The organism is Dietzia sp. IBK-p2-15D, assembly GCF_057773105.1.
On the sequence record NZ_JBYMTK010000011.1, the window covers coordinates 1 to 55,907 of the forward strand.

Annotated in this window: 56 protein-coding genes and 1 riboswitch (1 of these 57 running past the window's edge); of the genes, 30 read left to right on the forward strand and 26 right to left on the reverse strand. The window is 71.1% G+C overall.

Features of this window, described 5'->3' with window-relative positions:
* Positions 1–530 (forward strand): phage major capsid protein (locus AC3DEV_RS13835; protein WP_488372484.1); only part of this gene is annotated, 530 nt, incomplete at its 5' end.
* Positions 531–1,279: 749 nt separating this feature from the next.
* Here the strand turns inward: AC3DEV_RS13835 and AC3DEV_RS13840 are convergent.
* Positions 1,280–1,606, reverse strand: a complete 327-nt coding sequence (locus AC3DEV_RS13840; RefSeq protein WP_488372485.1) for a hypothetical protein — start codon at positions 1,604–1,606, stop codon at positions 1,280–1,282.
* Positions 1,603–1,785: a hypothetical protein gene (locus AC3DEV_RS13845; RefSeq protein ID WP_488372486.1), complete on the reverse strand. Its 183-nt coding sequence runs from the start codon at positions 1,783–1,785 to the stop codon at positions 1,603–1,605. The genes AC3DEV_RS13840 and AC3DEV_RS13845 overlap by 4 nt, the downstream gene beginning before the upstream one ends.
* 176 nt (positions 1,786–1,961) lie before the next feature.
* On the opposite strand from AC3DEV_RS13845, the gene AC3DEV_RS13850 reads away from it, so the two are divergent.
* The 3 genes from AC3DEV_RS13850 to AC3DEV_RS13860 are packed head-to-tail and all read left to right on the forward strand — an operon-like array spanning position 1,962 to position 3,835.
* On the forward strand, positions 1,962–2,213 hold the full coding sequence (locus AC3DEV_RS13850) for a hypothetical protein (protein WP_472981243.1): 252 nt from the start codon (positions 1,962–1,964) through the stop codon (positions 2,211–2,213).
* Positions 2,210–2,590 (forward strand): YbaB/EbfC family nucleoid-associated protein, encoded by a 381-nt coding sequence (locus AC3DEV_RS13855; protein WP_067712187.1) that lies wholly within the window; start codon positions 2,210–2,212, stop codon positions 2,588–2,590. The genes AC3DEV_RS13850 and AC3DEV_RS13855 overlap by 4 nt, the downstream gene beginning before the upstream one ends.
* A 12-nt stretch (positions 2,591–2,602) precedes the next feature.
* Positions 2,603–3,835: a primosomal protein gene (locus AC3DEV_RS13860; RefSeq protein ID WP_488372531.1), complete on the forward strand. Its 1,233-nt coding sequence runs from the start codon at positions 2,603–2,605 to the stop codon at positions 3,833–3,835.
* 38 nt (positions 3,836–3,873) lie between these two features.
* Here AC3DEV_RS13860 and AC3DEV_RS13865 read toward each other — a convergent pair whose 3' ends face one another.
* Both AC3DEV_RS13865 and AC3DEV_RS13870 read right to left on the reverse strand, forming a co-directional pair.
* Positions 3,874–5,172 (reverse strand): thymidine phosphorylase, encoded by a 1,299-nt coding sequence (locus tag AC3DEV_RS13865; protein WP_488372487.1) that lies wholly within the window; start codon positions 5,170–5,172, stop codon positions 3,874–3,876.
* 11 nt (positions 5,173–5,183) lie between these two features.
* Positions 5,184–5,636 (reverse strand): cytidine deaminase, encoded by a 453-nt coding sequence (locus AC3DEV_RS13870; RefSeq protein WP_488372488.1) that lies wholly within the window; start codon positions 5,634–5,636, stop codon positions 5,184–5,186.
* Positions 5,637–5,825: 189 nt separating this feature from the next.
* Here AC3DEV_RS13870 and sdhC point away from each other — a divergent pair, with 189 nt between their 5' ends.
* From sdhC to AC3DEV_RS13895, 5 genes are all read left to right on the forward strand, one after another.
* Entirely contained in the window at positions 5,826–6,233 is a 408-nt protein-coding gene (gene sdhC, locus AC3DEV_RS13875) for a succinate dehydrogenase, cytochrome b556 subunit (RefSeq protein ID WP_082923680.1), read from the forward strand.
* A gap of 14 nt (positions 6,234–6,247) precedes the next feature.
* The gene (locus tag AC3DEV_RS13880; RefSeq protein ID WP_120286191.1) at positions 6,248–6,679 is read left to right on the forward strand and encodes a succinate dehydrogenase hydrophobic membrane anchor subunit; all 432 of its coding nucleotides are present in this window, start codon (positions 6,248–6,250) and stop codon (positions 6,677–6,679) included.
* 57 nt (positions 6,680–6,736) lie between these two features.
* A complete protein-coding gene (sdhA, locus tag AC3DEV_RS13885) occupies positions 6,737–8,506 on the forward strand; it encodes a succinate dehydrogenase flavoprotein subunit (protein WP_472981245.1) in 1,770 nt (589 codons plus the stop codon).
* On the forward strand, positions 8,506–9,297 hold the full coding sequence (locus AC3DEV_RS13890) for a succinate dehydrogenase iron-sulfur subunit (RefSeq protein WP_119192275.1): 792 nt from the start codon (positions 8,506–8,508) through the stop codon (positions 9,295–9,297). The genes sdhA and AC3DEV_RS13890 overlap by 1 nt, the downstream gene beginning before the upstream one ends.
* A 274-nt stretch (positions 9,298–9,571) precedes the next feature.
* Positions 9,572–10,996 (forward strand): D-alanyl-D-alanine carboxypeptidase family protein, encoded by a 1,425-nt coding sequence (locus AC3DEV_RS13895; protein ID WP_488372489.1) that lies wholly within the window; start codon positions 9,572–9,574, stop codon positions 10,994–10,996.
* A gap of 50 nt (positions 10,997–11,046) precedes the next feature.
* Here the strand turns inward: AC3DEV_RS13895 and AC3DEV_RS13900 are convergent, their stop codons facing one another.
* Positions 11,047–11,646, reverse strand: coding sequence for a TetR/AcrR family transcriptional regulator (locus AC3DEV_RS13900; RefSeq protein ID WP_488372490.1), 600 nt, complete (start codon positions 11,644–11,646; stop codon positions 11,047–11,049).
* A gap of 257 nt (positions 11,647–11,903) precedes the next feature.
* On the opposite strand from AC3DEV_RS13900, the gene AC3DEV_RS13905 reads away from it, so the two are divergent.
* From AC3DEV_RS13905 to AC3DEV_RS13920, 4 genes are all read left to right on the forward strand, one after another.
* Positions 11,904–13,004 carry a flavin reductase family protein gene (locus AC3DEV_RS13905; protein ID WP_440221101.1) on the forward strand — a complete coding sequence of 367 codons (1,101 nt, stop codon included), beginning with the start codon at positions 11,904–11,906 and terminating at the stop codon, positions 13,002–13,004.
* 46 nt (positions 13,005–13,050) lie between these two features.
* Entirely contained in the window at positions 13,051–14,316 is a 1,266-nt protein-coding gene (locus tag AC3DEV_RS13910; RefSeq protein ID WP_488372491.1) for a fatty acid desaturase family protein, read from the forward strand.
* Positions 14,317–14,361: 45 nt separating this feature from the next.
* Complete coding sequence (locus AC3DEV_RS13915) at positions 14,362–14,604, forward strand: hypothetical protein (RefSeq protein WP_069389963.1); 243 nt, start codon at positions 14,362–14,364, stop codon at positions 14,602–14,604.
* 173 nt (positions 14,605–14,777) lie between these two features.
* Positions 14,778–15,836: an RNase H family protein gene (locus AC3DEV_RS13920; RefSeq protein ID WP_488372492.1), complete on the forward strand. Its 1,059-nt coding sequence runs from the start codon at positions 14,778–14,780 to the stop codon at positions 15,834–15,836.
* A gap of 325 nt (positions 15,837–16,161) precedes the next feature.
* Here AC3DEV_RS13920 and trpS read toward each other — a convergent pair whose 3' ends face one another.
* From trpS to AC3DEV_RS13950, 6 genes are all read right to left on the reverse strand, one after another.
* Positions 16,162–17,208 carry a tryptophan--tRNA ligase gene (trpS, locus tag AC3DEV_RS13925; RefSeq protein WP_488372493.1) on the reverse strand — a complete coding sequence of 349 codons (1,047 nt, stop codon included), beginning with the start codon at positions 17,206–17,208 and terminating at the stop codon, positions 16,162–16,164.
* A gap of 67 nt (positions 17,209–17,275) precedes the next feature.
* Positions 17,276–17,749, reverse strand: a complete 474-nt coding sequence (locus AC3DEV_RS13930; protein WP_488372494.1) for a PPOX class F420-dependent oxidoreductase — start codon at positions 17,747–17,749, stop codon at positions 17,276–17,278.
* Positions 17,750–17,860: 111 nt separating this feature from the next.
* The gene (locus AC3DEV_RS13935) at positions 17,861–18,706 is read right to left on the reverse strand and encodes an exodeoxyribonuclease III (protein WP_488372495.1); all 846 of its coding nucleotides are present in this window, start codon (positions 18,704–18,706) and stop codon (positions 17,861–17,863) included.
* A gap of 40 nt (positions 18,707–18,746) precedes the next feature.
* Positions 18,747–19,967 (reverse strand): MFS transporter, encoded by a 1,221-nt coding sequence (locus AC3DEV_RS13940; protein ID WP_067712515.1) that lies wholly within the window; start codon positions 19,965–19,967, stop codon positions 18,747–18,749.
* A 50-nt stretch (positions 19,968–20,017) separates the two neighbouring features.
* On the reverse strand, positions 20,018–20,890 hold the full coding sequence (locus tag AC3DEV_RS13945) for a bile acid:sodium symporter family protein (RefSeq protein WP_067712517.1): 873 nt from the start codon (positions 20,888–20,890) through the stop codon (positions 20,018–20,020).
* Positions 20,891–21,030: 140 nt separating this feature from the next.
* Positions 21,031–22,254: an NADP-dependent isocitrate dehydrogenase gene (locus AC3DEV_RS13950; protein ID WP_159148803.1), complete on the reverse strand. Its 1,224-nt coding sequence runs from the start codon at positions 22,252–22,254 to the stop codon at positions 21,031–21,033.
* Positions 22,255–22,410: 156 nt separating this feature from the next.
* A riboswitch (SAM riboswitch) is annotated at positions 22,411–22,526 on the forward strand.
* A 53-nt stretch (positions 22,527–22,579) separates the two neighbouring features.
* Between AC3DEV_RS13950 and AC3DEV_RS13955 the strand changes: the two genes are divergently transcribed.
* The 3 genes from AC3DEV_RS13955 to AC3DEV_RS13965 are packed head-to-tail and all read left to right on the forward strand — an operon-like array spanning position 22,580 to position 25,527.
* Positions 22,580–23,914 carry an O-acetylhomoserine aminocarboxypropyltransferase/cysteine synthase family protein gene (locus AC3DEV_RS13955; RefSeq protein ID WP_488372496.1) on the forward strand — a complete coding sequence of 445 codons (1,335 nt, stop codon included), beginning with the start codon at positions 22,580–22,582 and terminating at the stop codon, positions 23,912–23,914.
* A 9-nt stretch (positions 23,915–23,923) separates the two neighbouring features.
* A complete protein-coding gene (gene metX, locus AC3DEV_RS13960; RefSeq protein WP_132063529.1) occupies positions 23,924–25,093 on the forward strand; it encodes a homoserine O-acetyltransferase MetX in 1,170 nt (389 codons plus the stop codon).
* A complete protein-coding gene (locus AC3DEV_RS13965) occupies positions 25,090–25,527 on the forward strand; it encodes a hypothetical protein (RefSeq protein WP_120286201.1) in 438 nt (145 codons plus the stop codon). Before metX ends, AC3DEV_RS13965 begins: the two co-directional genes overlap by 4 nt.
* A gap of 10 nt (positions 25,528–25,537) precedes the next feature.
* Here AC3DEV_RS13965 and AC3DEV_RS13970 read toward each other — a convergent pair whose 3' ends face one another.
* Together AC3DEV_RS13970 and AC3DEV_RS13975 are read right to left on the reverse strand one after the other, a co-directional pair.
* A complete protein-coding gene (locus tag AC3DEV_RS13970) occupies positions 25,538–25,891 on the reverse strand; it encodes a DUF3017 domain-containing protein (protein ID WP_120286202.1) in 354 nt (117 codons plus the stop codon).
* Between the two features lie 7 nt (positions 25,892–25,898).
* Positions 25,899–26,756 (reverse strand): bifunctional methylenetetrahydrofolate dehydrogenase/methenyltetrahydrofolate cyclohydrolase, encoded by an 858-nt coding sequence (locus tag AC3DEV_RS13975; RefSeq protein WP_120286203.1) that lies wholly within the window; start codon positions 26,754–26,756, stop codon positions 25,899–25,901.
* Positions 26,757–26,815: 59 nt separating this feature from the next.
* Between AC3DEV_RS13975 and AC3DEV_RS13980 the strand changes: the two genes are divergently transcribed.
* From AC3DEV_RS13980 to AC3DEV_RS14000, 5 genes are read left to right on the forward strand one after another with little or no spacing between them, the layout of a single operon-like run.
* Positions 26,816–27,289, forward strand: a complete 474-nt coding sequence (locus AC3DEV_RS13980) for a tRNA (cytidine(34)-2'-O)-methyltransferase (protein WP_120286204.1) — start codon at positions 26,816–26,818, stop codon at positions 27,287–27,289.
* A gap of 33 nt (positions 27,290–27,322) precedes the next feature.
* Positions 27,323–28,294: a metal ABC transporter solute-binding protein, Zn/Mn family gene (locus AC3DEV_RS13985; protein WP_488372497.1), complete on the forward strand. Its 972-nt coding sequence runs from the start codon at positions 27,323–27,325 to the stop codon at positions 28,292–28,294.
* Complete coding sequence (locus AC3DEV_RS13990; RefSeq protein ID WP_154830329.1) at positions 28,291–29,088, forward strand: metal ABC transporter ATP-binding protein; 798 nt, start codon at positions 28,291–28,293, stop codon at positions 29,086–29,088. The genes AC3DEV_RS13985 and AC3DEV_RS13990 overlap by 4 nt, the downstream gene beginning before the upstream one ends.
* Positions 29,085–29,954 (forward strand): metal ABC transporter permease, encoded by an 870-nt coding sequence (locus AC3DEV_RS13995; RefSeq protein WP_488372498.1) that lies wholly within the window; start codon positions 29,085–29,087, stop codon positions 29,952–29,954. The genes AC3DEV_RS13990 and AC3DEV_RS13995 overlap by 4 nt, the downstream gene beginning before the upstream one ends.
* The gene (locus AC3DEV_RS14000; RefSeq protein ID WP_120286208.1) at positions 29,951–30,661 is read left to right on the forward strand and encodes a metal-dependent transcriptional regulator; all 711 of its coding nucleotides are present in this window, start codon (positions 29,951–29,953) and stop codon (positions 30,659–30,661) included. The genes AC3DEV_RS13995 and AC3DEV_RS14000 overlap by 4 nt, the downstream gene beginning before the upstream one ends.
* 48 nt (positions 30,662–30,709) lie before the next feature.
* On the opposite strand, the gene AC3DEV_RS14005 is transcribed toward AC3DEV_RS14000, so the two are convergent.
* A complete protein-coding gene (locus tag AC3DEV_RS14005) occupies positions 30,710–31,156 on the reverse strand; it encodes a hypothetical protein (protein WP_317471284.1) in 447 nt (148 codons plus the stop codon).
* A 172-nt stretch (positions 31,157–31,328) separates the two neighbouring features.
* Positions 31,329–32,726 carry an FAD-binding oxidoreductase gene (locus AC3DEV_RS14010; protein WP_488372499.1) on the reverse strand — a complete coding sequence of 466 codons (1,398 nt, stop codon included), beginning with the start codon at positions 32,724–32,726 and terminating at the stop codon, positions 31,329–31,331.
* A gap of 134 nt (positions 32,727–32,860) precedes the next feature.
* On the opposite strand from AC3DEV_RS14010, the gene AC3DEV_RS14015 reads away from it, so the two are divergent.
* Entirely contained in the window at positions 32,861–33,892 is a 1,032-nt protein-coding gene (locus tag AC3DEV_RS14015; RefSeq protein WP_488372500.1) for an SLAC1 family transporter, read from the forward strand.
* Positions 33,893–33,903: 11 nt separating this feature from the next.
* On the opposite strand, the gene AC3DEV_RS14020 is transcribed toward AC3DEV_RS14015, so the two are convergent.
* Both AC3DEV_RS14020 and AC3DEV_RS14025 read right to left on the reverse strand, forming a co-directional pair.
* Positions 33,904–37,227 (reverse strand): error-prone DNA polymerase, encoded by a 3,324-nt coding sequence (locus tag AC3DEV_RS14020; RefSeq protein WP_488372501.1) that lies wholly within the window; start codon positions 37,225–37,227, stop codon positions 33,904–33,906.
* A 33-nt stretch (positions 37,228–37,260) separates the two neighbouring features.
* Positions 37,261–38,184 (reverse strand): ferredoxin family protein, encoded by a 924-nt coding sequence (locus AC3DEV_RS14025; RefSeq protein ID WP_488372502.1) that lies wholly within the window; start codon positions 38,182–38,184, stop codon positions 37,261–37,263.
* Between the two features lie 86 nt (positions 38,185–38,270).
* Here AC3DEV_RS14025 and AC3DEV_RS14030 point away from each other — a divergent pair, with 86 nt between their 5' ends.
* Positions 38,271–38,912: an AMIN-like domain-containing (lipo)protein gene (locus tag AC3DEV_RS14030; protein WP_488372503.1), complete on the forward strand. Its 642-nt coding sequence runs from the start codon at positions 38,271–38,273 to the stop codon at positions 38,910–38,912.
* A 32-nt stretch (positions 38,913–38,944) separates the two neighbouring features.
* Here the strand turns inward: AC3DEV_RS14030 and AC3DEV_RS14035 are convergent, their stop codons facing one another.
* Together AC3DEV_RS14035 and AC3DEV_RS14040 are read right to left on the reverse strand one after the other, a co-directional pair.
* Positions 38,945–40,597, reverse strand: a complete 1,653-nt coding sequence (locus tag AC3DEV_RS14035) for a DNA polymerase Y family protein (RefSeq protein ID WP_488372504.1) — start codon at positions 40,595–40,597, stop codon at positions 38,945–38,947.
* Positions 40,594–41,355 carry a hypothetical protein gene (locus AC3DEV_RS14040; protein ID WP_488372505.1) on the reverse strand — a complete coding sequence of 254 codons (762 nt, stop codon included), beginning with the start codon at positions 41,353–41,355 and terminating at the stop codon, positions 40,594–40,596. Before AC3DEV_RS14040 ends, AC3DEV_RS14035 begins: the two co-directional genes overlap by 4 nt.
* Positions 41,356–41,536: 181 nt before the next feature.
* Here AC3DEV_RS14040 and AC3DEV_RS14045 point away from each other — a divergent pair, with 181 nt between their 5' ends.
* A complete protein-coding gene (locus AC3DEV_RS14045) occupies positions 41,537–42,817 on the forward strand; it encodes a DUF2254 domain-containing protein (protein WP_283466704.1) in 1,281 nt (426 codons plus the stop codon).
* Positions 42,818–42,899: 82 nt separating this feature from the next.
* Positions 42,900–43,853 carry an L-lactate dehydrogenase gene (locus AC3DEV_RS14050; protein ID WP_069389173.1) on the forward strand — a complete coding sequence of 318 codons (954 nt, stop codon included), beginning with the start codon at positions 42,900–42,902 and terminating at the stop codon, positions 43,851–43,853.
* Between the two features lies 1 nt (position 43,854).
* Here the strand turns inward: AC3DEV_RS14050 and AC3DEV_RS14055 are convergent, their stop codons facing one another.
* Positions 43,855–43,998: a hypothetical protein gene (locus tag AC3DEV_RS14055; RefSeq protein ID WP_167457923.1), complete on the reverse strand. Its 144-nt coding sequence runs from the start codon at positions 43,996–43,998 to the stop codon at positions 43,855–43,857.
* A gap of 116 nt (positions 43,999–44,114) precedes the next feature.
* Between AC3DEV_RS14055 and AC3DEV_RS14060 the strand changes: the two genes are divergently transcribed.
* Complete coding sequence (locus AC3DEV_RS14060) at positions 44,115–44,516, forward strand: DUF6157 family protein (RefSeq protein WP_096905916.1); 402 nt, start codon at positions 44,115–44,117, stop codon at positions 44,514–44,516.
* On the opposite strand, the gene AC3DEV_RS14065 is transcribed toward AC3DEV_RS14060, so the two are convergent.
* The 4 genes from AC3DEV_RS14065 to AC3DEV_RS14080 all read right to left on the reverse strand — a co-directional run bounded on the left by AC3DEV_RS14065 (position 44,513) and on the right by AC3DEV_RS14080 (position 48,216).
* Entirely contained in the window at positions 44,513–45,133 is a 621-nt protein-coding gene (locus AC3DEV_RS14065) for an SGNH/GDSL hydrolase family protein (RefSeq protein ID WP_096907330.1), read from the reverse strand. The genes AC3DEV_RS14060 and AC3DEV_RS14065 overlap by 4 nt on opposite strands.
* 79 nt (positions 45,134–45,212) lie before the next feature.
* Complete coding sequence (locus AC3DEV_RS14070) at positions 45,213–45,956, reverse strand: LuxR C-terminal-related transcriptional regulator (RefSeq protein WP_269502345.1); 744 nt, start codon at positions 45,954–45,956, stop codon at positions 45,213–45,215.
* Positions 45,953–47,224 carry an ATP-binding protein gene (locus AC3DEV_RS14075; RefSeq protein WP_119192284.1) on the reverse strand — a complete coding sequence of 424 codons (1,272 nt, stop codon included), beginning with the start codon at positions 47,222–47,224 and terminating at the stop codon, positions 45,953–45,955. The genes AC3DEV_RS14070 and AC3DEV_RS14075 overlap by 4 nt, the downstream gene beginning before the upstream one ends.
* Before the next feature lie 11 nt (positions 47,225–47,235).
* A complete protein-coding gene (locus AC3DEV_RS14080) occupies positions 47,236–48,216 on the reverse strand; it encodes a mechanosensitive ion channel domain-containing protein (RefSeq protein ID WP_119192262.1) in 981 nt (326 codons plus the stop codon).
* 90 nt (positions 48,217–48,306) lie between these two features.
* On the opposite strand from AC3DEV_RS14080, the gene AC3DEV_RS14085 reads away from it, so the two are divergent.
* Both AC3DEV_RS14085 and AC3DEV_RS14090 read left to right on the forward strand, forming a co-directional pair.
* A complete protein-coding gene (locus AC3DEV_RS14085) occupies positions 48,307–49,557 on the forward strand; it encodes a PspC domain-containing protein (protein WP_488372506.1) in 1,251 nt (416 codons plus the stop codon).
* A complete protein-coding gene (locus AC3DEV_RS14090) occupies positions 49,554–49,913 on the forward strand; it encodes a hypothetical protein (RefSeq protein WP_119192260.1) in 360 nt (119 codons plus the stop codon). Before AC3DEV_RS14085 ends, AC3DEV_RS14090 begins: the two co-directional genes overlap by 4 nt.
* Positions 49,914–50,150: 237 nt before the next feature.
* Here the strand turns inward: AC3DEV_RS14090 and guaA are convergent, their stop codons facing one another.
* Entirely contained in the window at positions 50,151–51,764 is a 1,614-nt protein-coding gene (gene guaA, locus AC3DEV_RS14095) for a glutamine-hydrolyzing GMP synthase (RefSeq protein WP_488372507.1), read from the reverse strand.
* A gap of 122 nt (positions 51,765–51,886) precedes the next feature.
* Here guaA and AC3DEV_RS14100 point away from each other — a divergent pair, with 122 nt between their 5' ends.
* Complete coding sequence (locus tag AC3DEV_RS14100; RefSeq protein ID WP_488372508.1) at positions 51,887–53,380, forward strand: WS/DGAT/MGAT family O-acyltransferase; 1,494 nt, start codon at positions 51,887–51,889, stop codon at positions 53,378–53,380.
* 12 nt (positions 53,381–53,392) lie between these two features.
* The gene (locus AC3DEV_RS14105; protein ID WP_488372532.1) at positions 53,393–54,787 is read left to right on the forward strand and encodes a WS/DGAT/MGAT family O-acyltransferase; all 1,395 of its coding nucleotides are present in this window, start codon (positions 53,393–53,395) and stop codon (positions 54,785–54,787) included.
* Between the two features lie 36 nt (positions 54,788–54,823).
* Here AC3DEV_RS14105 and AC3DEV_RS14110 read toward each other — a convergent pair whose 3' ends face one another.
* Positions 54,824–55,907, reverse strand: the 3' portion of a protein-coding gene (locus AC3DEV_RS14110; RefSeq protein WP_488372509.1) for an FAD-dependent oxidoreductase. It continues 680 nt past the right edge of the window; the window shows 1,084 of its 1,764 coding nt (coding positions 681–1,764); its start codon lies beyond the right edge, outside the window; it ends in the stop codon at positions 54,824–54,826.

The window sequence follows — 55,907 nt, forward strand, 5'->3', positions numbered from 1 at the left end:
TTGGCGAGGGACTGGCCCGCAGCATGGCCCGCAAGGTTGACGATGCGTTCTTCGGCAGCCTCGCCAGCCCCGCCCCCGCCGGACTCGGCAGCCTCACCGCAACCGCCACCGCGACCGGTGAACTGTCATCGGTTGACGTGTTCGCTGACGCGCTCGCCGAGGCCGAGGCCGCAGGCGCAACCGTCACCGCGTTCATCCTGCATCCCGACGACGCGCTCGCGCTCGCCAAGGTCAGGGTTGCAATAGGATCCGCGCAGCCGCTACTCGGCACCGACGCCACCGCCGGAACCTCGAGGCAGGTACTCGGCATCCCCGTCCACGTCTCGTCCGCGCTCACCGCCGGCACCGCCTGGGCCGTCGACTCAAGCCGAGTCCTCACCGTCCTGCGCGACGACGTGCGACTCGAAACCGACTCGAGCCGCTACTTCGACTCCGACCGGGTCGCCGTCCGCGCCACCATGCGCGTCGGATTCGCGTTCCCCTCGCAGGGCGCCCTCGTGAAGATGACGCTCACCACCCCGGCCGAGTAGCACCCGCCGACCCTCGACGCCCCCGGCCACAACGGTCGGGGGCGTCACCAGCCGGAGAGGGGTGGGGGGTGACCCCCAGACACCCCACGGTGGCCCCCACGGCATTGCTTCCAATACCCCCGTCCCCCCGAAACACGGTCTTGCTGATCGTTTCCGCTGGTGGGGCGCTGCTTGTAGTTCGCCGCTATTCGACGTGAGGATGACCGATGGATCGCCAGTGTGACGAGTGTTCGACAGGGTTTGTGGCCCGGTCGCCGCGGCAGCGGTTCTGTTCTGACCGGTGTAGGTACCTCGAGAAGGACCGCCGGCGGATGCTCGCGTGTTCGGTGTGTGGCGAGCCGATGCACCGGGGGCCGACAGTGAGGACGGACGGGATGCAGCGCCATAACCGGTGCCAGCGTGTGCCGGTGGGAGAGGGTCACCGTTAAGACCAACGGACACCCTACGGGTGGCGGGGTCTTGACCCCTCCCCACGGTTTCCCACGAACCATCGCCGATTATCGCGTCATCGCACGACCTGTAGCCCTTCCGCAGAATGCGAAAAGGCTGTCGTGATCCCGGTCCGTCGCCTGGCCAGACTCAACGGTGGGATGCCGACCGCCGGTTCGGTCGGACTGTGCTGGTCACCGGGACTTCGGTTGGTTTGGGGCTAACCCGTCTGTAAACGCCCTAGATCGCACGCTGAGCGATCACCGCGCCAGTCGTGGCCCTGAGGGCCACAACCGCACGGAAACGGCTCAGGGAGCGAATCAGGGGGTGTTGTCGAGAAGGTGCCGGATCGCGGCGTCTCGCTCGTCGTCTACGAGCTGCGCGGCATCGAGTAGTGCTTGCCCGAGGTGGCGTGCCTCGTCGACGCTGAGCGACTGGGCCGGGGTGGTGCCGTTCCATAGCCACAAGCCGATGCCGGGCACGTCCTCGTGTAAGGACTGCTGGACCCGCACCCATGCGCGGTACTGGCGCTTGCGGCCCTCGATCGTGAAGTTTTCCCACACGACGCCGCATGTCCGCGAGCGGGTGCTGTAGGTCTCGCCGTTGTATTCGTGTTCGGTCTCGTCTTGCCACCACTGGGCGGTCATGCCGCCACCGCCTGCGCGGTGATGAGCACGGATGCGCGGGCCGCACGCGCGACCGGGTCGTCACCGTCGAGGAGGTAGTCGAGGGCGCCCGAGTCGACGGACTCGACGCCGCGGTGCTGGTATCCGGTGCGCCATTCCAGTGCAACGGTGGGGTGTGTGGGTATGCTCGTGGCATCCATGAGGGTCCGTTCCTCGTGGTCGTGGTCCCGGTGAGCTGCAACTCACGCGGGGCCGTTTGTGTTCATTACGACCTAGACGCGCATCCTGTGGAGGCCGGGGACCCTGTAGCGGTGTCCGGGCTTCGCACCGACAATATCGGCATGTCGTTCCACGGCTTCTACCGTCCGACCGGCTGATGGCACCCGACACCTGCCGGCACACCGACCCGATGACCGGGGTGGTCGCCGAGGTCGGCACCGACGGCGTCCCGGTGGGCCTGGCCCTTCCGGAGGCCCTCCTCGACCGCACGCCCGCGGAGGTGGCGCGCGCGGTCCTGCGCAGCCTCACCGCGGCCGCGGGCGACGCCCGCGATCTGCTGGAACGCCTCGCCGCCGACGACTGGGACGACAGGGACCCGGACGACGAGCCGGGCGGGTCTGTCAGGTGAGCGCCGGAGGACTGGACGTCGAGGCGTTCCTCGATCGTCTGCGCGGGATCGCGACCGAGTGGGAGTCGGCACACGACCAACTGGAGACCCTGCGCATCTCGACGACCAGCCGGGACCGACTCGCCACCGCGACCGCGGACTCCGGCGGGAGCGTGGTGGACCTCGTGTTGGCGCCCGGGTTGCGCAGGCACGGGTCCGAGGTGGTCGCGGCGTCGATCCTCGAGGCCACGTCGGCTGCCGTGGAGCAGGCCAACACCCGTCGGGCGGAGCTGGTCTCGGGCTCGGTGGCCCTCGCCGTGAGCGGTCGGAGGCGGGCAGCCGAGGACGCCGCCCGTCATCACACCGACCCCGCCCCGGCGGGCCGTGGCACCGCCTGACGAGCCGTGGATATGCTGACCGGCATGGCCAAGGACATCGTCCCGATCGAGCTCGGTCTCCCGGAGGGAGACGTCACGACCCTCTGGGCACCCAGCTGGCGGGAGGACAACGACGACTGGGAGGCGTTCCTCGGGCTGGACGAGGACCTCTACGCCTTCGACTCGACCGCCGAACTCCTCGCGCTGGTCCGCAGCGGCGCGGAGCACGATCTGCAGGACCACCCCTCGTGGGAGGAGTTCGCCGGATCGGACGTGCTCGCCTTCCGCGCCGCCGAGGAGAACTGCTACGACCTCGTCGGCGTCCTCGAGCTCCTCGGAGAAGATCCGACCGAGTCGTCGGTCGACGAGATCGATCAGTCCTTCGCGATCGCCCGCTCGATCGGCGAGGTGTGCGAACTGGACACCGTCACCAAGTTCTTCAACGGCAACCCGGTGCTCGCGTCCGTCACGCACGGCATGGACGAGTTCTACGGCCGCGACGGGCTCAAGCTGTGGAAATCCATCCGCAAGACGGTCGCCAAGGGCTGGGACGACGTCCTCGACGCCATTCAGGACGTCATGACCACCCCGGAGATCGACCGCGCCGAGGTCGAGCGTGCGCGCCGCGACCTGGAGACCGCCGAGGCCGCGCTCCCCGAGCCGGAGCCGGAGCCCGAGCCCGCCCCGACCGGGTACCCGGAGGGCTCGCTCTGGGAGAGCGTGGGGATCGACCCCGTCAGGATCGTGTTCGCCGACCAGGAGTACCTGAGTCTGCGTTGTTACCTGGGTGACCGGCCGGTGTTCCTCGGTGACGGCGACCAGGCGTACGTCTTCACCAGCGCTCGCGGCCTGTCCCGCTACCTGGCCGACAACGACGACGACACCCTGAGCCGGGTGGCCACCTACGAGCGCGTCAAGATCGCCGCGACCGACGGCAGCCTGGACGTGCACGTCACAGACGACAACGTGTACGTCCTGGCCGGGCTCGACCGCGACATCGAGGTCGGGCCGGAGATGGTGGACTCCGAGCAGCTCGGCCTGGCGGTCGAGTTCGTCACCGACCTGGCCAACTACGTCGGCGACGCCGAACTCGAGGCGTCGGTGACCGGGCGCGGGTCGGCGCTACGGCGCTACCTGCACTACGTCCTCAACCCCGACGACGCCAAGCTGCTCGAGCCGACCGCACCGTATGACGACGAGGCGTCCGAGTGGCGCGACCTGGTCGACGACGTCGAGAAGCTCGTCACCACGCCCGACCTCGCCTGATCCGGGGTGCGTCGTCCCCGGCGTCCGTTCCCGGACGGTCACCAGCCGCGCAGTAGCTCGGCCACCGCGCCCGCCGGACCGCGATCCGGGCCCGTCCCGAACGCGGCCGCCACCTCGTCGAGTGCGGCCGGCAACCGTGCCGCGTCGCCCGCGTGGACGGTGGCCACCACCTCGCCGGCGCGGACGTGCTCGCCCTCGACGCGGTGCAGCATCACACCGGCGCCCGGGGCGACCGCCTCGCCGGGGCGGGTCCGCCCCGCCCCGGCCAACCACGACGCGCGGCCGACCCCGAGCGCGTCCCACCTGATCGGACCCGACACCGGGGCCCGCACCTCCTCGACGTGCGCCGCCCGCGGTAGGACCGCGTCCGGGTCCCCGCCCTGCGCGGAGATCATCGCCCGGTAGGAGTCCATGGCCCGCCCGTCCGCCAGCCGGGCACGCGGGTCGGCGTCCGGGATCCCCACCGCGGCGAGCGCCTCCAGCGCCAGCGCGCAGGTCAGGTCGACCATGTCGGCAGGCCCCCCGCCGGCGAGGATCTCCCGCGCCTCGGCCACCTCGAGCGCGTTGCCCACGGCGCGACCGAGGGGCGTGTTATTGGCGGTCACCAGGGCACTGGTCCGCACACCGGCGGCGGCGCCGATCCCGACCATCACCCGCGCCAGCTCGGCGGCGTCGGCGGGGTCGGGCAGGAACGCGCCGGAACCGAACTTCACGTCCAGCACCAGCGCACCGGTGCCCTCGGCGATCTTCTTGCTCATGATGGACGCGGCGATCATCGGGATGGACGGGACGGTGCCGGTGACGTCCCGCAGCGCGTAGAGGGCCCGGTCGGCGGGGGCGAGGTCCGCCCCGGCAGCGCAGATCACGGCCCCGGTCCGCGTCAGGACGGCCCGCATCTCGTCGGCGTCGAGGTCCGCGCGCCACCCGGGGATGGACTCGAGTTTGTCGAGCGTGCCGCCCGTGTGGCCAAGCCCCCGGCCCGACAGTTGCGGCACGGCCACGTCCCACGTCGCCAACAGCGGTGTCAGAACGAGGGTGATCGCGTCGCCCACGCCGCCGGTGGAGTGCTTGTCGACGGTGGGCACCACCCTGCCGCCGCGGGTCAGATCGGACAGGTCCATCCGGGTTCCGGAGCCCACCATCGCCGTGGTCCACCGGGAGATCTCCCGGTCGGTCATCCCGCGGAAGTAGATCGCCATCGCGAGCGCGGACATCTGCTCGGGTGCGACGACCCCGCTGGTGAACCCGTCGACGATCCAGTCGATCTCGTCGTCGTCGAGTTCCCGCCCGTCCCTCTTCGCCTCGATGATCCGCACGGCGTCGTGTCGCGCGCTCACACCAGATCCACTCACCGCAGGTCCCCCGGTCCGAAGGCGTCCGGGAGGAGCTCGGCGAGGCGCACCGCGCCGCGCGCGGTGTGGACCACCAGCCCGGGGCCGCCGTGTTCGTGCAGGAGTTGTCGGCAGCGTCCGCACGGCGCGAGGGGGTCCCCGGTGTGGGAGACGACGACGAGCTCGAGCAGTCTCCCACCCCCGGTGCGGTAGAGGTCGGAGACGAGGGAGCACTCGGCGCACAGGGTCAGGCCGTAGGAGGCGTTCTCGACGTTGCACCCGACGACCATCCGCACCCGCCCGTCGGGGTCGCCGGCGGGCGGGTCCGCGTCCGGGCCGACGGCCAGCGCGGCGGCCCCTACCCCCAGTCCGGAGTACGGACGGTAAGCCCCCCGTGCGGCGTCGAGGGCGGCGTCGGTGAGGCCGGCGACGATCGCGTTGTGTTGTGCTGCGGTTTCGTCCTGGGACACCTGGCTTACCCCTCGGTAACATCTTTTAGGCTTCCCTAACTGGGAGAACCCGCTCGGTCCACGGTACCCACCCTGCTTTCGCCCGGTCAGATCTCAGGTCTAAAGTCCTAGTAGGCGCCCGCTGTGCTCTCGGGCCGGAACGCGCGCCGATGGCATCAGGCCCAGACGATTCGGAGGCACGACAAGCCCATGAGTACTGCGCAGGCGCCGGCGCGTCCGGCCCCCACAAAGAAGCTCAACCTCTACAAGGGTGACCCGGGGATGTGGTCCTGGGTCGCGCACCGCATCTCGGGCGTCGCGATCTTCTTCTTCCTCTTCGTCCACGTGCTCGACACCGCGCTCGTCACGGTGAGCCCGGAGAGTTACAACGCGGTCATCGACACGTACAAGACCCCGATCGTCGGCCTCATGGAGATCGGCCTGGTCGCGCTCGTGCTCTTCCACGCCCTCAACGGTCTCCGGATCGTCCTCATCGACTTCTGGTCGAAGGGCGCAAAGTACCAGCGCCAGATGCTGTGGGCCGTCCTGGCGATCTGGGTCGTGGTGTTCGCCGCGGCCACCGCCCGCCTCCTCTTCCTTCTCTTCCAGCACCTCTAAGGGGAACGATCACCATGGCAGACGCACCTGTTCTCCAGACGTCCTACGACCGGCCGGCCTCCCTGGCGCAGCCGCGCTCGCCCCGCCTGCGCTCGCGCGGCAACTTCGAACGCTCGGCGTGGATCTTCATGCGCTACTCGGGCGTCGCGCTGGTCATCCTCACGATCGGTCACCTCACCGTCGGTCTGATGATCGACGAGGGCGTCCACCGCATCGACTGGGCGTACGTGGCGGACCGCTGGCAGAGCCCGTTCTGGGCCGTGTGGGACCTCCTCATGCTCTGGCTGGCCATGCTCCACGGCGGCAACGGTGTCCGCACCGTCATCGCGGACTACTCCCGCAAGGACTCGACCCGGTTCTGGCTCAACTCGATCCTGTTCGTCGCCACCGGCCTCGTCCTGGTCCTGGGCACCTACGCCATCTTCGGCCTCGCCTACGACCTCTGACCGCGGCCGTCTTCGTCTGCGGACTTCACCTTTCCGAAAGCGAGCACTGAGTAACCCATGACCGATCGTCAGGTCCACCAGCATCAGTACGACGTCGTGATCGTCGGCGCCGGCGGCGCAGGTATGCGCGCGGCCATCGAGTCGGGCCCGCGTACCCGCACCGCGGTCCTCACCAAGCTCTACCCCACCCGCTCCCACACCGGCGCCGCCCAGGGCGGCATGTGCGCCGCCCTCGCGAACGTCGAGGAGGACAACTGGGAGTGGCACACGTTCGACACGGTCAAGGGCGGCGACTACCTCGTCGACCAGGACGCCGCGGAGATCATGGCCAAGGAGGCCATCACCGCCGTCATCGACCTGGAGAACATGGGCCTGCCGTTCAACCGCACGCCCGAGGGCAAGATCGACCAGCGGCGCTTCGGCGGCCACACCCGTGACCACGGCAAGGCGCCCGTGCGTCGCGCCTGCTACGCGGCCGACCGCACCGGTCACATGATTCTGCAGACGCTCTACCAGAACTGCGTCAAGCACAACGTGGAGTTCTTCAACGAGTTCTACGTGCTGGACCTGTGTCTCACCGAGACCCCCGAGGGTCCCGTCGCCACCGGCTGCGTCGCCTACGAGCTCGCCTCCGGCGACCTGCACGTGTTCCACTCCAAGGCCACCGTCTTCGCCACGGGTGGCTCGGGCCGCATGTACAAGACCACCTCGAACGCCCACACCCTCACCGGTGACGGCATGGCCGTGGTGTTCCGCAAGGGCCTGCCGCTGGAGGACATGGAGTTCCACCAGTTCCACCCGACCGGCCTCGCCGGCCTGGGCATCCTCATCTCCGAGGCCGTCCGCGGTGAGGGCGGCATCCTGCGCAACGCGGACGGTGAGCGCTTCATGGAGCGCTACGCCCCCACCATCAAGGACCTCGCGCCCCGTGACATCGTCGCCCGCTCGATGGTCCTGGAGGTCCGCGAGGGCCGCGGCGCCGGCCCCGAGAAGGACTACGTCTACATCGACGTGACCCACCTCGGTGCCGACGTGCTCGAGGAGAAGCTGCCCGACATCACCGAGTTCTCGCGCACCTACCTCGGCGTGGACCCGGTGACCGAGCTCGTACCGGTCTTCCCCACCTGCCACTACGTCATGGGCGGTATCCCGACCAACGTGCAGGGCGAGGTGCTGCGCAACTCCGAGGACGTCGTCCCCGGCCTCTACGCCGCGGGCGAGTGCGCCTGCGTGTCCGTCCACGGCTCCAACCGTCTGGGCACCAACTCGCTGCTGGACATCAACGTGTTCGGCCGCCGCGCCGGCATCGCCGCCGCCGAGTACGCCGCGGGCCATGACTTCGTCGAGCTGCCCGCCGAGCCCGAGCAGATGGTCCGTGACTGGATGGAGCGCATGCTCGCCCCGCACGGCAGCGAGAACGCCGCGGACATCCGCAGCGAGATGCAGGCCATGATGGACGACAAGGCGTCGGTCTTCCGCACCGAGCAGTCGCTCACCGAGGCCCGTGACGAGCTCCGCGCCCTCAAGGCCCGCTACGCCGACGTCACCGTCTCGGACAAGGGCAAGCGCTTCAACACCGAGCTCCTGGAGGCCGTCGAACTGGGCTTCCTGCTGGAGCTGGCGGAGGTCACGGTCGTCTGTGCCCTCAACCGCAAGGAGTCCCGCGGCGGTCACTCCCGCGAGGACTACCCGGACCGCGACGACGCCACGTACATGAAACACACGATGGCGTTCAAGGAGGGCGGTCTCGACCTGCTCTCCGACATCCGGCTGGATTGGAAGCCGGTTGTGCAGACCCGCTACGAGCCGATGGAGCGTAAGTACTGATGAGCACCGCAGTCGACACCACCAAGGCCAACGACGGCAAGGACCCCGGCGCCAACCGTCCCGTGCCGCCCGGCTCGACCATGGTCACGCTGAAGATCGCCCGGTTCAACCCGGAGGATCCGGACTCGGCCGGCTGGAAGGAGTACGAGGTCCCGGCGCTGCCGTCCGACCGTCTGCTCAACCTGCTGATGTACGTCAAGAACTACATCGACGGCTCGCTCGCGTTCCGTCGCTCGTGCGCGCACGGCGTCTGCGGCTCGGACGCCATGCTGATCAACGGCGTCAACCGACTGGCGTGCAAGGTCCTCATGAAGGACATGCTGCCCAAGGACGGCAAGTCCATCACCATCACGGTCGCCCCGATCCGCGGGCTGCCGGTGGAGAAGGACCTGTACGTCGACATGGAGCCGTTCTTCAAGTCGTTCCGTGACGTGATGCCGTACCTCATCACCTCCGGCAACCAGCCGACCGCCGAGCGCATCCAGTCGCCGACGGACCGCGCCCGTTTCGACGACACCACCAAGTGCATCCTCTGCGCCTGCTGCACGACCTCCTGCCCCGTGTTCTGGGCCGACGGGTCCTACTTCGGGCCGGCGGCGATCGTCAACGCGCACCGGTTCATCTTCGATTCGCGTGACGAGGGCGCCGCCGAGCGGCTCGAGATCCTCAACGACGCCGAGGGCGTGTGGCGCTGCCGCACCACCTTCAACTGCACCGACGCGTGCCCCCGTGGCATCCAGGTGACCCAGGCGATCCAGGAGGTCAAGCGCGCACTGCTGTTCGCGCGCTGATCACCGGGTAGCCACCACGCCGGCGCGCGTCGTTCCGACGTCGCCTCGCAGCACCGGCCGGGGCCGCATTCTCCACAGACGGAGAGTGCGGCCCCTCCGCCGTTTCCTTCCCTCGCGGCCCCTCGCCTCCCCGGCAGCCGCACGCCGGGGCAACTGCCTGCCCGCTGCGACCCCAGCCGCACGCCCGGGGAGCGGCTGCAGGGCGAGGGCGGGTCAGACCCGGGCCAGCGGGTCCGACCCGAGGCGACGTCGACCGGACGTAGACTCGACCTCCGTGACCAGCACCCGACGACGGCCCGTCCAGCGAGCCGCCGGCCTCGTGACCGCAGCCCTCGTCGCACTGGCACCGCTCGCGGCAGCGGCACCCGTGACAGCAGTGGAGCCGGCTCCCGCCGTTCCGCTGACGGAGCCGCCGCCGGCCGCCGTGCTGCCGTCGACCACGTCGCCGTCGTACTTCGACACCCCGCGCGACATCACCGGGTGCCCGCACCGCACCACACCGCCCGCTCCCGTCGACGAGTCCGAGGTCCCGCTCCCCGGGCAGACGTCCCCGACCCCTCCCCCGGTGCCCGACACCCCTCCGGGCGGTGACGGGCTCGCCGGCTGCGAGGTCGTGGCGCCCGACGGATTCGAGGTGCCACGCGACGTCACCGCCAGCGCGTGGCTGGTCTCCGACCTGGACACCGGCCAGATCGTGGCGGCCAAGGACCCGCACGGCCGATACCGCCCCGCGAGCGTGATCAAGACACTGCTCGCCTCCGTCGCGCTGGACTCGCTCGACGTCGACCGGGTCGTGGAGGTCACCGACGCGGACCTCGAGGGGGCCGAGGGCAGCCTCGTGGGCATCGGGCCGGGCGGCGAGTACTCCGTGGGACGGCTCCTCAGCGGCCTGCTCATGGCCTCCGGCAACGACGCCGCGGTGGTCCTGGCGCGGCAGCTGGGGGGCATCGAGGAGACGTGCGCCGCGATGAACGCGCACGCCGTCGCGCTCGGGGCCCGCAGTACGTATGTCGCCACCGTGAACGGCCTCGACGGCCCGGGCATGATGTCCACGGCCTACGACATGTCGCTGATCTTCCGGGACGCGATGGCCCGCCCGGCGTTCGCGGAGATCGTCGCCACCCCGTCCACGGGCTTCCCCGGATACCCCGCTGGTCCGGGCACCGAACCACCGGATCCGGCGGCGGTACCGGAGCACACCGGCCCGACGATGGGCGCGGACGGGGTCCTGATCAACCCCGGCTTCGTGCTGGGCAACGACAACCTGCTGCTCCACAACTACCCGGGCGCGATCGGCGGCAAGACCGGTTTCACCGACGATGCCCGGCACACGTTCATAGGGGCGGCCGAGCGGGACGGTCGGCGGCTCGCGGTGGTGCTGCTCGACGGCACGCGTGTGCCCAGCCCGCCGTGGCAGCAGGCGGCCGCGTTGCTGGACGCGGGGTACGCGGCGGGCGACTCGGACCCTGTGGGCGTGCTCGAGGCCGGGCCGCAGGACTCGACCGATCACGCGACCGAGCATCTGGCCGGCGGCCTCGGCGGGGCGGGCACGCCGGAGACGGCGATCGTCGGCGGCTCGGTGCTCGAGCGCTACAGCACGTGGCTGGCGCTGGGCGCGGCGGGACTCGTCGTGGTGGCCGGGGCGGTCCTCACACTGCGGTCACGGAACCAGCCCGCGGGCCCGGCCCCACGTCCGTAGCGGCCGCCGCGTCGGCGCGTACGGTCGGGGAACGGCCGGGGAACGGCCGGTCAGGAGACAACGCCGGCGCCGGCGAGGATGACCCGCAGTCGCCCGGCGCACTCGTCGACCGGGGTGCGGGCGTCGGAGTCGTCGGCCGTCTCGACGAGGGCGCGGAGGAGGACGACGACGACGAGGTCGGCCGCGATGTCGATGGAGGTGTCGTTCGCTCCGGAGAGCGTCTCGAGCCGACCCAGGGTGATCCCCAGCCGACGGCGGGCGGAATCGACGGCGGCCGCGAGGACCCGGTGGTCGGGATGCGCGGTGTCGACCAGGCCGCGCGCGAGCATGGCCCAGGTCTGCGGATCCCGGGTGGCGGCGGCGGAGGCCAGGCGGGGCCAGTCGGTCGCGGGGTCGTCGGTCGCGGCGGAGATCAGCTCGTCGATGAACGACCCGAGGGCGTCGGCCGCGCCGGTCGCGAGTTCCGAAGCGAGGTCGTCGACGGACTCGAAGTGCCGGTAGAACGCGGTGGGGACGATGCCGACCTCGCGCGCGAGTTCGCGGACGACGAGCCCGGTGAAGCCGCGCGTGGCCACCCCGTTCCGGCCCGCCTCGACGATGAGTGCACGGGTGTGCCGCTTCTGTTCCGCACGTGTCCTGGGCGTCGTCACATACGCCATCCTATCGCCAGCCAGGTCTGACGCGCCGGAGACCACCCCGTGCACGGGGTGTGGGCCGGGCCACAAATCGACCCCCTTCCCATTTCGGAGAACGGCTGTACACTCAAAAACGTCCGGTGGTCGAACCGGACGGATGCGCACCCCGACCGCGACGGCACCGACCCGGTGCGAGGCGCGATGACCGCCGGAGAGTGGCCGCATCCGACGGCGTCCGACCACACCGACCCACATCCTCAACGGAGGTCCACATGACCGCCCCGCCCATCCGCAGACTCTTCTCCCGCCGGGTCACGCGCACCCTGCTCACCCCCCATCCGGTCGAACACTACGTCCGCTCCCTGGGCGTGGACTGGTCCGACGACCCCACCGGGGCGACCGTCGTGGCAGTCGACCGGCCGGTCCCCGACGTCACGGTCCTCACCCTGCGGTTGCCCGCCGGGGTCGACCGGCCCGCACCCGGCGCCGCGCTCGAGATCGGGGTCGTGGTGGACGGCGTCGTCCACCGCCGCCACTACTCCCCCGTCGATCCGGCGTCCCGCCGTGACGGGCTGGCGACCATCGCCGTCCGCAGGCACCCGGACGGCGTGGTCTCGAACCATCTCTGGGACGAGGCCGCGCCCGGGATGCGACTGCTCCTGGGCAACCCGGTCGGCGAGATGGCGTTGCCCGAGGCCCGCCCCGCCGATGTGCTGCTGGTCAGTGGTGGCAGCGGCATCACCCCGATGCTGGCGATCGCCTCGACGCTCGCCGCGGACGGCCACTGCGGCGACGGGGCGCCCGGCCGCGTGGCGTGGCTGCACTACGCCCGCCGCGTGGAGGACGTGCCCTTCCGGGACCAGCTCCGTGAGCTGGCCCGGGCAGGGGTGACGGTCACGGTGGTCCCCACCGCCGAGGGGACGACCCCGAGCGGCCTGGCCGGTCACCTCTCCGCCGACCATCTCGAGGAGACAGCCCCCTGGCACGATGACGCCGCGGTGTTCCTCTGTGGCCCCGAGCCGCTGGCCCGTGGCCTCGAGGAGGTCCTCGGCGCCGAGCGGTTCTCCGGCGTCCTGCGTGAGCGTTTCACCTCCGCGACCGGGCCCGTGCCCGACGGCGACGGAGGCACCGTGACCCACCTGCGTAGCGGCGTCACCGCCCGGAACGAGGGAACCACCCTGCTCGAGGGCGCCGAGGCCGCCGGCCTGCGCCCCCAGCACGGGTGCCGGATGGGCATCTGCCACACCTGCACGGCCGTGCGCGTCTCCGGCACCACCCGGGATCTTCGCACCGGCGAGATCGACGCCACTCCTGACTGCCACGTCCAGATCTGCGTCAACGCGCCCGTGGGCGACGTCGAGATCGAGCTCTGACCACCTTCACCACCACCCGCCCGGAACGACCCGGAAGGACCCCATTATGACACTCCTGCAACTGCCCGGCCTCCGCCCGAAGAAGTCCACCACGCCGAAGGCATCCAAGGCTGCGAAGCCGCCGAAGGTCGGCGGCAAGACCTCCGACAAGGCGGCCGGCAAGTCCGCCGACGCGAAGACCGCGAAGACCCCCGGCCCCGAGCCGATCGTGCTGTCGGCCGAGTCGGTCGAGATCATCGGCCACGAACTCGATGCCATCCGCGACCGCGTGAGGGCCGACCTCGGCACCGCCGACCGCGACTACATCCTGCGGGTGGTGCGCACCCAACGCCGCCTGGAGTTGGCCGGCCGCGGGCTGATGTTCCTCGGCTTCCTGCCCCCGGCCTGGCTGGCCGGCGTCGCCGCGCTGAGCGCGTCCAAGATCCTCGACAACATGGAGATCGGCCACAACGTCATGCACGGCCAGTACGACTGGATGCGCGACGACATGCTCCACTCCTCGAGCTTCGAGTGGGACAACGTGTGCCCGTCGGACCAGTGGCGGCACTCGCACAACTACATGCACCACACGTACACCAACATCCTCGACCTGGACCGCGACATCGGTTACGGCCTGCTGCGGATGGAGTACGAGCAGAAGTGGACCCCGCTGCGTCTGGGCAACCCCGTGTACGCGTTCGCGCTGATGATGCTGTTCGAGTGGGGCGTGATGATGCACGACCTCGAGTACGACAACGTCCTCAAGGGCAAGCGCAAGTGGTCCGACGTCAAGGGCCTGCTCGCCGGCTGGTGGAACAAGGTCCGCGGCCAGGTGGCCAAGGACTACATCGTGCACCCGGCGCTGACCGGCCCGCTGTTCCCGCTCACGTTCGCCGGCAACCTCACCGCGAATGTCGTCCGCAACATCTGGGCGTTCTCGGTGATCTTCTGTGGCCACTTCCCGTCCGGCGCCCAGGTGTTCACGCAGGAGGAGACGGCCGAGGAGACCCGCGGCGAGTGGTACGTCCGGCAGATGCTGGGGTCGGCCAACATCTCGGGCAGCCCGTTCATGCATCTGGCGACCGGCAACCTGTCGCACCAGATCGAGCACCACCTGTTCCCGGATCTTCCCGCGCACCGCTACCCGGAGATCGCGGACGAGGTGCGCGCGATCTGCGAGGAGCACGGCCTGCCGTACACGACCGGACCGTTGTGGAAACAGGTCGCGAACGTCTGGTCCAAGATGTTCCGCCTGGCGCTGCCCCTGCCTCCCACCGCCGCGGACACTCCTGCGGTGATCATCGAACGCAGGAAGACTCCCGTCGCCGCCTGAGCCGCGGGTACCGTCTAAGGGCATCACCGACGAAGGGAGCGGTCCATGAGCGACTTCGAACGCAACAAGGACCAGGTCCAGGCAGGTGTCCAGGCGGGCGCGTCGCTGGTGGGACGGATCGCCGTCATCATCACGGACGCGATCGGCTCGATCGCCAAGGAGGTCGGCGACTTCGTCACCGAGGGCATCGAGATGCGCGAGGCGGCCAAGATCTCCCGGCGAGCCGAGCGGAAGGACGGCGAAGCGATCGATCTCGACGGCATCGAGGACGGCGACCTCCAGGGTTGACACGCGCGACGGGGCTCGGTGGCCCCCGGTCGCCGGGACGCCGAGACGCCGCCCAACTCCACCGCGCCAGGCAATCCACCTATCGAATTGCGATCCACCTAGGGAATTCCGTAGGTGGATCGTAATTCGATAGGTGGATCTTGGATTGAGGCTCAGCCTCGGGGAGCCGGTGAATGGTCGCGTCCGCAACGGTGGCAGGATCGTCGACCGTGACGATCATCGCCGCAGCGGACGGCTCCGCCCTCGGAAATCCCGGCCCCGCCGGCTGGGCCTGGTACATCGACGACTCGACGTGGCGCTGCGGCGGCTGGAAGCGCGGCACCAACAACCAGGGCGAGCTCACCGCCGTCCTGGACCTGCTGCGCCAGACCGCGCACGCCCCGGAGCCCCTTCACGTGCTGTGCGACTCGCAGTACGTCATCAACTCCATCACCAAGTGGATGGCGGGCTGGAAGCGCAAGGGCTGGAAGAAGTCCGACGGCAAGCCCGTGCTCAACGTCGAGGTGATGAAGGCCCTCGACGAGGCCATGCAGGGCCGCAAGGTCACGTTCGAGTGGGTCAAGGGCCACGCCGGCCACGAGCTCAACGAGAAGGCCGACGTCCTGGCCAACGGCGCCGCAAAAGCGCATGCCGCCAAGAAGGAGCCGGAGGCCGGCCCGGGTTATCCGGGCGCGCAGGCCGTCGGCGCCGGCGACGACCCGGCCGCTCCCCCGGCGGCGGGTGGCACCGTTCGGCGGTCGGAGTCCGCGTCGGTGCCGGCGTCCGCCCCGGCAGGCGGGGGCAAGACGAGGGAAACGACGACGAAGGTGACGACGACGAGGGCATCCTCCGCCGCCGAGCCCGATCTGTTCTCCCTGGCCGACGACGCCGACGAGGCGCCGGACCGGACGGACCTGGACCTGGTCGTGGATCTCGAGCGGTCGCTTCTCACGGAGGCGGTCCGGGGTGACCGCGCCCGGCTGGAGGAGCTGCTGGATCCCTCGTGGAGCCACGTGTGCGCCCGGGGCGAGGTGTGGTCCCGCGCAGACAGGCTCGCCGCCGCCGGATCATCCGGTCGGTCGACGGCCGAACGCACGCTGGACCTCATCGAGGCCCGCCGGGTCGGGGCGGAGTCGATCCTGCTCGTGTGGCGGGAGCGGTCGGGCGACGGTTCCACGCTGCGCAGTTCGGTCTGGGTCCGCTCCGGCGGGTCGTGGCGTCAGACGTTCCAGCAGGGGACCCCGGAGGCCTGAGCCCCGACCCGCACGAGAAGGTGCCCCTCACCGCGTCCGGTGAGGGGCACCATTTCCCGGCGCTGGCGGGCGCCTACAGGCCACCGAGAAGCAGGTGGAGGAGATCGCCGACGATTCCGATGAGACCGGCAACTAGACCCATTGTGTGACTCCTTGTCAGGTGGCGGGATACGACTGCTCGCCGGAGCTTCGTCTCCGATGAGCTGGGCCCGACTCTAAGGACGTAGTGTGACGCCGGCGTTTCAGTTGACGATCATCATCGTGAACTCGACCGTCCCACCATTTACTACACCTGACTAGTAGCTTTCGGGCCTATCATCGCTGGTCAGCCGCGGCGGGGAGCAGTGAAGCCGACTGCCTGGTACACCTGCGAGAGGACCGGGCTCGCCACCGCGCGGGCACGGTCCGCGCCGTCGGCGAGGATCCGTTCGAGCTCGGCGCGGTCGGACATGTACTCGTCGAACCGGCCCCGCAACGGGGTCACGAACGCCTCGAGCGCGTCGGCGGTGTCGGTCTTCAGGGCCCCGTAGCCGGCGCCGGCACTCTGGTAGTCGGCCACGATGTCGGCGATCGGTCGCCCGGAGAACGCCGACTGGATCGCCAACAGGTTGGACACCCCCGGCTTCATCTCGCGGTCGTAGCGGATGGTGCCGTCGGAGTCGGTGACCGCGCTGCGGATGCGCTTGGCGGAGACCTTGGGGTCGTCGAGCAGGTTGACGATGCCCTTCGGGTTCTCACCGGACTTGCTCATCTTGGCGGTGGGATCCTGGAGGTCGTAGATCTTGGCGGACCCCTCGAGGATCTTGCCCTCAGGCACCACGAAGGTCTTCTTGTAGCGGGAGTTGAACCGCATCGCCAGATCACGGGTCAACTCGAGGTGCTGACGCTGGTCCTCGCCCACCGGCACCAGGTGCGGGCGGTAGAGCAGGATGTCGGCGGCCATGAGCACCGGGTAGGTGAACAGACCCACCGTGGTGCCGTCGGTGCCCTGCTTGGCGGCCTTGTCCTTGAACTGCGTCATCCGGGCGGCCTCGCCGTACCCGGTGATGCAGCCCAGCACCCACGCCAGCTCGGCGTGCTCGGGCACGTGCGACTGCACGAACAGCACCGACCGGGCGGGGTCCACCCCCAGCGCGAGCAGCTGCGCACAGCCGCGGAAGACCCGCTCGCGCAGCTCCTTGGGGTCCTGCTTGACGGTGATCGCGTGCAGGTCGGGGATGAAGTAGTACGCGTCGTAGTCGTCCTGCAGCTCGACCCACTGCCGCACCGCGCCCAGGTAGTTGCCGAGGTGGTACGAGTCGGCGGTCGGCTGGATGCCGGACAGGACACGCTGGCGCTTCGCGGGAGCTGCGGAGGAGGACTGCTCAGACATGGCGTTCATCTTCCCACGTCCCCGACCACCCACCGCCCACGCCCTCGCGCGGCCGGTCGCCGCACTGTCAGCGGTCGGCGGGCGGCGCCATCTCCGGCGGGAATCCGCCCGTGGCGATCGGGCCCCAGTCGTCGACGGCCACCCGGATGAGGCACTTGCCCTGCCGCACCATCGCCGCCCGGTACTCGTCCCAGTCGTCGTGCTCCCCGGCGACGCTGCGGAAGTACTCCACCAGCGGCTCCACCGCCTCGGGCAGGTCGACGACCTCCGCCGTGCCGTCGAGGTGGACGTACGGGCCGTTGAAGTCATCCGAGAGCACGCACACACTCACGGCCGGGTCGCGGCGGATGTTGGCCACCTTCGCCCGCTGCGGATAGGTGGCCACGACGAGCCTGCCCTCGGAGTCGACACCGCAGGTCACCGGCGACGTCTGCAGCCCGCCGGACGACCGACGGGTGATGAGGACGGCGCGGTGCCGGGGGCGGACGAAATGGTCGAGGCCGGCTCGATCGGGACGTTCAGCGGTCGCATACTTCGGCATGGTGCCGAGGTTACGGACCCGTCCCCCGCGTGGCATCCGTGGCCGCGGGCCCGATCTCAGAAGTCGCCCTCGTCGTCGTCACCACTCGTCTCGGACCCACTCGTCCCGGACCTACTCGTAGACGACGGTGACCGGCGCGTGGTCGGACCACCGCATGTCGTACGCGCTCGCCCGGTCCACGCGATCAGACACCGCCCGGTCGACCAGGCCGTCGGACACCACGTGGTAGTCGATCCGCCAGCCCGCGTCGTTGTCGAAGGCCTTGCCTCGCTGGCTCCACCACGAGTACGGGCCGATCTCGTCGGGGCGGCGATACCGCACGATGTCGGTCCAGCCGCTGCCGTCGGCGAAGACGTCGGTCATCCACTCCCGCTCGTGCGGCAGGAAACCGGAGCTCTTGTGGTTGCCCTTGTGGTTCTTCAGGTCGGCCTCACGGTGGGCGATGTTCCAGTCGCCGCAGATGACCATCTCGTGACCCTCGCGGGTCTTCAGATGCCCGGCCCGCTCGGCGAGGTACTCGCGGAAGGTCCCCAGGAACCGGTCCTTCTCGTCCTGCTTGGGGGTGTCGGCAGACCCCGAGGGCAGGTAAAGGCTGGCGACGGTGACGGTCTCACCGTCGACGGCCCCGGGGTAGACGGCCTCGATGTAGCGGCCGGCCTCCTCGAACTCGTCGTCGCCGTGCCCGACGCGCACGTCGGTCGGCTCGGCGCGGGACAGGATCGCCACACCGGCTCGACCCTTGAGCGAGGACGGAGCGCCCACCAGATGCCACCCGGCGTCGAGGGCGGGAGCGAGCGCCTTACGGGTCTGGTCGGAGTCGGCGCGCACCTCCTGGAGGGCGACGACGTCCGCCCCGCTGCTCTCCAGCCAGGGCAGGAATCCGAGGTTGGTTTCCGACCGCTGCTTGACGGCGGCGCGGATCCCGTTGACGTTGACGGTGCTGACGGTGAGGCTCACGGCCCACAGGCTACCGATCGCCGGGAACGTGACGGTTCGGCTACCCCGTCGCCGTCCGCCGCGCCGCCCAGACCGCGCCCACCAGGATCGCGAGACCCGCCGCCGCCAGGGCCGCCCCGGCGAGCGCCGGGGACGTGTAGCCGAAGCCCAGGGCGATCACGGCCCCGCCGAGCCACGCGCCCAGCGCGTTGGCGGCGTTGAGGGCCGAGTGGTTGAGCGAGGCGGCGAGCGTCTGTCCCCTGCCCGCGTATGTCATCAGTCGGGACTGCAGCCCCGGCACCAACGCGGATCCGGTCGTGCCCACCAGGAACAGACCCACCAGCGCCGTGACGGGATGGTGCGCGGCGACGGCGAACAGCGCCAGCACCACGGTCATCACCGCGGCGATCGCGACCAGCCCGCGGTCGAGGTCCCGGTCCGCAACCACACCGCCGAGCAGGTTGCCGGCCACCATGCCGAGTCCGTAGACGGCGAGCACCGCGGGCATCCAGCCGGGATCGATCCCGGCGACGTCGACCATCGTCCACTGGATGTAGGTGTAGACGGCGAACATGCCGCCGAACCCGACGGACCCCACGGCGAGCGTCGCCAGGATCTGTGGCCTCGCCAACGCGGCGAGCTCCTCGCGCGCCCTGACGACCACCGTCCCCGTGGGTTCGGGGACGACGACGAAGATGGCCGCCACGGTCAGCGCGCCGATCACCCCGACCGCGAGGAAGGCGGACTGCCACCCGATCGTCTCCCCGAGCCAGGTCGCCGCCGGGACACCGATCACGTTCGCGACCGACAGTCCGAGCAGCACCTGGGACACCGCCCGCGCCTGCCGTCCGGGGCCCGCGAGGGAGGCCGCCACCAGGGAGGCGACCCCGAAGTACGCCCCGTGCGGGATTCCGGCGACGAACCGGGCCGCCACCAGGATCTCGGCGGTCGGGGCGAAGGCCGCCGCGACGTTGCCCGCGGTGAACATCGCCATGAGGACCAGCAGGAGGGTGCGGCGCCGCCACCGTGAGGTCCACACGGTCAGCAGCGGGGCACCCACGACCACGCCGAGCGCGTAGGCGCTGATGACGTTGCCGGCCTGTGGTTCGGTGAGCCCGAAGCCCTCGGCGATCGACCGCAGCAGTCCCATCGCGGCGAACTCGGTGACGCCGATGCCGAACCCGCCCAGCGCGAGCGCGAGGATCGCCAGCGCCACACGGCGAGGGGTGGGTGCGGCGGGCTCGGTGTCCGGCGCCGGGGCGGCTGCGGGGCTCGTGGTCACCGACGAAGGCTACGCCCACCACCCCGGCCGGGCCTGCCACGTCAGCCCGATCAGGGGGCGGTGCGCATGAGGCGTCGGCCACCGTAGACCAGCGCGAACGCCGTGACGTACATGACGATGCTGTAGACGGCGGCCGCGAGCCCGACCTCCTCGTCACCGATCACGGTGAAGGCGATCAACAGCGTCAGGGTGGTGTTCTTGATTCCGAACTCCACAGCGATCGCGATCTGCTCCGCCCGCCTCAGCCTGCTCACCCATGCCAGGAGGCCGCCGAGAACGATCAGTGCGAGGTTGAGGACGATCACGGCGGGGCCGACGGTCACGACGAGGTCGACGATCCGGTCCCGTTCGCCGAGGACGATCCCCACGATGAGCAGGACCAGCACGACGAGGCCCACGATCCCGACGTAGCGCTCGATGCGGGAGGCGAGCGCGGGCCTCCTGGCACGGAGGATCATCCCGATCGCGACCGGGATGAGGATGACGCCCAGCAGGAGTCCGAAGGTCTGGCCGAGAGGGACGGTCACCTCCTCGTCCGCGGCTCCGGGGATGAGGCGCGCGCCGATGCCGAACCACATCGGCAGGGTGAGGATGACGGCGACGGAGGTGAGGGCGGTGAGGATGACCGAGAGGGCGACGTTGCCGCGGGAGAGATAAGTGATGAGGTTCGACGTCGCCCCGCCCGGCGTCGCGGCCACGAGCACCACCCCGAGCGCCAGCATCGGCGTGAGGCCGAAGAGCAGGGCCACACCGACACCGACCAGCGGAACCAGGACCAGTTGGCCGAACAGTCCGACGATCGTGGCCCTGGGCGATCTGGCCTGGACCGCGAAGTCCTCCCTGGTCAGACTCAACCCGATGCCGACCATGATGATGGCCAGGGCGATCGGCAGGCCGATATCGACCAAGGGGCTCTGATCCACGGACGTCTCCTGGGCTCACGACGGAACGGCTGGCCACGCCTGTGACGTGGACCACTGTCCGACTACGGTAACCGATCGGGCGCCGCCGCGACCCCACACCGGCGGGCGCGGGGTCGTCGCCGAACGGTGGGCGCGCGGGATCAGGCCTCTGCTCGGGTGCGCTTGAGATTCTCATCCAGCGCCGCGAGGAACTCCTCCGTCGTGAGGTGTTCCTGGCCATCGCCGACGAGCAGCGCGAGGTCCTTGGTCATCTGCCCCTCCTCGACGGTCTTGATGACCACGTCCTCGAGTTGGTGGGCGAACTCGATGACCTCCGGGGTGCCGTCGAGCTTGCCGCGGTGCTCGAGACCCCGGGTCCACGCGAAGATCGAGGCTATCGGGTTGGTAGAGGTCGCCTTGCCCTCCTGGTGCTGCCGGAAATGCCGCGTGACGGTGCCGTGGGCGGCCTCCGCCTCGCAGGTCTTCCCGTCCGGGGTGAGCAGGACGGAGGTCATCAGACCGAGTGAGCCGAACCCCTGGGCCACGGTGTCGGACTGCACGTCACCGTCGTAGTTCTTGCACGCCCAGACATAACCGCCCTCCCATTTGAGCGCGGAGGCCACCATGTCGTCGATGAGGCGGTGTTCGTAGGTCAGGCCGGCCTTGTCGAACTCGTCCTTGAACTCGCGGTCGAACACGTCCTGGAAGATGTCCTTGAACGCGCCGTCGTAGGCTTTCAGGATCGTGTTCTTGGTGGACAGGTACACCGGGTACCCGCGGTCGAGACCGTAGTTGAACGAGGCCCGCGCGAAGTCCTCGATCGACTTGGTGAAGTTGTACATCCCCATGACCACCCCGCCCTCCTCGGGCAGGTTCACGATCTCGTGTTCGATCGGCTCGGACCCGTCGGCCGGCGTGTAGGTGATGGTGACCTTTCCCGGGCCGGGGGCCTTGAAGTCGGTCGCCTTGTACTGGTCGCCGAAGGCGTGGCGGCCGACGATGATCGGTTTGGTCCAGCCGGGGACCAGTCGCGGGACGTTGGAGATGATGATCGGCGCGCGGAAGATCGTCCCGCCGAGGATGTTCCTGATGGTCCCGTTGGGTGAGAGGTACATCCGCTTGAGCCCGAACTCCTCGACGCGGGCCTCGTCGGGCGTGATGGTCGCGCACTTGACGCCGACGCCGTGCTTGGCGATGGCGTTGGCCGCGTCGACGGTGATCTGGTCGTCCGTCGCGTCACGGCTGGTGATGCCGAGGTCGTAGTACTCGAGATCCACGTCGAGGTAGGGGTGGATCAGCTCGTCCTTGATGAACTTCCAGATGATGCGGGTCATCTCGTCGCCGTCGAGTTCCACGACGGTCCCGTCGACCTTGATCTTCGACATCGGATCCTCTTTCCCCGCCCGGCCCTTGTGGGGCCGACGCTGTCGGCCCTTACGTGACGTAGGTCTCACTTTACTGCTCGGCACGGTCCGGAGCCGCCGCTGCGACGGGTAACCCCTCGTTGCCTCCGTCGAGCGGCTTAGGCTAGCCTGACCCCAGGTCATGAGTTCCAGCGGAAAGCCCCGGCTCGCTGGACGGCAACCCTCCACCGCGGTGGGGTGCCCCGGGAGACGACCTGGCCACCACCCGACCGGGTGACGGGCAAGCGCGGGTCCGCTGTCGTCAAGCGGGCGGACCCTTTTCGATGAGAGGAGGGGCTCCGCCCCTATGACCTACGACAACAGCAATACGGACTGGGCCTTCGAGACGCGTCAGATCCACGCCGGGCAGCCCGTCGACTCCGACACCGGAGCCCGGAATCTGCCGATCTACCAGACCACCTCGTACGTGTTCGCCGATGCCAAGCAGGCGGCCGACCGTTTCGCGCTGGCGGAGATGGGCCCCATCTACACCCGCATCACCAACCCCACCGTGGCAGCGGTCGAGGATCGCATCGCCTCGCTGGAGGGCGGCGTCGCGGGTCTGCTGTTCGCGTCGGGACAGGCGGCCGAGACCGCCGCCATCCAGGCGATCGCCCAGTCCGGCGGCCACGTCGTGGCGTCCCCCCGCCTGTACGGCGGCACCGACACCCTGCTGCGCCACACCCTGCCCAAGTACGGCATCGAGACGACGTTCGTCGAGAACCCCGACGACCCCGCCTCGTGGGAGGCGGCCGTGCGCCCCAACACGAAGCTCTTCTACGGCGAGTCGATCTCGAACCCGCTCAACGACATCCTGGACATCCCGGCCATCGCCGAGGTCGCGCACCGCAACCAGGTTCCGCTCGTCATCGACAACACCGTGGCCACCCCCTACCTCATCCGCCCGCTGGAGCTGGGTGCTGACGTGGTGGTCTCCTCGGCCACCAAGTACCTCGGTGGACACGGGGCCTCACTCGGCGGCGTCCTGGTCGACGGTGGCAAGTTCGACTGGCGTGTGCAGCGCGACGGCCAGGACGTCTTCCCGTCCTTCACCACCCCGGACCCGGCCTACCACGGCCTCGTCTACGCCGATCTCGGCGCGCCCGCTCTCGCGCTCAAGGCCCGGGTGACCCTCCTGCGTGACACCGGCGCGGCGGCCTCCCCGTTCAACGCGTGGACCCTCGCCCAGGGCATCGACACGCTCAGCCTGCGGGTCGAGCGCCACGTGTCCAACGCGCAGCGCATCGCCGAGTGGCTCGAGGCCCGCGAGGACGTCGCCAAGGTGCAGTACGCCGGCCTCGCGTCGTCGCCGTACAACGAGCTGCAGAAGAAGATCTCCCCGAAGGGCGCGGGCGCGATCGTGACGTTCGACCTGGCCGTGCCGGAGGGCACGTCCGACGACGATGTCAAGGCCCGTGCCTGGGCGTTCATCGACGCCCTCAAGCTGCACTCGTGCCTGGTCAACATCGGTGACGTGCGGTCACTCGTGTGCCACCCCGCGACCACCACCCACTCGCAGGGCACCCCCGAGGCCAACGCGATCGCCGGGATCACCCTCGCGACCGTCCGCCTGTCGGTAGGCATCGAGTCCGCCGATGACCTCATCGGCGACCTCGAGCTCGGTTTCGCCGCGATCTCCTGACCCGCCCCCATGGTCCGCTCTTCCGATCCGCTCGCGCTGCTGCCCCCGGGCGACGGCACCCTCGGCCACGTCGCCCTCGGCGACATCACGCTGGTCACCGGTGTCGTCCTCCCGGGGGTGACCCTCGCGGTCCAGCGGTGGGGGCGGATCGCGGACGACCGGTCCAACGTCGTGCTGGTCGAACACGCACTCACCGGTGACTCGCACGTCGTGGGGCCGGTCGACTCCCTGCACCCCACCCCGGGGTGGTGGAACGGGCTCGTCGGGCCCGGACTCCCGCTGGACACCGACCGCTACTGCGTGTTGTCCGTGAACGTCCTGGGGGGCTGCCGGGGGTCGACGGGGCCGAGCTCGCTCCACCCCGACGGCCACTACTGGGGCGCGCGGTTCCCGGCCGTCTCGGTGCGCGACATGGTCGAGTCCGAGCGGTTGCTGGCGGACCTGCTGGGGATCGGCCGCTGGGCGGCGGTGATCGGCGGCTCCATGGGCGGCGCCCGGACGCTGGAGTGGATGGTCACGTACCCGGACCGCGTCCGTGCGGCGTGCGTCCTGGCCGTCGGCGCCCGCGCCTCCGCCGACCAGATCGGCATCCAGACTGCCCAGATCATGGCCGTGACCTCGGACCCGCACTGGCAGCAGGGCGGATACCACGGCACCGGCCGCACCCCGGTCACCGGCCTGGGAATCGCGCGACGCATCGCGCACCTGTCCTACCGGGGCGAGGTCGAACTCGACGAGCGCTTCGCCAACCGGCCCCAACCCGGTGAGGACCCCCGGGGCGAGGACCTGTCCATGTCGGGCCGCTTCGCCGTGCAGTCCTATCTCGATCACCAGGCCGGCAAGCTGGTCTCCCGCTTCGACGCCTGCACGTACGTCCTGCTCACCGACGCCCTCAACCGTCATGACGTCGGGTTGGACCGGGGCGGCGTCGAGGAGGCACTGCGCACCTGCCCGGTCCCGTGCGTGATCGGCGGCGTGACCACCGATCGTCTGTACCCGCTACGGCAACAGCACGAACTGGCCGACCTGCTCCCCGGTGCGGACCCTCTCGTGGTCATCGAGAGTCCCGCCGGCCACGACGGCTTCCTCACGGAGGACCACGTGGTGGGACCGATGCTCGAGCGCACTCTCGAACTGGCCGAGCAGGGCACCTCCGACCGGACGCGAGGTCATGCGTGAACGACCACGACCACACCCCCCGCCCGGCCGTGATGGGGCTGGCCGGCCTCGCGGCGGGTTTCGGCGTCATCGGGATGGCGATCGGGTTCGCCACCCTGCTGGGACTCACCGCGACCGCCTCCGGCGGTCACGACACGACGGGCTTCGGCCCGGCCATCGCCTCCGCCGCCTCCGCGTTCGTCCTGGGACTCGTGCTCGTCGTGGGGGCCGTCCTGTTGTGGCGCGCCCACCGCGCCGCTCGCGTGGTGATCGGGGCGGCCGTGGCCCTGCTCGCTCTCAGCTCGCTCGCGCGGATGGTGGTGGACAGCGTCACCTTCATCTCCGTCGTCGGCACGGTCCTGTCGCTGCTCGCCCTGACGGCGATGGGGTTTCTCCTCGTCTCGCCAGGGGTACGCGACCACGTCCGCGACGGGGTACCGCTTCGGCTCCGGTGACCCGGCTCCGCTACCCGGTGCCGAGCGAGTCGACCGATGTCGCCAGCCACAGGATGACGACGGCGAGCCCGGTGTAGAAGGCGACGTCGAAGGTCCGTCCCCGGACCCCGAGCAACCGCGCCCGCTCATCAGGCACCGCCGCCCGTAGGACCGCCGCGGCCAGCGCGACCACGCCCAGCAGGAACGCGCCGCGTCGCCACCGCTCCAGGATCACGAACCCCAGCGCGACCATCACCCCCGCCAGCACGAGCGCGAGTGGCCACTGCGCCCGCACCTGCGCCCACGTCAGACGCGCGGGCCGCGTACGGCGCGGCCTCGCGTCGGTCGCCCCGTCACGGGGCCGGTCGGGAGCGGGGTGGGTCATCGGGGGCCTAGTCGCCCGAGTCGAGCCGCTCGCAGCGCTCGACCACGTTGCTCAGCAGGAACGCCCTCGTCAGCGGGCCCACGCCGCCCGGGTTGGGCGAGACCGCCCCCGCGACCTCCCACACGTCCGGGTGCACGTCCCCGGCGAGCTTGCCGTCCAACCGTGACACGCCGACGTCCAGCACCGCGGCTCCGGGCTTTACCATGTCGGCGGTCACCATGTGGGCGACGCCCGCAGCGGCCACGATCACGTCGGCCCGCCGCGTCTCGGCCGCCAGGTCGCGTGTCCCGGTGTGACAGAGGGTGACGGTGGCGTTCTCACTGCGCCGGGTCAGCATGAGCCCGATCGGACGGCCCACGGTGACGCCGCGCCCGATCACCACGACGTGCGCGCCGTCGAGCCCCACCCCGAACCGACGCAGCAGGTGGATGCTGCCGTTGGGGGTACACGGCAGTGGCGCGGGTTCGTTCAGCACGAGCTTGCCCAGGTTCACCGGGTGCAGGCCGTCGGCGTCCTTGTCCGGATCGATCCGCTCGAGGATCGCGTTCTCGTCCAGGTGCTTCGGTAGCGGCAGCTGCACGATGTAGCCGGTGCACGCGGGATCGGCGTTGAGTTCGTCGATCACGGCCTCGAGCTCGGCCTGGGTGGTGTCCGCGGGCAGGTCACGCCGGATAGAGGCGATGCCGACCTGCTCGCAGTCGCGGTGCTTCATCTTCACGTAGGAGTGACTACCGGGGTCGTCCCCGACCAGGACGGTGCCCAGTCCCGGGGTGATGCCCTTGTCCCGCAACGCGGTCACGCGTGCGGTGAGGTCGGCGACGATCTCGTCGCGGGTGAGCTTTCCGTCCAGCTTGATCGCGGTCACGCGGACCAGTATCCCACTCCCCGGCGGGTCCGTCGGCACGGCGCTGCGAGAATGGCCCCATGACCGGTGTGGGTGTGCGTGTGTTGTTCGATCGTCCGTGCATTCCGCCGAATACGGGCAACGCGATCCGGATGGCGGCGGGGGCGGGTTGCGAGCTGCATCTCGCCGGCCCGCTCGGCTTCGACCTCTCCGCCCCGCAGCTGCGGCGTGCGGGGCTGGACTACCACGACCTCGCCCACGTGGAGGTGCACGAGGATCTCGAGGCCGCGTACGCGAGCCTCCTGCCCGCGCGGGTCTGGGCCTTCAGCGCGAGGGCGGACCTGGCGCTCCCGGAGGTGCGGTTCTCCCCCGGCGACGTCCTGCTCTTCGGTCCCGAGCCCACGGGCCTGTCCGAGGAGGTGCTGTCCGACGATCGGGTGACGGCGACGGTGCGCATCCCCATGCTGCCGGGTCGCCGGTCGATGAACCTGTCCAACGCGGCCGCGGTGGCCGTCTACGAGGCCTGGCGCCAGCACGGTTACGCCGGCAGCTAGCACCTTTCCGCCCGCATGACTTAGAATTTCGGCATGCCGAAATTCTGTCCGAGCGGTGCCCGTAAGCCCCGTGGTGTCCGCCCGTCCGCCGTGGCGGTCGCCGCCTGCATCACGGCGATCTCGGCGTGCGCGGTCGGCCCCACCGGTGCGGCCGACGTGGACGACCGACCGCGGTTCGCCGACACCGGTGACCGGGTGGTGGTGGCCACGACGTTCACGGTCCTGGCCGACATGGTCCGCCGGGTGGGCGGGGACCGGGTGCAGGTGGAGTCCGTCACCACCCCGGGCGCCGACGTGCACCAGTACGAGCCGTCCGTCGAGGACCTCAAGCGGGTCGAGGGCGCGGATCTGGTGGTGAGCAACGGCCTCGGGATGGACGACTGGCTGCTGCGCTTCATCGACGGCACGGACGCGCGCCACGTGGTCACCTCCGACGGGGTCGATCCCCTGCCCGTCCGGGCGGGCAACTACACCGGCAGAGCCAATCCGCACGCCTGGATGTCACCGCTCGAGGGGGCCGAGTACATCCGCACGATCGCCGCGGCGCTCTCCGACCTCGACCCGGACGGCGAGAGCGGGTACACCGCCCGCGCCGCCGACTACATCGGGGAACTGGAGCACATGACGGACCGGGCCCGCGCGGCCGTGGAGTCCGTCCCGGAGGACCGGCGCGTGCTGGTCACCTGCGAGGGTGCGTTCTCCTACCTCGCCCGCGACCTGGGCCTCCAGGAGCTGTACCTGTGGCCGGTCAACAGCGAGAACCAGGGACTGCCCCGCCAGATCACGGCCCTGATCGACGAGATCCGCGAGCGCGAGATCGGCGCCGTGTTCTGCGAGTCGACGGTGTCGGACGCCGCCATGCAGCAGGTCGCGGACGAGACCGGCAGTCACCTGGCCGGCCTGCTATACGTCGACTCGCTCTCCGGCCCGACCGGACCGGTCCCCACCTATCTGGACCTGCTCGACCACGACCTCGAGATCATCTCCCGGGAGCTGACGCCATGACCGACCGACCACTGCCGTACTCGCCGTTCACCGGGCCACCCCCCGTCGTTGTCACCGACCTCACCGTGGACCGTGGCCAGGTCCGCGCCCTCGACTCGGTCTCCCTCTCGGTTCCGAGCGGCGAGATCACGGTCCTGCTCGGCCCGAACGGCTCCGGCAAGTCCACCCTGCTGCAGGCGATGCTCGGCCTGGTGACCCCGTCCGCCGGGACGGTCCGCGTCCTCGGGTCGTCGGTCCGTCGCGCCCTGCGCAGCGGCCGGGTGGCGGCGGTCCCCCAGGCCGACGGCCTCGACGAGGGCTTCCCCGTGACCGCCGCCGAGGTGGTCATGCAGGGGCGCCGTCACTTCACCGGCCCCTGGCGCCGACCGAGCGCCGCCGACCGCGCCGCCGTGGCCGCAGCCCTCGACCGCGTGGGACTGTCCGGACTCGCGGCCCGCCGCATCGGCGAACTCTCCGGCGGTCAGCGCCGTCGTGTCCTGCTGGCACGCTGCCTGGCACAGGAGGCCGACCTGCTCCTGCTCGACGAGCCGTTCAACGGGATGGACGCAGGCAGCGAGGAGGTGTACATCGACGTGCTGCGCGAACTCACGGCCGAGGGTCGCACCGCGCTGGTCTCCACCCACCACCTGGGCACCGTCGAGCGGCTCGCGGACTCGGTGGCACTGCTCAACGGCTCCCTCATCGCCCACGGCCCGGTCGCCGAGACGACCACCCCGCAGATCCTGTCCACCCTGCTCGGCGCCCGGCAGACCGGCACCGCCGAGCGCACCGTCACCGAGGGAGCACTGCCGTGATCGACCTGCTCGCCGAGCCGATGAGCTACGACTTCATGCGCCGCGCCCTCATCGTGGTGACGGCCTCCGGGATCGCCGGCGCACTGCTGAGCTGCTGGCTGGTCCACATGGGCTGGTCGCTCATGGGTGACGCCGTGTCGCACGCGGTCCTGCCGGGGGTGGTGATCGCCGCGATGACCGGCACCCCGTTCGCGGTGGGCGCCCTGGTCGCCGCACTGGTCGCGGTCACGATGATCGGCGCGGTGCGCGAGAGCGGAACGGTGCGTGAGGACGCGGCGATGGGGATCGTCTTCACGGCCCTGTTCGCCCTCGGCCTGATCCTCATCGCCCGCTTCCCCACCCAGCAGGACCTGCACTCGATCCTGTTCGGCAGTGTGCTGGGCGTCCGCGACTCCGAGCTCGTCCAGGTGATGGCGGTCTCCGCGTTCACGGTCGTCGTGCTGCTGGCGTTCCGCCGTGACCTCGTCATGGTGGCATTCGACCGACTCCACGCCCACACCCTGGGACTGCGGACCCGGGCACTGACCGCCCTCCTGCTGGCGACGCTCGCCACCGCGACCGTGGCGGGGGTCCAGTCGGTGGGCGTGATCCTCGTCGTGGCGACGCTCATCATCCCGGGCGCGACCGCCCAGTTGGTTGCGGACACCATGCGGGGGACGATGATCCTCGCCGTCGTCGTCGCCCTCGTCGGCGGTGTCACCGGGCTGTACGTCGGCTACTACGCCGACCTGCCCCCGGGCGCCGTCGTGGTCCTCACCCAGGCCGTCATCTTCACGGTGGTACAGCTCGTCGCGCCCCGGCGCGGGGTCATCCCCCGGGCGGCGGCCGGCATGCGCGCGCGACGGTCGGGGATGATGTCGGCATGACCGTCGACCACCCGACCGGGCTCGCCGACCTCACCCCGACGATCCAGGCCTATCTCATGGCCGCCCACGCGCTGGGGTCCGGCGGCGACCCCGTCACGTCCGGCGCGCTGGCCGAACGGCTGGGTGCGTCCCCCTCCTCCGTCACCGAGGGCGTGCGCAAACTCGTGGCGATGGGCCTGGCCGAGCACCGCCCCTACGCGCCCGTCGAGCTCACCGAGGCCGGGCGGTCGTTCGCGGTGGCGATGGTGCGCCGCCACCGGATCATCGAGACGTTCCTGGCCCGGTGCCTGGACTACCCGTGGGACGAGGTCCACGCCGAGGCCGACGCGCTCGAACACGTGGTGTCGGACCGGTTCGTCGACGCCCTGGACGAGTTCCTCGACCACCCGCGCCGCGACCCGCACGGTGACCCCATCCCCACACGCGACGGGCGGGTCGACCCCCTCGGGGACGTGCCGCTGGATCAGGCCCCGGAAGGCGCTACAGGTGTCGTGACCCGGGTCTCCGATCGCGACAACGCCGTCCTGCGCCACCTCGCGGAGATCGGCCTGCGCCCCGATTCGCCCGTCGAGGTTGTCTCCCGACAGGTGGAGTTGGGGATCATCGGGGTGTCCCTGGGCGGGCGCCTCGTCCAGGTGGGGACGCCGGTGGCCGCCGCGGTGCGCGTCCGGGTCACCGCCGGGACGGGATCGGGCGACGACGGTTGAGCCGACCACGACGACGAGGTCCGCGGCGGACCCACCGCCCGCGGTCGCTCAGACCGCTCGGGAGACGGTGACCGGCGCTCTCGTGCGAGCAGCAGTGGCGTTGGCCGAGCGGTCAGGGTGGGCCGCCCGCGCGGCCGGCCACCGCAGGCCGAGTGCGACGAGGGTGGCCAGGACGATCGCCCCGTCGACCGCGGCGGCGGCCGGTGCCCCGGCCACCTCGTGGCGCAGCAGGAGCACGGCGGTCATGGTCATGGACGCCTTGTGGAAGACCACGACCACCCACAGCACGGCGGCCCCGGGCGGGGTGGCACCCAGGTAGCCGGTGAGGGCGGCGAAGACGAGCAGGCCGTAGGCCCGCCAATAGGCGGTGAGTTGGTACTCCGGGGTGATGGTGGGTGCCTCGAGCCCGGCGGCGACTCCCAGCCCCAGGGCCACCGCCGCGGTCGACAGGAGTAACGCCCGGTAGAGCAGGAGGCTGAGTCGGTCGGTCGCCATGAACCCGATACTCGCCGACCGGTGACGGCCGCACATCGGGGATTTCCCCGGGATCGGACCTGATTCCCGCGGCTCGCGTCGCCCGCAGCTGGGGCGGCTCGCGTCGCCCGCAGCCGGGGCGGCTCGCGGCTGCAGTAGCCCGACCCGCCCGGCCGCCCGACCCGCCCGGCCGCTACAGCATCGTCCCGGGGTTGAGGATGCCCTGCGGGTCGAGAGCGGACTTGATGCGCCGGCTCAGCTCCATGACGTCCTCCCCCAGCTGGGCGGGCAGCCACGGGGCCTTGAGCCGACCGACCCCGTGCTCGCCGGTGATCGTCCCGCCCATCCCGATCGCGAGGTCCATCACCTCACCGAACGCGATCCGGGCGCGTTCGGCCCGGTCCGGGTCGTCGTCCTCCAGGACGATGATGGGGTGGGTGTTGCCGTCCCCGGCGTGCGCGACCAGCGCGATCGGGATGTCACGGCGGGCGGAGATCTCCTCGATCCCGGCGACCAGATCGGGCAGCGAGGGCAGGGGCACGCCCACGTCCTCGAGCAGCAGGGTGCCGGTCTTGCCGAGGCTGGTGAACGCGGCCCGGCGGGCCATGGTGAACTGCTCACCCTCGTCGGGGTCGTCGGTGGCGAACACGTCGGTGGCGCCGTGGGTGCGGAACGCCTCGGCCATGAACCCGGTCTCGGCCGCGCGGTCGGGACCGGTGAGATCGGACTGGGCCAGGAGCATCGCCCCCGCCGTGGTGTCCAGGCCCATCCGTAGGTCCGCCTCGACGGCCCGGATGGAGACGGTGTCCATGAACTCCAGCATCGCCGGCCGGATCCGCCGGGTGATGGCCAGCACGGCCTCACTACAGGCGACCACGTCGGGGAAGATCCCCACCACCGTCGAGCGCGGCGGCTGCTCCGGGATCAGCCGGAGGATGATCTCGGTGACGATCCCCAGCGTCCCCTCGCTGCCGACGAACAGTTTGGTCAGGCTCAGCCCGGCGGTGTCCTTGAGGCGCGGCCCGCCCAGGCGCACCGCCGTACCGTCGGCGAGCACGACCGTCATCCCCAGGACGTAGTCGGTGGTCACCCCGTACTTCACGCAGCACAGTCCGCCGGCGTTGGTGGCGATGTTGCCGCCGATCGAGCAGATCTCATAGGACGACGGGTCCGGCGGGTACCAGAGACCGTGCGCGGCGACGGCCCGTTTGACCTCGGCGTTGTAAAGCCCCGGTTGGACGGTGGCCGTCCGGGTGACGGGGTCGACGTCGATGTCGCGCATGAGTTCGGTGGACAGCACGATTCCGCCCTGGACCGCCGTCGCGCCGCCGGAGAGGCCGGAACCGGCACCCCGCGGGACCACGGGGACGCCGTGCGCGCTCGCCCAGCGCAGGACCTCCTGCACGTCCTCGGTGGTGCGGGCCCGGACCACCGCCAGGGGCATGCCCGGGTCTGGGGCCTTGGCCCAGTCCTGGCGGTAGCCCTCCAGAAGGTCCGGGTCGGTGAGTATCCGCGCGGCGTCGAGGCGGGCTCGCAGTTCATCCAGCGGGGCGGCGGGATCGGGGCCACGGGACGCGGTCGGGGCGCTCATGGGATCGAACGTACGGTGTCGTGCCCGTGGGCGTCGGGGATCCGGGCAGTCGCTCGCCGGGGCGCGGCGGAGCGGCGGATGTCGGTGTCCCCCCGGGTTTTCGGACGACGACGAGGTGCGGGCATAGTGTCCTGGTGACCACGAGCCGGGGACCGCGATCAGCGCCCGCGGCCCCGTCCGTCCCGGGGCCCGGCCCCGCCTGGTTCGGTGCCGTGATGGGCACCGGCGGTCTGGCCACGCTCCTGCAGATCCATTCGGTGCGGGTTCCGGGGTTCGCGCCGGCCGCGGTGGTCATGGTGATCCTGGGCTGGGTTCTGTTGCTGGGGCTCGGCGCGGGGTTCGCGCGGTCGGTGGCGCGTGCCCCGGACATGTGGACGTCCTCGGTCCGCGATGCGGCGATGCTGCCGCTGTGGGGCATGGTCTCGATGGGTCTGCTCGCGGTGGGCTCGGCGTCCTTCGTGGTGGTCGATGCCCGCGCGCCGGCGCTGTCGACCATCGCGTTCGGGGTGGACGCGGCGTTGTGGGCTGCGGGGACAGTGCTGGGGTTGGCCACCGCGCTGAGATTCACCGTGTGGCTGGTCACCGCCCGACCCGACCATCCGTTGCCGACGTGGGCGTTGCCGGTGGTGCCGCCGATGGTGTCCGCGGGTGCGGGGGGCCTGATGTCCAGGCACGTCGCTTCGGAGGCCGTCCGCTCGGTTCTGGTGGGGGCGTGCACGGTGTGTTTCGTGCTGGCCCTGGTGCTGGGCGGCGCGGTGATCGCCAGGACGTATCACCACGCCTGGTTCCGGACTCCCGTCCCGGTGGAGTTGGCGACGACGACGTGGATCCCGTTGGGGATCGTGGGTCAGTCCGCGGCCGCCGCGCAGGTGCTGTTCGGCGCGACCCTGGGGGGTGTCGCCCGGGCCTATGCCGCCTCGGTGCTGGTGGCGGGGGCCGGGCTGGGCGCTTACGCGGTGTTCTCCACGATCAGGGGCTTCCTGGCGCGCATGCCGTTCAATCCGGGGTGGTGGGCGATGGCGTATCCGCTGTCGACGTGCGCCCTGGGGTCGTTCTACCTGGATTGGGATGCGGCGAGTGTGTTCTCGGTGATGGTGCTGATCGTCATCTGGTCGCTGTGCGCGGTCGCCAGTGTGCGTGCGATCGCGAGGGCGCGGGCCGCCTGACAGGGGACGACTCACCGGAAGTCCCGACTGTGACCGATGGCCATACCCAGGTGGAGGCGTTCGATCTTGTCCGCCACCACGCTGACCGCGCCCGAGCGGTTCTCCACGGTGCCGCGGACGATGAGCGCCGGGGACGCGGAGACGATCGGCCGGTATCGCGCCCACAGTCCCACCGAGCACACGACGTTGGTCATGCCCGTCTCGTCCTCGAGGCTGAGGAAGGTCACGCCCTCCGCGGTGGCGGGTCGCTGACGGTGGGTGACGGCTCCGGCGACCTCGACGCGGCTGCCGTCGGGGACGTGGGCGAGCCCGGCGGTGGGGCATACGCCGCGGGAGTCGAGCCACGGTCGGGCGTGGACGGTCGGGGATTCCTCGGGGCTGATCCCGGTGGCCGACAGGTCGGCGGAGGTGAGTTCGAGGACGCTCATGCCGGGCAGGGCCGGGGCGTCGACCTGGCTGAGCCCGGGCAGCATGCCGGGCTTCTCGCGGGCCGCGGTGGCCGCCGACCACAGGGCTGACCGGCGGCCGCCCGTGCCGAGCGAGTCGAGCGCCCCGGCGGTGGCGAGCGCCTCCATCTGCCGGACGGACAGGCCGGTGCGGCCGGCGAGGTCGGCGGCGGAGGTGTACGGGCCGTGGGTGTCGCGTTCGTCGGCGATCGCGGTGGCCAGGTCCTCACCGATCGCCCGGACCGACTCCAGCCCGAGGCGCACCTCGGCACCATCGTTCTCGCAGGTGGCCCCACCGAGTGAGCGGTTGACGCACGGTCGGTGCACGGTGACACCGTGCCGGCGGGCGTCGGCGACGAGCGACTGCGGCGAGTAGAAGCCCATGGGCTGGCTGCGCAACAGCGCCGCGCAGAAGATCGCCGGGTGGTGGCACTTGAACCATGCGGAGTAGTAGACGATGGCGGCGAAGGACTGGGAGTGGCTCTCGGGGAAGCCGTAGTTGGCGAAGGCGCACATCTTCTCCCAGATCCGCTCCCCCACCTCCGGCCCGGTGACCGGGGTCCCGGGCGGGCTGGCGCCTATCCCGTGCAGGTCGCGCATCCCGTCGAAGAACCGTTCCTTCAGTCGGGCCATCCGTTCGGGTGACCGCTTGGACCCCATCGCGCGGCGCAACTGGTCGGCTTCCGCTCCGGTGAAGCCCGCGATGACGGTGGCGATCTGCATGAGTTGCTCCTGGAACAGCGGGATCCCCAGCGTGCGTCCCAGCACCTCCTCCAGCGCGGGGTGGTCGAACACCACCTTCTCCCGGCCGTTGCGGCGACGGATGTAGGGGTGCACGGACCCGCCCTGGATCGGGCCTGGACGGATGAGCGCCACCTCGACCACCAGGTCGTAGAACGTCCGCGGTCGGAGCCGGGGCAGGGTGGCCATCTGTGCGCGGGACTCCACCTGGAACACACCCACCGAGTCGCCCCGGCACAGCATCTCGTAGACCTGCGGATCCGCGAGGTCCAACCGGGCCAGGTCCACGTCGAGATCCTTGTGTTCCGCCGCGAGGTCGATGGCGTGATGCAGTGCGGTGAGCATGCCCAGGCCCAGCATGTCGAACTTGACCAGCCCGACCGCCGCGCAGTCGTCCTTGTCCCACTGCAGGACCGTCCGTCCCGGCATGCGTGCCCACTCGACGGGTACCACGTCCGCCACCGGGCGGTCACAGATCACCATGCCGCCCGAGTGGATCCCCAGGTGGCGGGGCAGTCCGACGAGCCGCCGTGCCAGCGCGAGCACATCGGGCGGGACGGTGTGCTCGGTGGCCTCCCTCTCGTGGTTCTTCAACCCCGACCACCGGTCGACGCTCTTCGACCACGCGTCCTGTTGCCCCGGGGAGTAGCCCAGGGCCCGGGCCACGTCCCGCACGGCCGATCGTCCGCGGTAGGTGATGACGTTGGCGACCTGGGCGGCGTGGTTCCGGCCGTACCGGGAGTAGACGTACTGGATGGCCTCCTCCCGACGGCCCGACTCGATGTCCACGTCGATGTCCGGCGGACCGTCTCGCTCCGGCGCCAGGAACCGCTCGAACAGCAGCTGGGCGCCCACCGGGTCGACGTTGGTGATCCCCAGCGAGTAGCAGACCGCCGAGTTGGCGGCCGAGCCGCGGCCCTGGCAGAGGATGCCCTCGCGGTGGCAGAACTCGACGATGTCGTGGACGACGAGGAAGTACCCGGGAAAGCCCAGTTCGGCGATCACCTGTAGTTCGCGGTCGATCTGCGCATACGCCTCCGGCGCCTCCTCGCGTGTCCCGTAGCGTCGGTCGGCGCCGGCGTAGGCGAGTTCGGCGAGCATCGTGTCCTCGGTGTAGCCCTCCGGGACGTCGAACGGCGGCAGCTGCGGGGCGATGAGGCGGAGGTCGAACGCGCACTCCCGGCCCAGCCTGTCGGCCCCGGCCACGGCGTCGGGCCAGCGGTCGAACAGCTCCGCCATCTCCTCGCCCGAGCGCAGGTGCGCCCCGCCCGCGGCGGGCAGGTGCGCTGCGTGGGTCTCCAGTGCGTCGCGCGCACCGAGCGCCGCCATGACCGAGGCCAGTCGCGCGTCCTCCGGCCCGGCGCAGTGGGCAGCGGTGGTCGCCACGACGGGCAGGCCCGCCTGCGCGGCGAGGCCCGCCAACGCGTCGCAGCGTTCCGTGTCCTCGGGAACCCCGTGACAGGTCAGCTCCACGACAACCCTGTCCCGACCGAACAGCTCGACGAGCTGCTCCAGGGCCGCGCGGGCAGCGGGGATGTCGAAGTCGGACGCCCCCGTCCCGCCGCGCTCCAGGGCCCGACGGACCCGGCCGCGACGACAGCCGGTGAGCACGTACCAGTGACCGTCGGCCGCCTCCGCGAGCTCGGTCATCTCGTACCGCGGTTCACCCTTGGCCCCACCCCGCAGGTGGGCGTGGGCGATCGAGCGCGACAACCGCCGGTAGCCCTCCTCGCCCCGGGCCAGGACCAGCAGGTGCTCGTCGCCCGGCAGTGAGAGCTCCGCCCCGAACACCGTGGCCAGTCCCAACTCGGAGGCGGCCTCGGCGAAACGCACGACCCCGTACAACCCGTCGTGGTCGGTGATCGCCAGCGCCGTGAGCCCCAGTTCCGCCGCGGCCTCTGCCATGGCCTCGGGTGAGGAGGCCCCGTCGAGGAAGCTGAACGCGGTGTGGGCGTGCAGCTCCGCGTACGGCACACGTCCCTGCGTGCGGCCCCGCTGTGGGGCCGTGTACCCGCCGCGCTTGCGTGACCAGGCAGGGGCGTCGCTGCCGTCGCCGGGGTGCGGGTTCTCGGCCCCGCGCGGTCCCGGGCGCCCGGAGAGCACCCGTTCGAGTTCCGACCACGTCCTGGGCCCGTGGTACCAGTTCACCGGTGCTCACCCGCCCGGTGTCGGCGGGTCCACTCAGAGCAGGGAGAGGGACTCCACGACCCACGCCGAGGCCTCGCCGGCGGGCTTGCGGCAACTCTGCTGGCGGGGCGGGAGCGGTCGCTTTCCTGCCTCGACCCGCCAGGCGCGACCGTCGGTGTGCCGGACGACGACCACGAGCGGGTCATCCGGGTCGACGTCGACGATGAGATCGTCGATCCCCGCCTCCACGCCGGACTCCCGGACGGCGACCTCTGCCACCTGCCCGGCCGGCGCCCACGTGCTCCGACCCCGCAGGTGCTCGGTGACGACCCGGCCGTCCAGTTCGGCCTCGACGATGCGGGCCGCGAGATCCGCCTCCGCGGGTCCGTAGGTGTAGCCGGTGCCGGGGAGCAGCAGGACCGGGGCGAAGCGGTGCCCGCCGGTGTGAGAGCACTCCCACACCGCGGCGTCCGGATCGAGCGCGGAGAGGCGGGCTCCGACCAGTTCATCCAGTCCGGCCACGACCGGGCGACCCCGGACCGCACAGCACTGGTCACGTTTGGCGTGGGTGCACACCAGCGGCACCGGGGCCGAGACCTCGCGGGTGCCGGCCACGTGCCCACCGGGCGAGAGGTCCAGGTCGAGCATGTCCGCGGGACGGTCGACACGGCCGACCCGGATACTCCGCCGGCCGGGCCTGGTGTCGCACAGGTAGAAACGGTGACGGTCGATGCGTTGGCCCTCGCGGCCCGGGCGTCGGATGAAGAGCATCCGGGATCCGCAGGCCGAGACGTGCTCCTTGAGTCGCTCGGACAGCTCCTCGCCCAGAGCCTCGCCGTCGAAGATGTCGCGTCCCCAGCGCGCGGGAACCTCCAACAGGACCCACGATTCCTCGTGGGCCGCGGTACCGGCGGGCGGCTCATCGGCCGACTGGAGGGAACACCAGGCAGTGAGTGGGGTGGGATCGATGACTGACACGCCCCCATGGTGCCCCACCGCGCGACGTGGTGTAACTGTAGCCACCTCGTGGGACAAAAGTGATGAGAGGGACTTAAGCTGGGGGCATGCGTACCCGACATCGCCGCCTCGTAGCGGCCGCCGCCCTGACCGCCACCGCGTCCCTGGCCATGGCGGGCTGCGGGGCCGACACCTCGACCGACGCCCCCGCCACCAGCCAGACGACCACCGCGGGATCCTCCCCCGCCGCCCTGGCACAGGCTCTGTCGCCGGAGGAGACCGAGGCCGCCGACCCCACCGCCGGCCCGACGGACTCCGCCCCCAAGCGCGAGGAGTCGGACGCTGCCGCCGGGCGCGCAGAACTGGTGGTATCCGAGATCCGCATGGGCAATTTCCAGGGCAAGGACCGCGTGGTCTTCGAACTCGACGGTCGCGGGACCCCGAGCTATGCCGTGGACTATGTGGACAGCCCGGCCCAGCAGGGCAGCGGCTTCCCGGTGGAAGTGCCGGGCGACTCCTTCCTGCAGGTGACGATCGGCGGCCAGGTCCTGCCCACCCAGACCGGCATGGAGGAGGTCCCCGTGGGCACCGTGGCCGGCGACGACGCGACCGGGGTGGCGGGCGTGGCGTTCACGGGACAGTTCGAGGGGCAGGCGCAGTCCGTGATCGGCCTCGAGGGCTCGGACCGGGCATTCTCCGCCTTCCTGCTGCAGAACCCGACCCGCCTGGTGGTCGACATCGAGCGCTGAGCCGCGCCGAGGGCGCCTCATCCGCGAACGGCTCATTCGTAGACTCCTTCCACGATCCAGTTCCCCTGTTCGTCCCCGAGCACGCCGCAGAGCAGCAATGCCGCCGCACGCTCGGGGACGACCTGTATGCGGGCCCGAGGGCGGCGAGGCTCGCCGTCGGGCGTCGGCTCCCACCAGGCCTCGTCGATCGGCCACGGCCGTGACCAGCCGAGCAGCGCGCAACGGCGACCGCCCACCTCGACCGCGGCAGGCCTGCCGCTGAGCAGACCCCGCGGGGTCACCCCCACGACATCTCCGGCTGCACTGCGCAGCACGACTCCCCTGACGAGGGCCACCCGCGCCGCGACGGCGGCTCCCGGGTCGCCGCTCTCGCGGATCTCCAACCGGTAGCCCGGCCCCGGCCACACCACCGACGGCGAGGGGGCGGGCAGCGCCCCCGGCCACGGCCCCTGAGCGGCGGGCTCGGCCGGGGCGTCACCGTACGGCAGTGACCGCACCCGCTCGGCCGGCCCGCGGCCGCCCACTTCCACGGGCACACGGACCGCCTCGGGCCCGAGCAGACCCTGGACCCGCACCAGTGCGCGGTGCACGCGGGCCTCCGCGAGCCCGGCCTCGCCCCAGAGCCCCTCCTGTACGCGGCCGGCGGGGACCACCTCCACCGGTTCCAGGACGAGGGCGGTGACCGCGCCCCCGGCCCCACCGGCGATCGCGGTCCCGGTGAGCCACCCCTCGAGTTGCCAGCGGAGCCGATCTGCCGTGCCCTCCGGGGTGAGGGGCGATGAGCACCGCCACACCCGGTTGACCTCCGTACCGCCCTCCACCCGGGCGGTGATGGACAGACGCAGGCACGAGACGCCGGCCGCGGCGAGCACGGCGTGCAACTCCCCCGCCAGCCGCCGGCCGAGGAACGCGGCCTCGTCGACACGCTCCAGTGGCGGGTCGCACCGGTGCTCGACCGCCGACCCCGTGGGCACCGCGGACACCGAGGGCGGACGCCACGGGACGGCGCGGGCGATACGGTGCGCCACCGCACCCCCCTCCCCGAAGCGGGTGGCCACATCACGCGGCGGTAGCGCGGCGAAGTCGCCGAGCGTCCGCACGCCGAGGCGGTGCAGCAACCCGACCAACTCGGACAGCACCTCGGGGTCCCCCAACGCGGGTTCCACCACGAGTGCGTCCACAGGCAATCCGGCCAGGTAGTCAGCGTCCCCACCTGGTTCCAGCAGTGCCGAACCGCGGGCCCCGAGCACGGCCGTGGGCAATTCGTCCGCGAGGCCCACCTGACACTCCGCGCCGGCGGCCGCCACCGCGTCGACGACGCGGGTGACGACCTGTTCGACCCCACCGTGGAAGCGCAGGGCACCCGCTGCGGAGAACACGAACAGTCCGGGGCGTAGCACCTCGATACCCGGGACGACGGCATCGAGCGCCTGCACCACGGGCTCGAACCACGCGGCGTCCCGGGCCGGGTCGGCCGCGACCACCACGAGTTCGGGACAGCGGAACTGCGCCTCACGCCGGCGCAGACCACGACGCACCCCCACCGCGCGGGCGACGGCGTTGCACGCGAGCACCCCCCGGGGCCCGACGACCGCCAACGGAAGATGCAGCCCGTGCCCCTCGGCCCGTGCCGCCGCGACCGTCGGCCAGTCCGGGCACCACACCGCCATGACCCGGGCGCTCATCCCGCCGCCACCCATTCCGCGGTCCGGGCGGGTGCCGCCCGGCCGGAACAGCGCACCACCGTGGAGACCGAGGCCAGCCGACCCGCGCCCGCACCCAGTCCGCCGTAGCGGCAGTGCCGCCCCGCCAGTGTCAGCTCCGCCCCGGGCCACCCGGCGCCCACGAGCAACACCGCGCCAGCGGCTCGGACCCGCCCCGCCAGCACCCGCGCACGGGACGGGGCGACCGGGGCCACACCAGGCCCCAGCAAGACCAGGTCCAGCCCGTCGAGCAGGACGGACACCACCGCTGCGGGATCCGGGCCGGGATCCGGGACCAGCGCCAGACAGTCCAGTCGACCTCCCTGCTCGGCCACCGCGGCCACGCCGAGCTCCGGCCACCCGACCACCGCGCACCTGGCACCGGCGGCCGTGGCCGCGGCGAGCAACCCCACCCGTAGGGTGGCGCTGCCGGACACCGCCGTGACGCGGCCCGCGGGCAGCACCCCACCCGGCAACAGGGGCGCCACCGACCCCGGAACCGCGACTCCGGGAACCGCGATCTCCGCCGCTTCCGCGGGGGCAACGGGGGCAGCCGGAGCAGAGGGCGCAGAGGGCGCAGAGGGCGCAGAGACGACCGAAGCCGGCCCTGCCGGGGCCTGGGCGCGAACCGCGGCGGGTGCACCGCCGCCGGGCATCGCGGCCAGGCGGCGACGCAGCTCCGTGACACGCTCCTCCCGGCCGAGGCCGGACAGGTCGACAGGTGACGTCGCCACTACCATCATCCCCACCTCCCACCGGGTCCGACACGCCGGACAGACCATTGATCGAATGGCTTTTCGAGTACGCGATCAGTGAACACCACGGGTACGACATCGCGCAAGAACACCTGTTCGACAGGCCGGAACGCGCTTCACCGTCGGACCCACCGGCTACGCTGTGTCCACCACAGAGAGGACAGCCATGGCCGGACTACGGTTCCGACTCCGACAGATCAGCCGCCGCTTCTGGTTTCTCCCTGCCGTGATGACCCTCGTCGCGTTGGGCCTCGCCCACCTGGGGACGTGGTTGTCCACCAACCCGGGCACGAGTGACGAGGCGGCCTCCTGGATCTACGGCGGCGGCGTGGAGGGCTCCCGGAGCATCCTCGCCGCCGTGGCGAGCAGTTCGATCGGCGTCGGCGGCACCGTCTTCTCCATCACCATCGCCGCCCTCTCCTACGCCGCCGGCACCATGGGGCCGCGCCTGCTCCAGAACTTCACCGAGGACCGCGGCAACCAGATCACACTGGGCGTCTTCATCTCCACCTTCGCCTTCAGCCTCTACAGCCTCCGCACGGTCACCGGTGGCGACGAGGGGACCCCGTTCGTCCCCCAGTACAACGTCACCCTCGCCCTCATCCTGGCGCTCGGGTGCATCAGCGCACTCGTGTACTTCATCGGCCACGTCACCGGGTCGATCAACACCACCCGCGTCGTGAACCTCCTCACCACGGATCTACGTTCCTCCCTGCTCACCGCCACCGAACTGACGGATCCGGACCGCGATGTGCTGCCCCCACCAGAGGAGGAGTTCTGGGCGGACGCGGAGACTCTCCTCGTGGAGAAGGGCGGCTACCTGCAGCTCGTCGACCACGAGCGGCTCGTCGAACTCGCCGTCGAGACCGGGACGACGATCCGGCTCCTCGTGCGACCCGGGGATTATCTCTATCCGAACTCCCCCGTGGCCGAGGCCGTCCCCACCCTGCCCGAGGGCATCATGCCCGCCCTCACGGTCGGCGAATCCCGTACCCGCGACCAGGATGTCGAGCACGCCGTCCGCCTCCTCGCCGAGGTGGGCACGCGTGCACTGAGTCCCGGGACCAACGACCCGTTCACCGCCGTCGACGTCGTGGACCGCTTCGGGGACGCCCTGTGCACCCTCGAGGACAGGGAATGGCCGACCGGGGTGCACGCCAGAGACGGGGAGGTCCGCCTCGTCGTGGCGACCTCCGACTTCGCCGGCCTCGTCGCCACGATGTTCGACCAGATACGGCAGTACGGTGCGGGCGCTCCAGCGGTCAGCATCAGGGTCCTCGACGTCCTCGCCGTCGCGACGCAGGTCCTCGATGATCCCGACCGCCGTGCGGTCCTCACCCACCACGCCACGAAGCTCCGTGACGACGCCCTCGAAGCCACCCGCAACGCCGATGACCGGATCACCATCGAGCGTCGTCACCGCGCCGTACTGGACGCCGCCGGATAGCGGGCCGAGCCGGACGGCAGGGCCCACCGGCGTTCCTCCGATACCCACCGGGCGGCGACCCCACGCCTCTACCCTTGCGGGCATGAAGGCCTCCGTCGGGAATCGCATCGTCCTCATCGGCGCCGGGGACGTGGGTATCGCCTACGCCTACGCGCTCGTCAACCAGGGGCTGGCCGACCATCTGACCATCATCGACATCGACCACGACAAACTCGTCGGAGAGGTCATGGACCTCAACCACGGGGTCGTGTGGGCACCCTCCCCCACCCTCGTCACCGAGGGCACCTATGCCGACTGCACCGACGCCACCATGGTGGTCATCTGCGCCGGCGCGGCCCAGAAACCCGGCGAGACCCGCCTCGACCTCGTGGGCAAGAACATGACGCTGTTCGAGAACATCGTCGGTGACGTCATGGCAACCGGGTTCGACGGCATCCTGCTGGTGGCCACCAATCCCGTCGACATCCTCACCCAGGCGTCGTGGCGCTACTCCGGACTGCCCGCCGCGCAGGTCATCGGCTCCGGCACCATCCTCGACTCGGCGCGCTTCCGGTTCATGCTGGGCCAGTACTACGACGTGGCACCGATGAGCGTGCACGCCTCGATCATCGGGGAACACGGCGACACCGAGCTGCCGGTCTTCTCCTCCGCCAACGTCTCCGGGGTGCCGCTGCGCCGCGACCTGGCGGGCGACCCGGCCAAGCGGGAACGTCTGACGCAGATCTTCGACGAGACCCGGGACGCCGCCTACCGGATCATCGACTCGAAGGGGTCCACCAGCTACGGCATCGGGATGGGGCTGGCCCGCATCACCCGGGCGGTGTTGCGCAACGAGCAGGTCTCGCTACCGGTCTCCACCCTGCTGCGGGGCGAGTACGACCAGGACGGGATCTTCATCGGGGTGCCCGCGGTGATCGGGCGGACCGGCGTCCAGCGGGTGGTGGAGCTGGAGCTCGACACCACCGAACGCGAGCAGTTCGCCCGCAGCGCGAGTGCACTGCGGGCGGTGTCCGAACAGTTCGAGATCCTGCGCTGACTCAGAGCGCGCCGGGGGGATCACTGGCCGGGAAGGACTCGTCACCCCACTCGTCGGCGACCGCGTCGTCGTGGTCATACCGGGCCTTGTCCGCGGGCTCCTCGGAATGCTCGCCGACACGGTCAGGGTTCTGCGGACTCGTCATGATTCATCCTCCTGCCGCCGTACGGGGCGTACGACGAGAATCAGGTTACCGGAGACCATCACCTCACCGCCGGGACGACCGGACACCCAGAACCGCTACAGGAACAGAGGCGCACAATGCACACCACCCACTACACCGACACCCTGATCCTGCCCGCCCCGGACACCAGGGCCGTGGCGGCGACCGCCCCGCCCTCCGGGAAGGGGTCGGTGGCCGAGCTGCAGTACGAACGACTCTCGGGCGAGGACTACAGGTGGACGAGCGATGACCTGATCTTCGACGTGTACTGCCAGCGCAAGGATATAGCCGAGGTCGACCGCGCAGCCGAACGCGAACGGTTCTTCTCCACGGGCCAACCGTGCCTGCGCACCTCCCCGCTGGCCAAGACCTACGGCTGGGCGCTGCACTTCGACTCCGACGGGCGCATCGCGCTGCTGCCCATGGACTCGACGCGCGTGGCCGAGCTCGAGGCGGACCCGACGGTGACGGTCAGGGCCGCCATGAAGAGTTCCCGCTAGTAGCCCGGCTCGACGTCCGGCAGGAGACGCAACCACTCGAGCACAGGACCGGAGATCACCTGGCCGAACTGCTCGTACCCGCCGGGCCCGGGGTGGGCGCCGTCGCCGGCGGCGACCTCGCGCATCCACTGACCACCCGCCAGCAACACGTCGAAGGTCGGCACGAACGGCACCCCGGCCTCGTCGCACACCTGCGCCATGGTCTCGGCCCGGGCCGCGATCCGCTCGTTGACCTCGTCCCACACCACCGGCGGCGGCCCCACCACGAGGAACCGCCCCTCGGGCGCCCGGTCGATCATTCCGCGCAGCGCCGCGACGGTACCCGCCTCGTCGACGCGCAACGCACCCTCGTGCTCCATGACGTCGTTGACGCCGAACTCCGCGATCACCGCGGTCGTGGGGAACGCGGCCCGCCGACGATCGACCTCGTCCCAGCGGGCCAGGATCATCTCGGAGGTGTCCCCGCCGATCCCGGCGACCGCGGCGTGGATGTGCACACCGGCCGCGGGGCCGGCCTCGATCAGGTGCGCGGTCCACCCGCGGCCCGTGTCATCGCCGTATCCGGCCACGAACGAGTCACCGATGATGCACACGGGCAGGTCGCGCGGTTCGCTCATCCCGGTCACGCTATCGGTCCGGGTGGGTGCGCGGAGCCGACCCGGGCGAGAAACCACTCCGGCCGGCCGGCCGCGGGGATCAGTCCAGGTGCCGGGACTGCGCCCAGCGGGTCAGCGCGTGCCGGTTGGACTGCTGGGTCTTGCGGAGGACGTTGGAGGCGTGGGTCTCCACCGTCTTGACCGAGATGAACAACTCCTCGGCGATCTCCTTGTAGGTGTAGCCGCGGGCCAGCAGCCGCAGCACCTCCTTCTCACGCGGGGTGAGCGAGTCGACCTCGGGGTCGTGGACGGGCTCGCCACGATCGGCGGGGCCCGGGGAGGCGCGGGCGAACGCGTCCAGCACGAACCCGGCCAGTCGCGGGGAGAAGACGGCATCCCCGTCGGCGACCCGACACACGGCGTCTGCCAGGTCCTCGCCGGTGATGGTCTTGGTGACGTAGCCGCGCGCGCCGGCCCGGATCACGGCGATCACGTCCTCGGCGGCGTCGGAGACGCTCAGCGCGAGGAAGGTCGGTTCCGGGGCGCGGGCGGGATCGGCCACGCCGCCCGGGTCGGCCCCCAGCACCGACCGCAGCACGGCCACGCCACCGCCGTCGGGCATGTGCACGTCGAGCAGCACCACGTCGGGACGCACCCGGTCGATGCCGGTCACGGCCTCGGCGACGGAACCCGCCTCGCCGACGACCTCGATGGTCGACTGCCCGGCGAGTTCGGCACGGACCCCGCTGCGGAACACCGCGTGGTCGTCCACGAGGAAGACCCGGCACATCCCGCCGCCGCCCGTCGTCGACTCCCCCGACCCGTCCTGCGGCCCGTCCGTCATTCGCCCTCCAGCGGCATCTCGATCCCGATCTCCGTCCCGCGCCCGAGCGTACTGCGCACGCGCACGGTCCCACCGCGGCTCTCCACGCGGTGTCGGATGGACTGCGCGAGCCCGTGGCGGTCGCCGCCCACGGCATCGGGGTCGAAGCCGCGTCCGCGGTCGCGGACGAACGCGCTGAGCGTGCGTCCGTCGTTCTCCACGAACACGTCGGCGGTGTCGACGCCGGCGTGCTTGGCGACGTTGACCAGGGCCTCGCGGACGGCGCCCAGGACCGCCTCCCCGGCGTCGCCGACCGGGCCGTCGCCACCCACCACGACCTGGTCCACCCGCAGTCCGTAGACGTCCTCGACGTCGCCGACCATCACCTCGACCGCCCCCGCGAAGGTCGCCGCGCCCGAGGACATCCGGGAGCCGGCGCCGAACAGCCACTGTCGGAGCTCCCGTTCCTGCCGGCGGGCGAGCCGCGCCACCTGGCCCGGGTCATCGGACCTCTTCTGGATGAGTGCCAGGGTCTGCAGGACGGAATCGTGCAGGTGGGAGGCGATGTCGCTGCGTTCGGACTCGCGGATCCGCGCCGCGCGCTCCTCCTCGAGGGACCGCCACAGTCGCAGTCCGACCGGCACGCTGAGCAGTCCCACGCCGACGAGGGTGGCCACGACCGCGAGGAGGGACGACCGCAGCGCGGCGAACTCGACCTGACCGAGGACCACGACGGCGAGCCCGACGACGACGAGGGTGGCCCCTGCGGTGACCCTGGCCCAGTCGAAGACCGACCGCGGCGCGACTCGTCCCCCACCGTCGTACTGCTGCCAGACCAGCCCGGCCCCCAGGGCCACGACGAGGACGGGGACGATGACGCTCAGTCCCGTGGCGGTGGTCACCATGAACGAGAGCACCGCGCCCGCCACCGCCACGACGGCCAGTGCCATGCCGCGTCTGCGCTCGCGCTCGTCGCCCCGGCCCGCGCCCGCCGACGCGGGCCCCGTCGGGGTGAGCGCCCACAGCGCCGAGTACAGGGCCACGCCGGCGCCCGAGAGCGTGGCCAGCAGAACCATGACCAGGCGCACGTGGACGACCCGCACCCCGAGGTGGTCGGCCAGACCCACGCACACGCCCGCGACCACGGATCCGTCGCTGCCGCGGGTCAACCGCGGGTACCAGCGGAAATCGGTCGTCGCCACGGCGGCGGACCGCGCCTGTGGTCCGGCGACCGGGGACGCCGACCGGACCGCGGTGGCCGGCGCGGGATCGGTCGCGTTCTCACTCATGGACGCCATCGTCACAGATCATCGCCCCGAGGGGAATCGGGAAGTACCCGGATATCCACGGCCACGCTCGCCGGCGAGACACCCCCCTCCCGCAATCCGGCGACCAGGTCCCGGGAGATGGCGTCCTTGACCGACCGCGCACCGTGACTGCCCACGACGAAGCGGACGGTGGCGAGGATCCCGTCCTCCTGCAGCGAGACGAACACCTGCGGCCCGAACTCCCGGACATCGACCGCGTACATGCGGCTCATCTGCTGCATGCTCGCCATCGCCTCGTCGCTCAGCTCCCTCGTGTGCCGGTCGGCGCAGGCGTGGAACACGGTGTCGACACGTCGGAGATCCACGTCGAACGGCAGCTTGAGCGACAGTTCCTCCCAGAGGAAGGGGAACCCGCGGGTGTAGTTGTAGACCGCCTCGTCGAAGATGACGCCGTTCGACACCGTCACCACCCGGCCGGTGAACTGACGGCTCGGTACCCAGTTGCCGGTCTCCGCGCCGGCCATCGACGACGGGGATCCCATCTCCATGACGGTCGTGCGCAGGAAACCGAGCGACATCACATCGCCCCGGACCCCACCCACGGCGATCCGGTCGCCGACCGCGAACACCCTCCCCCGGAGGATGACGAAGTATCCCGCGAGACTCGCGATCACCTTCTGCAACGCGAACGCCAGGCCCGCGGTGACGAGTCCGACCCCCACGGTCAGGTCGGTTCCCGGGGTCACCCAGATGGAGAAGAGCGCCAGCACGGCCACGACGGCGGTGAACAGCTGCAGACTCTGCTTCGTCCAGAACCTCGACGCGGACCCGGCGGGCCCGGTGATCGCCTGCATCACCGCCCGCGAGATCGACGTGAACAGCGACAGCAGCACGAACAGCAGGATGCTGAGGAGCACCTTGAGAACGGTCCGCCCGCTGACCCCGACCAGCGTCACCCCGAAGAGCCGCAGCTGTTCGTCGGAGCCCAGGAAACCCATGACGGTGTCGACCATCCCGCCATCCTCCCTCCCCTACGGCCTCGGGGTCGGAAATCAGGGTCGGACCCCGATGTGCCGCGGACGCCCACGGACCACGATGGGGTCATGTCCAGAACGAACACCTACGACCTCCCGTCCGAGCTCCGCTCCCTGTGGCGGACCCGTCCCGTCCGGACGCCGGACGATTCCAGGATCGCCGGCGTCTGCGGCGGCTTCGGTCGGCGCTACGGCGTCGACCCGGTCCTCTTCCGCGTCGCGTTCGTCGTCGCCGCACTGTGGGGTGGGGCGGGCGTTTTCCTGTACGCCCTGATGTGGCTGCTCCTGCGCTCCGCCGGCGACGAGGTCTCCTCCGGCGAGGCGCTCCTGGGGAAGGGCCGGGCGTCGGGCTCCAAGGTCACCGCGGTGGTCCTCGTCGTCGTCGTCCTCCTGTCCGCCCCCACCTTCGGCGGATCCGGGGAGACCCTCCTCCTCGGCGCCGGGTTCCTCATGGTCGCGGCGATGCTCGCCGGCTGGTACGGCCTGCACCGGCGCACCCCCGAACCGCCCGCCGGGTGGGCGGAGGTCTCCGCGGTGCGGCCCTCCGCCGCTCGCGGACCCGACGCGTCGCGCGGCCGGGCCCCGGCCACCGGCGCCGGACCGTGGCGCGCGCCCGGGGCCTCCCAGGAGCCCGGCTCCGGCCCCGGAGCCCCCTTCGGGCCCCCTGTGCCGCCGTCGTGGGATCCGCTCGGCGCCGCCCCGTTCGCGTGGGACCTGCCCGAACCCGGCCTCGCCCCCGCCCCGGTCGAACCGACCCGGCCCCGGTCGCGGCTGACCAAGGTCACGCTCGGCCTGGCACTCATCGCGACCGCGGTCGCCACCGGGTTGTCGACGCTGGGCGGATTCACCTGGCTCGACACCACGCGCATCGCCGCGATCGCCCTGGCGGTGGTGGCCGGCGGGCTGCTCGTCGGCGCCGTCACCCGCCGCGGGTACGGGCTGCTCGTGGTGGCCGGACCACTCGTCGGGTTCGTGCTGCTCGCCCTGTCGGTCCAGGTCCCCACGGGTGGCTGGGAGACCTTCGGCGACGAGCGGGTGGAGATCACCTCCCCCGCCCAGCTCGACACGCCGGTCACCCACGAGGTCGGCACAGTCACCGTCGACATGCGCGAGCTCGAACTGGACCGCGACCGCAGCTACAGCATCACCAACGAGGTCGGTGAGGTGCGGGTGCTGCTGCCCGACGGGCTCGCCGTGCAGGCCGACTGCCGGACCGAGATCGGCTCCGTCGACTGCCCCGACCCGCCCGCCGACACCGACGGGCCGGTCCTGACCCTGGACATCACCACCGAGATGGGAAGCGTGAAGGTCACCCGATGAATACGAACACGCCCGCAGACGACCGCCACCACTCCACCGCGGGAGCCCCGCCCGAGCAGTCGCCGCGGTTCGACCCGCAGCTGTACGACCCGCTGCCCTACGGCACCGGATACCCGACACCCGAACCGCTCGGATTCGGGGTCTCCCCCGAGCCCGCGACCACCCCGGCCGGCGCCGTCGAGGTGGTGGAGCACCGGCGGTTCGGGTCGCCGGTGCTCGCCCTGGCCGGCGTGACCTCGCTGGGAGTGGCGGTGTGGGCGATCCTGGGAGCGCCCGCGATCGCCCCGACGGCGTTGCTGGCCGCGGGACTCGTCCTGGCGGTGCTCGTGGGACTGATGATGGTCATCCGCCGCTGACGCCCGGCCGCGATACGCAGCGCACGGCCCCTGCGCCATCCATCGGCCCCGGATTCGTCGGCGGCGTGGACAGCCGCCCGCCGCGAAGGCGTCTCGCGTGAGCCGCGGGGCAGGCCAGACGCCATCGCGGGGGGCGGCTGTGTCCGGAACGTACAGGCGCGCGAGCGAGAGTTCAGGCGCGGGAGCGGATGCCCGGGCGGTGGGGGCGGTGGGGTGGTGTGGGCGTGCGGGGGCGGCTCACTCCCACTCGATAGTGCCCGGCGGCTTGCTCGTCACGTCCAGCACGACCCGGTTGACGTCCGGGACCTCGTTGGTGATGCGGTTGGAGATCAGCGCCAGGGTCTCGTACGGCACGCGCGTCCAGTCGGCGGTCATGGCGTCCTCGGAACTCACCGGCCGCAGCACGATCGGATGACCGTACGTCCGGCCGTCGCCCTGCACGCCCACCGACCGAACATCGGCCAACAGGACCACCGGGCACTGCCACACCGCGGAATCCAGACCCGCCGCGGTCATCTCCTCGCGCACGATCGCGTCCGCCGCGCGCAGGGTCTCCAGGCGGTCACGGTCCACGGCGCCGACGATGCGGATCGCCAGGCCCGGACCGGGGAACGGGTGGCGGCCGACGATCGCCTCGGGCAGACCGAGCTCGCGACCGACCGCGCGGACCTCGTCCTTGAACAACAACCGCAGTGGCTCGACGAGCGTGAACTCCACATCGTCCGGCAGGCCGCCGACATTGTGGTGGCTCTTGATGTTGGCCGTACCCGCACCGCCACCGGACTCGACGACGTCCGGGTAGAGGGTGCCCTGGACGAGGAAGTCGACGGAGGAGGCGGCGGCCTCACCGGAACCCTGGAGTTCGAGCGCCTGCGTCACCGCCCGCTCGAAGGACCGGATGAACTCGCGCCCGATGATCTTGCGCTTGGTCTCCGGGTCGGTGACGTCGGCGAGGTGCCCGAGGAAGACGTCGGAGTCGTCCAGCGTGATGAGGCGGGCCCCGGTGGCGGCCACGAAGTCGTTCTCGACCTGCTCGCGCTCACCCGCACGCAGCAGTCCGTGGTCGACGAACACACACGTGAGGCGGTCCCCGATCGCACGCTGGACCAGGGCGGCCGCGACGGCCGAGTCGACGCCGCCCGACAGGCCGCAGATCGCGTGGCCGTCGCCGATCTGCTCGCGGACGGCCACCACCAGCTGGTCGGCGATGTTCGACGCGGTCCACGTCGGCTCGAGCCCCGCCACCTCGGTGAGGAAGCGGCTCAGCACCTGCTGGCCGTGCGGCGAATGCAGGACCTCCGGGTGGTACTGCACTCCGGCCATGCGCCGCTCGGTGCACTCGAACGCGGCGACCGGGGCACCGGACGACGACGCGGTGACGGTGAACCCCTCGGGCGCGGCCGTGACCGCGTCCCCGTGGCTCATCCACACCGGGTGGTGCTCCGGCAGGCCGGCGTGCAGGAGGCCGCCGGACACGCTCACGTCGGTGCGGCCGTACTCGCGGCTACCCGTGTGCGCGACCTCGCCGCCGAGGGCACCGGCCATCGCCTGGAAGCCGTAACAGATGCCGAACACCGGCAGACCCAGCTCGAACACCGCCGGGTCGAGCGAGGGCGCGTCCTCGGCGTACACGCTCGCGGGTCCGCCGGACAGCACCAGGGCGACGGGATCCTTGGCGCGGATCTCCTCGATCGTCGCGGTGTGCGGGATCACCTCGGAGTAGATGCGCGCCTCGCGCACGCGGCGCGCGATGAGCTGCGCGTACTGGGCGCCGAAGTCCACCACGAGTACCGGGCGGGGCGCCACCGCCTCGGCGGCGATCTGGGAGTCGGTCTGTGCGTTCTCGGCCACGGGGTCGAGTCTAGGCCCCGCGGCCCATCCGCCGAACTCGGCCACATCCCCCGTGCCGGGGTTCACAATGAACCCCACCACGACCCCGGCCGGCCCGGGACCGAGAGAGCTGGAGCGCATCGATGGAGCGAATGACCGGTTTCGACGCGAGCCTGTTGTACATGGAGACCCCCCAGCAACCCCTCGTGGTGGGTGGGATCCTCTTCGTCGACGTCTCCGGCCTCGAGGTCGGGTACTCCTTCGAATGGCTCCGGACCGAGCTCGGCCGCCGGATCAAGGAACTACCCGAACTCCGCCGCAAGATCTACGACTCCCCGCTCAACCTCGGCCACCCCGCCTGGGTCGAGGAATACGACCTCGACATCACCGCACACGTCCGCCGCGTCGACGTGGACCACCCCGGTGACGACCGCGCGGTGTTCGAGATGTGCGGCACCCTCGGCAGCCGCCCGCTGGACAGGTCACGCCCCCTGTGGGAGATGTGGGTCCTCGAGCGGCTCACCGAACCGGACACCATCGTCGTGTACTTCCGGGCCCACCACGCCATCCTCGACGGGGCCAACGGCGCGAACATCCTGCGCAAGTTCGCCTCCGCCGGAGAGCAGCCCTCCGCCCGCGACCTCGACATGGTCCGCGTCGAGGCGGGCAACGCCAACCCCATCCGGCTCCTCGCCGGCGGGTGGTGGGATTTCTCCGTACGTCGCCCGCTGACCCTGGCCCGGCTGGTACCCGAGTTCGCCGCGCTCCCCTTCGCACTGCGCAGGGCCACGGCCGCCAAGAAGAAGTCGGACGATCCGGCCCCGGAGGAGACGGGCACGGCCGACGCCACGGACGACCTCGTCGTCGTCCCCAGGGCGGCACCGTTCACCGCGCCCCGCACCCGCTTCAACGCCACCATCACCCCCCACCGGGCGGTCTGGGGTGCCCCACTCGACCTCGGCGAGATCAGCGAGATCAAGGACGCCTTCGGCGTGACCGTCAACGACGTGTTCCTGGCGGTGATGGGCGGCGCGCTGCGGCGGTACCTGCGCTCCCACGACGACCTGCCCGACACGTCGCTCGTCGCCGTGGTCCCCGTCTCCACCCGCGACGCCGGGGACGCCCGGGGCAACAACCGTGTGACGGTCCTGTTCGCGTCCCTGGGGACCGACATCGCCGACCCGCTCGAGCGCCTGCGCGCCATCTCCGCCCGCACCAGCCGAGGCAAGAAGCAGTCGAAGAACGGCATGCGGCCGGACCTAATCCAGGACATCGCCACACTCGCCCCCGCCCGGACCCTGCAGATGCTGATGCGGATATACGGCGACTTCCACCTGGCGGACCTGCATCCCGTCGTGCACAACCTCGTCGTGTCGAACATCCCCGGGCCCCGTCAGGGACTGGACTTCCTCGGATGCCGGGTGACCCACGTCTACCCGCTCGGGCCCCTCATGCACGGTTCCGGACTCTCGGTCACCGCCATGTCCATGGGCGGTCGACTCGACGTGGGGATCAACGCCTGCGAGCACCTCGCCCCCGACCCCGACCTGCTCGCCACCGGGATCCGGGAGGCGATGGCCCGACTGCTGGAACTCACCCGGGAGGCGGCGCGGTCGGCGGCCGCCGGGGAGCGCTGACACGTGGAACGGATGACCGGGCTCGACGCGAGCTTCCTCTACCTCGAGACCCCCGAGCAGATGATGGTGATCAACGGCCTGGTCCACCTCGACGTGACCACCATCGAGGAGGGCTACTCGTTCGAACGCCTGCGATCGGGGCTCGCCCGCCGGGTCAAAGCCGTCCCCCCGTTCCGCCGCAAGGTCCACGACTCACCGTGGAACCCCGGCCACCCGGCGTGGGTCGAGGACTTCGACTTCGACATCACCCACCACCTACGCCGGATCGAACTCGGGCCGGCCGGCACCGAGGCCGAGCTGCTGGAGACGTGCGGTCGGCTCGCCTCCACCCCGCTGGACCGCGCCCACCCGCTGTGGCAGGTCTGGATCATCGAGCGGGGTGACCCGCACGCGCCGACCGTCAGCGCGTTCTGCCGGGTCCACCACTCGGTCATCGACGGGATGCTGGGCGCCGAGTTGCTCTCCGCCCTCGCCGCGACGGACGCCACCACGCCCGACCAGGATCCCGCGCTCGTGCGCACGCACGTCGGACGGGCCAACACCCTGCAACTGATCGCCGGTGGCGCCCGCGACGTGCTGGGCCGGCCCCTGGCCCTCCTCCGACTGCTCCCCGAGACGCTGTCGGTCCCCGCGGCCATGAGACGCGCCCGCGGCCGGGCCGGCCACGGGGAATCCATGCCGGCCCCGTTCACGGCGCCGCGGACCCTCTTCAACCACTCGCTCACCCCGCACCGCGCCGTGGCCACCGCATCACTCGACCTGGCGTCCGTCAAGCTCGTCACCGCCCGCCTCGGCGGCACCGTCAACGACGTCCTCCTCACCGTGGTCGGCGGCGCTGTCAGGTCCTACCTCGAGGCCCACGGAGACTCTCCCACCTCCTCCATGGTGGCGATCGTCCCCATGTCCACCCGAGACGATCTGGCCACCGGCGGCGCCAACCAGGTGTCGGCCATGTTCGCCTCCCTGGCCACGGATGTAGCCGACCCGGTCGAACGGTACGAGCGGATCTCCGCCGCAGCGGAGACCACGAAGCGCCAAGCCGCGAGCATCCGCCCGGCGCTCCTGGACAACTGGGCCCGCATGGGCCCCCGTCGGCTACTCGACATGGGCATGCGGGCGTACGAGGCGCTGAGACTGGCCGACGTCCACCCGGTGATCTACAACCTCATCGTCTCCAACGTGCCCGGCCCCCGTCACGCCCTCTACTTCCTCGGCGCGCGGATCACCCACATGCACCCCTTCGGCCCGCTGCTCCACGGTGCGGGGCTCTCCGTGACCAGCCTGTCGACCGACGGGCGGCTCGACCTGGGGGTGATCTCGTGCGAACACCTGGTGCCGGACCCGGACGCGGTGGCCCGCGGGATCACGGCGGCGCTCGACGAGTTGCTCGAGCTCACCGCCTCCTGACCCGGCTCACCACGTCCTGACCACGGGGGACGACCCTCAGCTGACCTGGACGATCGGCAGCCGCAGGGCTCCCGGCGCGGCCTCCGGGACCATCGGCGACACGGGCGGGACCGGCGACAGGCGCCGGTAGTCCTCGCCCTGGGCCGGGCGCTGGTCGGCCTCACCCTTGTTGGGCCACAGCGACATGGCCCGCTCGGCCTGGGCGGTGATGCTCAGCGCCGGGTTGACACCGAGGTTCGCGGAGATCGCCGAGCCGTCCACGATGTGCATCGTCGGGTAGTTCCACACGCGGTGGTACGGGTCCACGACCCCGGTCTCGGGCGAATCCGAGATCACGCACCCGCCCAGGAAGTGGGCGGTGAGCGGGATGTTGGCGATCTCGCCCCACGTGCCCCCGGGCAGGCCGCCGATCTCCTCGGCGATCTTGCGGGTGGCCTCGTTTCCGGCGGGGATCCAGGTGGGGTTGGGCTCCCCGTGACCCTGCTTGCTGGTGACGTACCTGAACGGACCGAAGCGCTTGACGTAGGTCTGCAGCGAGTTGTCCAGGTTCTGCATCACGAGCGCGATCACCGAACGCTGGCTCCAGCGGCGCAGATAGAACAGCTGCATGAACATGGCCGGGTTGCGGCGGACCTCGGCCAGCAGGGTGCGCCACCGCGGGAGCGGCCCGTCACCGTCCGTGAGCAGGGTCTGCAGGATGGCGATGGCGTTGGAGCCCTTGCCGTACCGGACCGGTTCGATGTGGGTGTCCGACCGGGGATGGAACGACGACGTGATGGCCACTCCCTCGGAGAAGTCCTGCTCCGGCTTGTAGTTCGGACGCATGGCCCCGAGGATCGCCTCCGAGTTGGTCCGAGTGAGCCGACCGATCGCATCCGAGAGCCTGGGCAGGGACCCGGAGTCCTTGGCGTAGTGGAGCAGGTGCTGGGTTCCCCAGGTGCCGGCCGCCACGACGACCTGACCGGCGGTCACCGTGGTGGTGCGCTTGCCGCGACGCGTCCAGGCGCCCGTCCGCTCGAGGGTGATCTCCCACGTGCCGTCGCCGCGCTCGCGCAGGTCGCTGACCGTGGTCCGGTCCAGGATGCGGGCGCCCGCGCGCTCGGCCAGGGCGAGGTAGTTC

Bases quoted from the DNA above. Each gene is read 5' to 3' on its own strand.
- AC3DEV_RS13860 (WP_488372531.1), top strand. From the start codon at position 2,603: ATGCTGACCGGCATGGCCAAGGACATCGTCCCGATCGAGCTCGGTCTC.
- AC3DEV_RS13910 (WP_488372491.1), top strand. From the start codon at position 13,051: ATGACACTCCTGCAACTGCCCGGCCTCCGCCCGAAGAAGTCCACCACG.
- AC3DEV_RS14060 (WP_096905916.1), top strand. From the start codon at position 44,115: ATGCACACCACCCACTACACCGACACCCTGATCCTGCCCGCCCCGGAC.
- AC3DEV_RS14065 (WP_096907330.1), bottom strand. From the start codon at position 45,133: ATGAGCGAACCGCGCGACCTGCCCGTGTGCATCATCGGTGACTCGTTC.
- AC3DEV_RS14010 (WP_488372499.1), bottom strand. From the start codon at position 32,726: ATGAGCGCCCCGACCGCGTCCCGTGGCCCCGATCCCGCCGCCCCGCTG.
- AC3DEV_RS14030 (WP_488372503.1), top strand. From the start codon at position 38,271: ATGCGTACCCGACATCGCCGCCTCGTAGCGGCCGCCGCCCTGACCGCC.
- AC3DEV_RS13950 (WP_159148803.1), bottom strand. From the start codon at position 22,254: ATGTCGAAGATCAAGGTCGACGGGACCGTCGTGGAACTCGACGGCGAC.
- AC3DEV_RS14070 (WP_269502345.1), bottom strand. From the start codon at position 45,956: ATGACGGACGGGCCGCAGGACGGGTCGGGGGAGTCGACGACGGGCGGC.
- AC3DEV_RS13955 (WP_488372496.1), top strand. From the start codon at position 22,580: ATGACCTACGACAACAGCAATACGGACTGGGCCTTCGAGACGCGTCAG.
- AC3DEV_RS13985 (WP_488372497.1), top strand. From the start codon at position 27,323: ATGCCGAAATTCTGTCCGAGCGGTGCCCGTAAGCCCCGTGGTGTCCGC.
- AC3DEV_RS13915 (WP_069389963.1), top strand. From the start codon at position 14,362: ATGAGCGACTTCGAACGCAACAAGGACCAGGTCCAGGCAGGTGTCCAG.
- AC3DEV_RS14080 (WP_119192262.1), bottom strand. From the start codon at position 48,216: ATGGTCGACACCGTCATGGGTTTCCTGGGCTCCGACGAACAGCTGCGG.
- AC3DEV_RS14055 (WP_167457923.1), bottom strand. From the start codon at position 43,998: ATGACGAGTCCGCAGAACCCTGACCGTGTCGGCGAGCATTCCGAGGAG.
- sdhC (WP_082923680.1), top strand. From the start codon at position 5,826: ATGAGTACTGCGCAGGCGCCGGCGCGTCCGGCCCCCACAAAGAAGCTC.
- AC3DEV_RS13970 (WP_120286202.1), bottom strand. From the start codon at position 25,891: ATGACCCACCCCGCTCCCGACCGGCCCCGTGACGGGGCGACCGACGCG.
- AC3DEV_RS13980 (WP_120286204.1), top strand. From the start codon at position 26,816: ATGACCGGTGTGGGTGTGCGTGTGTTGTTCGATCGTCCGTGCATTCCG.
- AC3DEV_RS13845 (WP_488372486.1), bottom strand. From the start codon at position 1,785: ATGGATGCCACGAGCATACCCACACACCCCACCGTTGCACTGGAATGG.
- AC3DEV_RS13905 (WP_440221101.1), top strand. From the start codon at position 11,904: ATGACCGCCCCGCCCATCCGCAGACTCTTCTCCCGCCGGGTCACGCGC.
- AC3DEV_RS14000 (WP_120286208.1), top strand. From the start codon at position 29,951: ATGACCGTCGACCACCCGACCGGGCTCGCCGACCTCACCCCGACGATC.
- AC3DEV_RS14045 (WP_283466704.1), top strand. From the start codon at position 41,537: ATGGCCGGACTACGGTTCCGACTCCGACAGATCAGCCGCCGCTTCTGG.
- sdhA (WP_472981245.1), top strand. From the start codon at position 6,737: ATGACCGATCGTCAGGTCCACCAGCATCAGTACGACGTCGTGATCGTC.
- AC3DEV_RS13990 (WP_154830329.1), top strand. From the start codon at position 28,291: ATGACCGACCGACCACTGCCGTACTCGCCGTTCACCGGGCCACCCCCC.
- AC3DEV_RS14105 (WP_488372532.1), top strand. From the start codon at position 53,393: ATGACCGGGCTCGACGCGAGCTTCCTCTACCTCGAGACCCCCGAGCAG.
- AC3DEV_RS13850 (WP_472981243.1), top strand. From the start codon at position 1,962: ATGGCACCCGACACCTGCCGGCACACCGACCCGATGACCGGGGTGGTC.
- AC3DEV_RS13880 (WP_120286191.1), top strand. From the start codon at position 6,248: ATGGCAGACGCACCTGTTCTCCAGACGTCCTACGACCGGCCGGCCTCC.
- AC3DEV_RS14040 (WP_488372505.1), bottom strand. From the start codon at position 41,355: ATGGTAGTGGCGACGTCACCTGTCGACCTGTCCGGCCTCGGCCGGGAG.
- AC3DEV_RS14075 (WP_119192284.1), bottom strand. From the start codon at position 47,224: ATGAGTGAGAACGCGACCGATCCCGCGCCGGCCACCGCGGTCCGGTCG.
- AC3DEV_RS13920 (WP_488372492.1), top strand. From the start codon at position 14,778: ATGGTCGCGTCCGCAACGGTGGCAGGATCGTCGACCGTGACGATCATC.
- AC3DEV_RS14035 (WP_488372504.1), bottom strand. From the start codon at position 40,597: ATGAGCGCCCGGGTCATGGCGGTGTGGTGCCCGGACTGGCCGACGGTC.
- AC3DEV_RS14050 (WP_069389173.1), top strand. From the start codon at position 42,900: ATGAAGGCCTCCGTCGGGAATCGCATCGTCCTCATCGGCGCCGGGGAC.
- AC3DEV_RS13890 (WP_119192275.1), top strand. From the start codon at position 8,506: ATGAGCACCGCAGTCGACACCACCAAGGCCAACGACGGCAAGGACCCC.
- AC3DEV_RS14090 (WP_119192260.1), top strand. From the start codon at position 49,554: ATGAATACGAACACGCCCGCAGACGACCGCCACCACTCCACCGCGGGA.
- AC3DEV_RS14085 (WP_488372506.1), top strand. From the start codon at position 48,307: ATGTCCAGAACGAACACCTACGACCTCCCGTCCGAGCTCCGCTCCCTG.
- metX (WP_132063529.1), top strand. From the start codon at position 23,924: ATGGTCCGCTCTTCCGATCCGCTCGCGCTGCTGCCCCCGGGCGACGGC.
- trpS (WP_488372493.1), bottom strand. From the start codon at position 17,208: ATGTCTGAGCAGTCCTCCTCCGCAGCTCCCGCGAAGCGCCAGCGTGTC.
- AC3DEV_RS13930 (WP_488372494.1), bottom strand. From the start codon at position 17,749: ATGCCGAAGTATGCGACCGCTGAACGTCCCGATCGAGCCGGCCTCGAC.
- AC3DEV_RS14005 (WP_317471284.1), bottom strand. From the start codon at position 31,156: ATGGCGACCGACCGACTCAGCCTCCTGCTCTACCGGGCGTTACTCCTG.
- AC3DEV_RS14100 (WP_488372508.1), top strand. From the start codon at position 51,887: ATGGAGCGAATGACCGGTTTCGACGCGAGCCTGTTGTACATGGAGACC.
- AC3DEV_RS13840 (WP_488372485.1), bottom strand. From the start codon at position 1,606: ATGACCGCCCAGTGGTGGCAAGACGAGACCGAACACGAATACAACGGC.